The following is a 48,969-nucleotide window of genomic DNA, read 5'->3' as shown; positions in this document are numbered from 1 at the left end:
TGGTGACAACGTGTCGATCACCGTCAAGCTGATTGCCCCCATCGCCATGGAAGAAGGTCTGCGCTTTGCGATCCGTGAAGGCGGCAAGACCGTTGGCGCTGGTGTGGTTGCCAAGATTCTTGCTTAAATATCCGTAGGGGCATAGCTCAATTGGCAGAGCGTCGGTCTCCAAAACCGAAGGTTGTAGGTTCGATTCCTACTGCCCCTGCCACCTGATTCGATCAAGAGGTGGTTCACTAAGCCCGCTGTGAAAACGGCGGGCTTGCGCGTCTGGAAAGCGCTTTTCAATTCGGCTGATTAACAAGCGCGACATCAACTGACAATGGCTACTCCTCAAGTTCAAACCGTCAACACCACCGCAGACAAGGCCAAACTGGCTGGCACTGCTGTCATGGTGATTTTGTCACTGGTTGCCTACTATGCGTTAAGCAAACAAGGCCCGTTGTTCCAGTGGCTAGGCCTTCTGGTGTGCTTGGCAATCGCTGTGGTTGTCTTTTTGACCTCCGAGTCAGGCAAAGCGTTGACCGCTTTCGGCCAAGACGCTGTGCGCGAAATGAAAAAAGTTGTCTGGCCAGCACGTCGTGAAGCCATTCAGATGACTTTGTATGTATTCGGGTTTGTGTTTGTCATGGCGCTCTTTTTGTGGTTGACAGACAAAACGCTTGAGTGGGTGTTTTACGACCTGATTCTTGGATGGAAAAAATAATGAACGATGTGGTAGCAGACTCCTCCTCGGGCACGCCGACTGCAGCCCAGACCTTGGCTGCGGCACCGATCAACCCGGATTTGCGGTGGTACGTCGTTCACGCGTATTCCGGCATGGAAAAGGCCGTTGAGCGCAATATTCTGGAGCGCATCAACCGCGCGGGCATGCAGTCCAAATTTGGTCGCATTCTGGTTCCCATGGAGGAAGTGGTTGAGATCAAGAACGGTCAGAAAAAAACCACTGAGCGCAAGTTCTTCCCTGGTTATGTGCTAGTTGAAATGGTGATGGACGACGACACCTGGCACTTGGTGAAACACACCAACAAGGTGACCGGTTTTGTGGGTGGCGGCAAAACACGTCCTTCGCCCATTTCGGAAGCTGAAGTGATGAAGATCGTCAGCCAGATGCAGGAAGGCACCGAGAAGCCGCGTCACAAAGTCGAGTTTGTCGTGGGTGAATTCGTTCGCGTCAAGGAAGGTCCGTTTGCTGACTTCAACGGATCGGTCGAAGAAGTCAACTACGACAAGAGCAAGGTGCGTGTAGCGGTCACTATTTTTGGTCGCTCCACCCCGGTCGAACTCGAATTCTCTCAAGTCGAGAAAACCTGATTTTTTGACCATGGCGCCATTACGGCGCTATGGTCAATATCGTTGTTCGCGCTTTCCGACTCGGCGCGAATGGTTTGAAGTGAGTCGTTAATTCCGGGGAGCCAGCGTTTGTTGTCGACAAACCATGGCGTTAGCACCCGACAGGAGTAAAGCATGGCGAAAAAAATCGTCGGTTTTGTCAAACTGCAAGTCCCAGCAGGCAAAGCCAATCCATCCCCCCCCATTGGCCCGGCATTGGGTCAGCGCGGCTTGAACATCATGGAGTTCTGCAAGGCATTCAATGCGCAGACCCAAGGTATCGAGCCCGGCCTGCCTCTGCCCGTGGTGATCACCGCCTTTGCTGACAAAAGTTTCACGTTTGTCATCAAGTCGCCGCCATCAACCATCCTGATCAAGAAAGCGGTCAAGATCGACAAGGGCTCGGCCAACGCACTCAAGACCAAGGTCGGCAAGATCACGCGTGCCCAGCTCGAAGAAATCGCCAAAACCAAGATGAAAGACCTCACCGCTGCCGATATGGATGCAGCTGTGCGGACCATCGCTGGTTCTGCCCGCTCGATGGGCGTGAATGTGGAGGGTGTGTAAATGTCTCGCTTGACCAAAAAACAAAAGTCCTTCGAAGGCAAAGTCGACAGCGGCAAGCTGTACGCACTGGGCGACGCGCTCGGCCTGGTGAAAGAATGTGCCAACGCCAAGTTTGACGAATCGATCGACGTGGCGGTGCAGCTCGGCATCGATGCCAAGAAGTCAGACCAAGTGGTGCGCGGCGCCGTCGTGTTGCCCAATGGCACCGGCAAGACCAAACGCGTGGCCGTGTTCGCCCAGGGCGCCAAGGCTGAAGAAGCCAAGGCCGCTGGCGCTGACATCGTCGGCATGGATGATCTGGCTGCCATGGTCAAGGCGGGTGACATGCCTTTTGATGTGGTGATTGCTGCTCCTGATGCGATGCGCGTTGTCGGCACCTTGGGTCAGATCCTCGGCCCACGTGGTTTGATGCCTAACCCGAAGGTTGGCACCGTGACCCCTGACGTGGCCACTGCGGTTCGCAATGCCAAGGCCGGTCAGGTGCAGTTCCGCGTTGACAAGGCCGGTATTGTGCACGGCACGATTGGCCGGCGTTCGTTTGATAACGACAAGCTGCAAGGCAATTTGGCCGCGCTGGTAGACGCTTTGGTCAAGGCCAAGCCCGCGACCAGCAAGGGTCTGTATTTGCGCAAAGTCGCCGTGTCGAGCACGATGGGTGTCGGCGTTCGCGTCGATCTGCAAACCATCACGGCTTGATGCAAAGAATTGGGTGCTCTGAAAAGAGTGCCTGACGTGGTGGGTTGCTGGCGCTGCAAGGTGCCAGCAGGCCATCCAAGACCGTTGGTGTACAGACGCTGTTTGACAGAACATGTACTTAATGAAACAAGCGCCAACGCAGATGGCGACCCCGCTGCCAAAGAATTAAAGGGTTTCTTAACAGTTGGTCGCTGAAACATGGCGTGTCCAGAGGTGGCAATACAAGGGCTGCCAAAAGACACATATAGAAGGAGTTGACCTTGAGTCTAAATCGCAGTGAGAAAGAAGCGGTCATCAGTGATGTGACTGGCCTCGCCGCTAAAGCTCAAACGCTCGTGATGGCGGAATACCGGGGTATCACGGTGGCCGACATGACCAAATTGCGCTCCACCGCGCGCAGCAACGGCGTGAGCCTGAGTGTGTTGAAAAACACCTTGGCCCGTCGTGCTGTGGCGGGTAGCGGCTTTGAAGTTGTGTCTGCCCAGATGACCGGTCCGTTGATCTACGGCTTTTCCGAAGATGCAGTCGCTGCCGCGAAAGTGGTGGCTGATTTCGCGAAAACCAACACCAAGTTGGTGATTCGCGGTGGTGCATACGGCGGCAAAGCTCTGGATGTCGAGGGCGTGAAGCAGTTGGCCAGCATTCCCTCCAAGGAAGTGTTGCTGGCGCAATTGCTGGGCTTGATGCAGTCCCCGATCTCGCGCACCGCGCGTGTGTTGGCGGCCTTGGCAGAGCAACGTGGTGGCGGTGCAGAAGCACCTGCGGACGTACCCGCAGAAGCAGCTGCAGCCTGACCGCTGGCAGTTATTCAAATCAATATTGTTAGGAAATCAAAATGGCATTCGATAAAGACGCATTTTTGACCGCGCTGGACAGCATGACGGTCATGGAACTCAACGACCTGGTGAAAGCCATCGAAGAGAAATTTGGCGTGAGCGCTGCTGCTATGGCAGCTCCGGCTGCTGGTGGCGGTGCAGCTGCTGCTGTGGCCGAAGAAAAGACCGAATTCAACGTGGTTCTGCTGGATGCAGGCGCTCAAAAGGTGTCGGTCATCAAGGCTGTGCGCGAAATCACCGGCCTGGGCCTCAAGGAAGCCAAGGACTTGGTGGACGGCGCACCGAAGAACGTCAAGGAAGGCGTGTCCAAGGCTGATGCTGATGCTGCCTTGAAGAAACTGGTTGACGCTGGTGCCAAGGCTGAACTCAAGTAATTGAGCCAGATCAAAGGGCTGGAGTGCTGTCAAAGGCCTCCAGCCTTTGGTGTTTCTAAAGAACACACCGCAAAACGTTGGAATTGAACGTTTTTCAGTGTCTTCTCACCCCCGACAGAAGAAGATGCCTTGGTTCGGGTTGCATGCAATGTGCGACTGTCCGCCATAGATTGGTAGCGGCCAATCACCAAGAAAAAAGTCGTCCAGGACCCACCAGGTTCCTCAGTTGCCCGGAGATCTCATGGCTTACTCATACACCGAACGCAAACGAATTCGTAAAAATTTCGGCAATCGCGACAGCGTGCTGGAAATTCCTTACCTGTTGCAGATGCAAAAAGACGCCTACACCGCGTTTCTCCAATCCGATGTAGCGCCCAAAAAGCGTTCGACCGAGGGCCTGCAAGCCGCGTTCAGTTCCGCCTTCCCGATCGTTTCACACAACGGTTTTGTCGAGATGAAATATCTCGAATACAACCTGGCCAAGCCGGCGTTTGACGTGCGTGAGTGTCAGACCCGTGGTCTGACCTACGCCTCAGCCGTACGCGCCAAGGTGCAACTGATCATTTATGACCGCGAGTCTTCCACCACCCAGAACAAGGTGGTCAAAGAGGTCAAAGAGCAAGAGGTTTACATGGGCGAAGTGCCCTTGATGACCGAAAAAGGCTCGTTTGTGATCAACGGCACCGAGCGTGTCATCGTGTCGCAGCTGCACCGTTCACCCGGTGTGTTTTTTGAACATGACAAGGGCAAGACCCACAGCTCGGGCAAGTTGTTGTTCTCGGCACGCATCATTCCCTACCGTGGTTCCTGGCTGGACTTTGAGTTTGACCCGAAAGACATCCTGTACTTCCGTGTTGACCGTCGCCGCAAGATGCCGGTCACGATTCTGCTCAAAGCTATTGGCCTGAACCACGAGTCCATCCTGGCCAACTTCTTTGTCAACGACAACTTCCGCCTGATGGACAGCGGCGCCCAAATGGAATTTGTAGCTGAGCGTCTGCGTGGCGAAATCGCTCGTTTTGACATCACCGACAAGAACGGCAAAGTGGTGGTGGCCAAAGACAAACGCATCACCGCGCGCCACACGCGTGAGATGGAACAGAGCGAAACCACCCATGTGTCGGTGCCGGAAGACTTCCTGATCGGCCGCGTGGTCGCCCGCAACGTGGTGGACGGCGATACCGGCGAAATCTTGGCCAAAGCCAATGAAGAATTGACTGAAGCCTTGCTGAAAAAACTGCGCACCTCGGGTGTGCAGGATCTGGCTTGCATCTACACCAACGAGCTGGACCAAGGCGCCTACATCTCGCAAACCCTGCGCACGGATGAAACCGTTGACGAGTTTGCTGCCCGCGTCGCCATCTACCGCATGATGCGCCCTGGCGAGCCGCCGACGGAAGATGCTGTGCAAGCGCTGTTCCAGCGCCTGTTCTACAACCCCGACACCTACGACCTGTCGCGCGTGGGCCGGATGAAGTTCAATGCCAAGATGGGCCGCCCGGAATCCACCGGCCCGATGGTGCTGACCAACGAAGACATTTTGGCTGTGGTCAAGATCCTGGTCGACTTGCGTAACGGCCATGGCGAAGTGGACGATATCGACCACTTGGGTAACCGCCGTGTGCGTTGTGTGGGTGAGTTGGCCGAAAACCAGTACCGAATGGGCCTGGCCCGTATTGAGAAGGCCGTGAAAGAACGTCTGGGACAGGCCGAGCAAGAGCCGCTGATGCCCCACGACCTGATCAACAGCAAGCCGATTTCTGCCGCCCTCAAAGAATTCTTCGGTGCGTCGCAGCTGTCCCAGTTCATGGACCAGACCAACCCGTTGTCGGAAATCACCCACAAGCGCCGTGTCTCGGCACTTGGCCCAGGCGGTTTGACCCGTGAGCGCGCAGGCTTTGAAGTGCGTGACGTGCACGTGACCCATTACGGCCGTGTGTGCCCGATTGAAACGCCCGAAGGCCCGAACATCGGTCTGATCAACTCGCTGGCCCTGTATGCGCGCTTGAACGAATACGGTTTCATCGAGACGCCGTATCGCCGCGTGGTGGATGGCAAGGTGACGATGGACATTGATTACCTGTCGGCCATCGAAGAAGGTAAATACGTGATCGCCCAGGCCAACGCCGCGCTGGACAAAGAAGGTCGCCTCTCGGGTGACCTGATTTCGGCACGGGAAGCCGGTGAATCCATTTTGGTGGGTGCCGAACGTGTGCAGTACATGGACGTGTCGCCCGCACAGATCGTCTCGGTGGCCGCTTCATTGGTGCCGTTCCTTGAGCACGATGATGCGAACCGCGCCTTGATGGGCGCCAACATGTCGCGTCAGGCCGTGCCGGTGCTGCGTCCGGAAAAACCCATGGTGGGTACCGGTATCGAACGCGTGGCCGCCATTGACTCGGGCACCGTCGTCACGGCAACCCGTGGTGGTGTGGTGGACTATGTCGACGCAACCCGTGTGGTGGTGCGTGTCAATGACGCCGAAGCACAAGCTGGCGAAGTTGGTGTCGACATCTACAACCTGATCAAGTACCAACGTTCCAACCAGAACACCAACATCCACCAACGTCCGATTGTGAAAAAGGGCGACCGGCTGGCCAAGGGTGACGTGATTGCGGATGGTGCCTCCACCGATCTGGGTGAGTTGGCGCTGGGTCAGAACATGCTGATCGGCTTCATGACCTGGAACGGTTACAACTTCGAAGATTCGATCTTGATCAGCGAACGTGTGGTGGCTGAAGACCGTTACACCTCGATCCACATCGAAGAACTCGTGGTCATGGCGCGCGACACCAAGCTGGGTGCCGAAGAAATCACACGCGACATCCCTAACCTGAGTGAGCAACAGCTCAACCGTCTGGACGAATCCGGCATCATCTACGTGGGTGCTGAAGTGCAACCTGGCGATGTGCTGGTGGGCAAGGTCACACCCAAGGGTGAAACCACGCTGACGCCTGAAGAAAAGCTGCTGCGCGCCATCTTCGGCGAAAAAGCCAGCGATGTGAAAGACACCTCGCTGCGTGTGGACCAGGGTTCGCAAGGCACCGTGATCGACGTGCAAGTCTTCACCCGTGAAGGCATTGTGCGCGACCGTCGTGCCCAGCAGATCATTGACGACGAGCTGAAACGCTTCCGTCTGGACTTGAACGATCAGTTGCGGATTGTGGAAAACGATGCGTTTGACCGGATTGAGAAGCTGCTGGTTGGCAGAGTCGCCAATGGCGGCCCGCAAAAGCTGGCCAAAGGCACCAAGATCGACAAAGCGTACTTGGCCTCGGTGGACCGTTACCACTGGTTTGACATCCGTCCGGCAGAAGATGATGTGTCGGTGCAACTGGAGAGCATCAAGAACTCCAACGAACAAACCCGCCACAGTTTTGACCTGGCTTTTGAAGAAAAACGCAAAAAACTCACCCAGGGCGACGATTTGCCCGCAGGTGTGTTGAAGATGGTCAAGGTGTATGTGGCGGTCAAACGCCACCTGCAACCAGGTGACAAGATGGCCGGCCGTCACGGTAATAAGGGTGTGGTCTCGAAGATCGTCCCGGTGGAAGACATGCCGCACATGGCCGATGGCACCCCGTGTGACATCGTGCTGAACCCGTTGGGTGTGCCGTCACGGATGAACGTGGGCCAGGTGTTGGAAGTTCACTTGGGTTGGGCAGGCAAGGGCATTGGTCAGCGCATTGGTGACATGTTGCAAGCCGAGTCCCGTGTGGCCGAACTGCGCACGTTCCTCGAAGAGATCTACAACACAACCGGCCGCAAGGAAGACCTGAGCCAACTCAACGACGACCAGTTGCTGGAGATGGCGCAGAACCTCACCACCGGTATGCCATTCGCGACACCCGTGTTCGACGGTGCAACGGAAGACGAAATCCGAGCCATGTTGAAGCTGGCCTTCCCGGACGACATTGCCAAGCTCAAGGGCTTGACCGAGACCCGTACCCAGGCTTACCTGTACGACGGCCGCACCGGTGACCGCTTTGAGCGCCCCACCACAGTGGGCTACATGCATTACCTGAAGCTGCACCACTTGGTGGATGACAAGATGCACGCCCGCTCGACTGGTCCGTACAGCTTGGTCACGCAACAACCCCTGGGTGGTAAAGCCCAGTTTGGTGGTCAGCGCTTCGGTGAAATGGAAGTGTGGGCACTGGAAGCTTACGGCGCGTCTTACACCTTGCAGGAAATGCTGACGGTCAAGTCAGATGACGTGCAGGGTCGTACCAAGGTCTATGAGAGCATCGTCAAGGGTGAACACTCGATCGAAGCAGGCATGCCCGAGTCGTTCAACGTGCTGGTCAAGGAAATTCGTTCCTTGGGCCTGGATATTGAGCTTGAACGCTCTTAATTGAATAGCGAAAAGTATTGCTGGGCGGCCTCCGCTTCGCTCTGCGAGCGGATGCTGCCTTCCACTGATTAAAAGGAATTTGTCTCATGAAATCATTACTCGACCTGTTCAAGCAATTCACGCCCGACGAACACTTCGATGCCATCAAGATTGGCATGGCCTCACCAGAGAAGATCCGCTCGTGGTCTTTTGGCGAGGTGAAGAAACCCGAAACCATCAACTACCGTACTTTCAAGCCTGAGCGTGATGGTCTGTTCTGCGCCAAGATTTTTGGCCCCATCAAAGACTACGAATGCCTGTGCGGCAAATACAAGCGTCTGAAACACCGCGGTGTGATCTGTGAAAAGTGCGGCGTTGAAGTCACCCAGACCAAGGTGCGTCGTGAACGCATGGGTCACATCGATCTGGCCGCACCCTGCGCCCACATCTGGTTCCTGAAGTCCCTGCCCAGCCGTTTGGGCTTGGTGCTGGACATGACCCTGCGTGACATCGAACGCGTGTTGTACTTTGAAGCATACGTGGTGACCGACCCCGGCATGACCCCGCTGAAGAAATTCAGCATCATGAGTGAGGACGACTTCGACGCCAAGTTCAAGGAATACGGCGACGAATTCCAGGCCAAGATGGGTGCTGAAGGCGTCAAGGAACTGCTGCAAAACCTCGATATCGAAAGCGAAATCGAGAAGCTGCGCAACGACCCGAGCGGCTCGGAACTCAAGATCAAGAAGAACACCAAGCGCCTCAAGCTGCTCGAAGCGTTCAAAAAATCCGGCATCAAGCCTGAGTGGATGGTGCTGGACGTGCTGCCGGTGCTGCCACCCGACCTGCGCCCGCTGGTTCCGCTCGACGGTGGCCGTTTCGCCACGTCTGATTTGAACGACCTGTACCGCCGCGTGATCAACCGCAACAGCCGTCTGCGCCGTTTGTTGGAACTCAAGGCGCCGGAAATCATTGCACGCAATGAAAAGCGCATGCTGCAAGAGTCGGTGGACAGCTTGCTGGACAACGGCCGTCGCGGCAAAGCCATGACCGGCGCCAACAAACGTGCGTTGAAATCCCTGGCTGACATGATCAAGGGCAAAGGCGGTCGTTTCCGTCAGAACTTGCTGGGTAAACGCGTCGACTACTCGGGCCGTTCGGTCATTGTGGTGGGCCCCACCCTCAAGCTGCACCAGTGCGGTCTGCCGAAGTTGATGGCCTTGGAACTGTTCAAGCCCTTCATCTTCGCCCGCCTGGAAGCCATGGGCATCGCCACCACCATCAAGGCGGCCAAGAAGGAAGTCGAAACCGGCACGCCAGTGGTGTGGGACATCCTGGAAGAGGTCATCAAAGAACATCCGGTGATGCTGAACCGTGCACCTACCCTGCACCGTTTGGGCATTCAGGCGTTTGAGCCGATCCTGATCGAAGGCAAAGCGATCCAGCTGCACCCGCTGGTTTGCGCCGCGTTCAACGCCGACTTTGACGGCGACCAGATGGCGGTTCACATCCCCCTGTCGGTCGAAGCACAGATGGAAGCCCGCACCCTGATGCTGGCCTCCAACAACGTGCTGTTCCCGTCCAATGGCGAACCAAGCATCGTGCCGTCTCAAGACGTTGTGCTGGGCCTGTACTACACCACCCGTGACCGCATCAACGGCAAGGGTGAGGGCCTGATTTTCTCGGACGTGAGCGAAGTCCAGCGCGCTTTTGACGCGGGTGAAGTCGAGATGAGCGCCCGCATCAACGTGCGCCTGACCGAGTACACCAAGAACAAGGAAACCGGCGAGCTGACCCCGTCGACCAAGCTGTGGGAAACCACGGCGGGCCGCGCCCTGCTCTCTGAAATCCTGCCCAAGGGCCTGCCGTTCGAGTTCATCAACAAGGCGCTGAAGAAGAAAGAAATTTCGCGCCTGATCAATGCCTCGTTCCGCAAGTGCGGCTTGAAAGACACGGTGATTTTTGCCGACAAGCTGTTGCAATACGGCTTCCGTCTGGCGACCCGCGCCGGTATCTCGATCTCGATCGAAGACATGTTGGTGCCCACCGAGAAGCCCGGCATCATCGAACGTGCCGAAGCCGAAGTCAAAGAGATCGCCACCCAATACACCTCCGGTCTGGTGACCGCCGGTGAGCGCTACAACAAGGTGGTGGACATCTGGGGCAAGGCTGGTGACGAAGTGTCCAAAGTGATGATGGGTCAGCTCTCGAAAGAGACCGTCATCGACCGCCATGGCAACAAGGTGCCGCAAGAGTCGTTCAACTCCATCTACATGATGGCCGACTCTGGCGCCCGCGGCTCTGCCGCACAGATTCGCCAGGTGGCCGGTATGCGCGGTTTGATGGCCAAGCCTGACGGCTCGATCATTGAAACACCGATTACCGCGAACTTCCGCGAAGGTCTGAACGTGCTGGAGTACTTCATCTCCACCCACGGTGCGCGTAAAGGTCTGGCCGATACCGCCTTGAAAACCGCCAACTCGGGTTACCTGACCCGTCGTCTGGTGGACGTGACCCAGGATCTGGTGGTGACCGAGCAGGATTGCGGCACGCACAACGGATATCTGATGCGCGCCATTGTTGAAGGTGGTGAAACCATCGAGTCCTTGCGTGACCGTATCCTGGGCCGCACCGCTGCCGACGACATCCTGCATCCGGAAAACCGCTCGGTGCTGGCACCGGCGGGCACCATGCTCGATGAAGACATGATCGAGACCCTGGAAGCCGCTGGCGTGGACGAAGTGAAGGTGCGCACCGCCCTGACCTGCGAAACCCGTTTTGGCATCTGCGCCCGTTGTTATGGTCGCGACCTGGGCCGTGGCGGTCTGGTCAATGGTGGTGAGGCCGTGGGTGTGATTGCGGCGCAGTCCATCGGTGAACCCGGTACCCAGCTGACCATGCGGACCTTCCACATCGGTGGCGCCGCATCACGTGCGGCCATCGCCTCCAGCGTGGAAGCCAAGTCCAACGGCAACATCGGTTTCAACGCCACCATGCGTTATGTGACCAATGGCAAGGGTGAACTGGTGGTGATTTCCCGTTCCGGCGAGATCATCATCCAGGACGAACATGGCCGTGAGCGCGAGCGTCATAAAGTGCCTTACGGTGCCGTCTTGACCATCAAAGCCGACCAGACCATCAAGGCTGGCACGATCCTGGCCAACTGGGACCCGTTGACCCGCCCCATCATCACCGAGTTCGCTGGTAAAGCGCACTTCGAGAACGTGGAAGAAGGTCTGACGGTGGCCAAGCAGGTCGACGAAGTGACCGGTTTGTCCACCCTGGTGGTGATCGACCCGAAACGCCGTGGTTCCGCCAAGGTGGTGCGTCCGCAGGTCAAGCTGATCGACGCCAACGGCAACGAGGTCAAGATCCCCGGCACCGACCACTCGGTGACCATCGGTTTCCCGATTGGTGCCCTGGTGCAAGTGCGCGACGGTCAGGACGTGGGCCCCGGCGAAGTGCTGGCACGTATCCCGGTCGAAGGTCAGAAAACCCGCGACATTACCGGCGGTCTGCCGCGTGTGGCTGAGTTGTTCGAAGCCCGTTCACCCAAAGACAAGGGTGTGCTGGCCGAGATGACCGGTACCATTTCTTTCGGCAAGGAAACCAAGGGCAAGATCCGCCTGCAGATCACCGACCCCGAAGGCAAGGTCTGGGAAGAACTCGTGCCCAAGGAAAAGAACATCCTGGTGCACGAAGGTCAGATCGTCAACAAGGGCGAGTCCGTGGTGGACGGCCCGGCTGACCCACAAGACATCTTGCGCCTGCTGGGTGCAGAAGAACTGGCGCGCTACATCGTGGACGAAGTGCAGGACGTGTACCGTTTGCAAGGTGTGAAGATCAACGACAAACACATTGAAGTGATCGTGCGTCAGATGCTGCGCCGTGTGGTGGTCGAGAGCGCAGGTGACTCCACCTACATCGTGGGTGAGCAAGTCGAACGCTCTGAAATGCTCAACACCAACGACGCCTTGCGTGCCGAGGGCAAAGTGCCCGCAACCTACACCAACCTGTTGCTGGGTATCACCAAGGCCTCTTTGTCCACCGACTCGTTCATCTCTGCGGCTTCCTTCCAGGAAACCACCCGCGTGTTGACCGAAGCGGCCATCATGGGCAAACGCGACGAGTTGCGCGGCCTGAAGGAAAACGTGATTGTGGGCCGCCTGATTCCAGCAGGTACCGGTATGGCCTACCACGAAGCCCGCTCGGTGCGGGAAAACATGGACGACGCCGAACGCCGCGCCATCGCTGAAGCCGAAGCTGCCGAACTGGCCGGTGAGAGCGAAGCCGAGCTGGGTGAAGGTGCTGCGACTGAATAAGCCGATAGCTCCTTAAAATAGAGCGCCTCACGTCCCTTCCATCAGGGCGTGAGGCGCTTTTTTATGATGACTTTTCCATGAATGAAGACCAGCGCTTGCCCTTGTGGCGTCAACTGCAGACCAGCACACACGTCCTGCAGGCGATCCGTCAAGGCCAGTCCGCCACAGCCGCGCTCGCGGCGCTCTCCCCTGCCCTGCGGCCAGGCGTTCAAGCCCTGACGTTCGAGGTGTTGCGATCCCTCGGGCGAGCTCAGGCGTTGCGCAAGCTGCTGGCACCGCGCAACCCGCCACCGCTGGTGGATGCGCTGCTGTGCACCGCATTGGCGCTGCTGTGGCGCGCGCAGGACGCGTCGTACGACGCCCACACGCTGGTCAATCAGGCGGTGGAAACGGCCAAAAGAACCCCTGCCATCAAGCCGCAAGCCGCGTTTGTGAACGCCTGTCTGCGGCGCTTTTTGCGCGAACGCGAGGTCTTGGTCCGGCAAACGGACGACGACACCGTTGCGCGCTGGAACCACCCCGCCTGGTGGGTCAAACAGGTCCAAGCCGATTGGCCCCACCATTGGTCCACCCTGCTGGCAGCAGCCGACCAACACGCGCCGATGGTGCTGCGGGTCAACGCCCGCCATGCCACGCCATCGCAATATCTGGAGAAATTACACGCGGCAGGCATCGCCGGTCACGTGGTGGGGCCCTACGGCGTCCAGCTGGTTTCGGCCTGTGCCGTTGGGCTGTTGCCCGGTTTTGCCGAGGGTTGGGTGTCGGTCCAGGACAGCGCCGCCCAACTGGCCGCACCGCTGTTGCTGGCTGGACTCAGCGCAACGGATGGCTTGCGGGTACTGGATGCCTGTGCCGCCCCCGGTGGCAAAACCGCCCATCTGCTGGAACTGTCGGATGCGCAAGTCACCGCGCTGGATGTGGACCCGGTACGCTGTGAGCGCATTCACCAGACATTACAACGCCTGGGCTTGCAGGCGCACGTGCTGGCCGCAGATGCGGCGGATGTCGCAGCCTGGTGGGACGGCACCCCGTTTGATGCGATTTTGCTGGATGCGCCCTGCTCCGCCTCGGGCATTGTGCGCAGGCACCCGGACATCCGCTGGCTGCGCCGCGCGACCGACATCGCCCAACTGGCCGCGATTCAGGCGCGACTGCTCCAACGGCTTTGGCCGCTGGTCAAACCGGGTGGCCGCTTGTTGTATTGCACCTGTTCGATCTTCCGGGCCGAGGGCGATCAACAGCTGACAGCGTTTCTCGCGCGCCACAGTGACGCCACCCTGTTGGCGTCTCCGGGGCATTTGTTGCCGCAGGTCGACGCGCAGGTCACGCCACCGGCTGACAATGCGGTCGGTGACCACGATGGTTTTTACTACGCCCTCCTCGAAAAATCTGCAGCCTAGCCTGTGGGCCTGGCTGCTGGTGGCGGCACTTCTGTGCCTGGCGCCGGGCTACGCACGCGCGGCCGAGGCGGCCACCGGCGCACCTGAGCCGGGCAACACGCCGGCCTTGACGCTGGAGCGCGCCGAAGGCAAGCTGTTGCTGTCTGCCCGCTTCCAGTTTGACCTGCCGGCGGTGGTGGAAGATGCCTTGTACAAAGGCATCCCCATTTACTTCGTCGCACAGGCGGATTTGTTACGCGACCGTTGGTATTGGGCCAACAAAACCATCACCACCACGCAACGGCGCATGCGCCTGAGCTACCACCCGCTGACACGGCGCTGGCGACTGAACATGGGCTCTGGCGATTTGGCTGAAGCCGCCCAGGGTTTGACCTTCGGTCAGAATTTTGATTCGCTGGGCGAGGCCATGGCGGCGGTCCGGCGGGTGTCCAGGTGGAAGATTGCCGACGAGCAGGACCTGAAACCTGAGCGCAAGCACATCGTGGAGTTCAGCTTCGAGCTGGACACATCGCAACTCCCCAGGCCGCTGCAGATCGGCACATTGGGCCAATCCGACTGGCTGATCGATGTCAAGCTGAGCCAGGAGATGGACATGGAGCCCAGCCGGTGAGCCCCACCAACACCAGCGCTCAAAAAAAATCCCGCGCCTTGCGCTGGGCCATTGGTTTGGGCGTGACAGCCATCGTGGCGCTGGGATTGGTGCTCCTTTTTTTGCTGACCCAGGCAACCAGCAACCGTGACCTGTACGAGCGCAATTACACCCTGTTGTTTGCCATCAACGTGGTGGTGGCCAGCTTGCTGTTGCTGGCCATTGGCTGGGTCGCCTATCGGCTGCTGAAGCGGCTTCGGCAGAAAAAATTCGGCAGTCGCCTGCTGGTGAAACTGGCCGCGGTGTTTGCACTGGCCGGGTTTGCGCCGGGCGTGTTGATTTATGTGGTGTCTTACCAGTTTGTGTCGCGCTCCATTGAGAGTTGGTTCGACGTCAAGGTGGAAGGTGCCTTGGAGGCCGGGCTGAACCTAGGTCGCACCACACTGGAAGCTTTGTCTACCGACCTGGTCAGCAAGACACGCTCGGCCGCAACCCAACTGGCAGACCGGCCCGACGTGACGGTGGCCCTGCCGCTGGAGCGGGCGCGTGAGGCCATGGATGCCGACGACCTGCAACTCTGGGGCGCCTCAGGACGGCTTGTGGCGGCAGCCGGTCAGTCGCGTTATCAACTCACGCCGGAGAAACCGAGCACCCAGCAGTTTCGCGCGGCACGCGACCAGCGTGCCATCACCTGGATCGAAGGCTTGGACGATGGCATGGCGGAAGGACCGGGCGGCGCACGCATCAAGGTGCTGGCGCTGGTCAACAGCAGCGGTTTTGGCTCTCTGGGCGAGGCGCGCTACCTGCTGGCCGGAAAAGCGCTGCCATCCACGCTGGTGGACAACGCGCTGGCCGTCACCCAGGCCAACCGCGAGTACCAGGAACGAGCCCTGGCACGCGACGGCTTGCGTCGCATGTACATCGGCACGCTGACACTGAGCCTGTTCATGGCCGTTTTTGGCGGCGTTCTGTTGGCGGTGGTGCTGGGCACGCAAATCGCCCGGCCGTTGCTGGTGCTGGCCGATGGCGTGCGTGAAGTGGCCGCCGGCGACTTGTCTCCCAAAACGGCGCTGCGCGGCAACGACGAACTGGATGGACTGACGCGGTCGTTTGCCGACATGACACAACAATTGCTGGAAGCCAGACAGGCGGTCCAGACCAGCATGGCGCAAACCGACGCGGCGCGCGCCAACCTGCAGACTATTTTGGACAACTTGACCGCTGGCGTGATGGTGCTCGGCACTGATGGCACGATCACCTCCTCCAACCCCGGCGCCACCCGCATCCTGAAGCTCCCGCTGGCCGCCTACGAAGGCAAACGACTGGCCGATATTGACGGTCTGCAAACTTTTGGGGAAGATGTCCAGCAGCAGTTTGATACCTTCCTGGCCCAAAGCCATGAACGCAGCCTGGACCACTGGCAACAATCGTTCGAGCTGGGCAATCCTGGTATCGACGGCTCCGGACGACCCAGCCACAACGTCATCACCCTGATCGCCCGTGGTGCCGAGTTGCCCGGCGACCAGTTGCTACTGGTGTTTGATGACATCTCGGAAATCATCTCGGCCCAACGTGCCCAGGCTTGGGGTGAGGTCGCCAGACGGCTGGCCCACGAAATCAAGAACCCGCTCACCCCCATTCAATTGTCCGCTGAGCGGTTGGAGATGAAGCTCACCGGCAAGGTCGGCGCACCGGAGCAGGCCCTGCTGACCAAATCCGTCAAAACCATCGTCGACCAGGTGGACGCCATGAAGCGACTGGTGAACGAATTTCGCGACTATGCCCGGCTGCCCGCAGCGGAACTGAAATCCGTTGACCTGAACGCCCTGGTCCTTGAGGTGCTCAACCTGTACGCGGCAGACCACAAACAAGTGCCGATCGTCACCGAACTCGACCCGACCTGCCCCAACATCCAGGGTGACCCGCAGCAGCTGCGCCAGATCCTGCACAACCTGCTGCAAAACGCCCAGGACGCCACCACCAGTGCGGGCCGGGCCGACGCCGAGCACCCGGTGGTCCTGAAAACGCAGTGGCTGCCCGGCGCGCAGCGTATCCGCATGACCGTGCAGGACTGCGGCACGGGTTTCCCGGACAACATCCTCAAACGCGCCTTCGAGCCGTATGTCACCACCAAAGACAAAGGCACGGGTCTGGGCTTGGCCGTCGTTAAAAAGATAGCAGACGAACACGCCACGCGGGTCGAAATCACCAATCGGCTGCAGGATGGCCTGCTGGTGGGCGCACAAGTATCGCTATCATTCGGCATGGAACGTGCATAGACACACCGGGTCACCTTGACCCACGAAGCTCAGACACATTAAAGGGACGCAGCACAACATGGCAAACATTTTGGTGGTGGACGATGAGTTGGGCATCCGTGATTTGTTGTGTGAAATCCTCAACGACGAAGGGCATACCGTTGAAGTCGCTGAAAACGCAGCCCAAGCGCGGGCTGCCCGGCACCGCGAACGCCCGGATCTGGTGTTGCTGGACATCTGGATGCCCGACACCGACGGCGTGACCTTGCTCAAGGAGTGGTCGGCCACCGGCGCACTCACCATGCCCGTGATCATGATGAGCGGCCACGCCACCATTGACACTGCCGTCGAAGCCACCCGCATCGGGGCGCTGGCCTTTCTGGAAAAACCCATCACGCTGCAAAAATTGCTCAAAGCCGTGGAGCTGGGCCTGGCGCGAGGCTCGCTGCGCAAACTCACCGCCCCCCCGGCCAGCCTGGCGCCTCAGCGCGTGGAAGGCGTACTGCAACTCAGTGAAATCGCTGACTCGCCGCACCTGACGGCAACCGACTCAGGGCCACAAACAACACAGAGCTTCATGCTGGACAAGCCGCTGCGCGAAGGCCGGGACGAGTATGAAAAGGCCTACTTTGAATTTCATCTGGCCAAAGAAAATGGCTCCATGACACGGGTGGCCGAAAAGACCGGGCTGGAGCGCACCCACCTGTATCGCAAGCTCAAACAGCTTGGCGTCAACCTGGCGCGCACCAAACGCAGCTAAAAAATCGTCCTGGTGCACCCGATGTGCCCACCAGGACTGGTATACTCTTGCGCTCAGGCCCGGTAGCTCAGTCGGTAGAGCAGAGGATTGAAAATCCTTGTGTCGGTGGTTCGATTCCGCCCCAGGCCACCACCTAACTTTCCGACAAATTTTGTTGGATCCCAAAAAGCCCTATGTTTTCAACAACTTAGGGCTTTTTTGTTTCCGCAAGCTTCGTTGAAATCCCGTCAAAGCCAGACGCTTTTGCAGTAACTTTTGCAGTAACTATCGTTTCACAACGTCACTGCCAAAAAGTTACTGCATCACTCCCTGTAACCAAGGCACGTGTGCAGCGTAGGAGGCGGAAGTATGGCGGTGAAGTTGATCAAGAGTGACCGTGTGATCCAGGCGCTGAAGCCCGGATCCCAGCGGTTGAACGACGGGGGTGGATTACATCTGCTCCCTTTTGCCAACGGGATGTCCCACTATTGGCGATTGGACTACACCTTTGAGGGCAAGCGCAAAACGCTGAGCCTCGGCGTGTATCCAAAAACGGGGCTCGCTGAGGCCAGATCAAAGGCGGAGAAGGCGTGGGCGAGCTTGGCCATGGGGGTCAACCCGTCGCAGGAGCGTCAAGCCCAAAGAACTGCTATTCAAGTCAGCCTGGAGGCCGAACAGCGCCAGCAGAAAGGCTTACCGGCAATTGGCACCTTTGAGGAGGTCGCACGGCGCTGGTTTAGTGTCAAGAAAAGCCAATGGATGGAGACCTACAGTTCCAAGGTCATTCGTCGTCTGGAGCTACACGGGTTTCCCCAGTTTGGCAACCTGGCTTTGTCCGTGATTACACCCAAGACGGTTTTGGCTGCCTGTCGGCGGGTTGAAGACAACGACACACTGGAAACCGCGCATCGCCTGCGTGAGCATTGCTCATCCGTCTTTCGGTTTGCGATTGCCGAGGGAGCCGATTTACGCGACCCCTGCCAAGACATCCGCGACGCTCTGAAAAAGCCCGCCGTCTGCCACTTCGGCGCGGTAACTAATCCTGATGTACTTGCGGAAATGCTTCGTGCCATCGATGCATACAGAGGATCGTTGGTGGTCCGCACCGCTTTGCAACTCGCGACCATGTTGATGGTGCGACCTGGCGAACTGCGCTTGGCAAAATGGGATGAATTCGATTTGGACAACGGTCTGTGGTACATCCCATCCATGCGGATGAAGCGCACCAAGGAAGAGAAAGAGAACGGACAGCCCCATCTTGTCCCCCTGCCCAAACAAGCCGTCGGGTTGCTGGAGTCGCTCTTCATGCGCACAGGATCAACAGGACAGACCTTTCCGGCTGAAGGCCGAGCCGGGCGATTCATGTCAGAGAACACGTTGAACGTGGCGCTCCGTGCCATGGGCTATGCGAGTGATGAGGCGACGGCACACGGATTTCGCGCCACCGCCCGCACGATGATCGTAGAGTTGTTGCAGTTTCCAGAGTCCGTCGTTGAGATGCAGTTGGCGCATGCAGTCAAGGATGCGAATGGCACGGCATACAACAGAACCGAATTTCTCAAAAAAAGATTCGAAATGATGCAGGCGTGGGCTGATTACCTGGACGATCTGCGCTTGGGCCGCAGCAAGATCGTTCATCCGGTACTGCCAAAGTTCAATCCAGTATCACGTCGTTTACAGGTCAATCAACTCGCTGCCTGAGTGTTTTGACGTCCAAGCCCATGCTGATCAGGAGGCGCGAAACGTTTGAATCTTCGTAGCTAACATGAAACGCTACAGAGATATAACGCGCCACCTTCTTCAAACTCCAGGTGTCGCCGTTTTCGCCAAATTTGCTAGGGCTTTGAGCCAAGGCAAATTTCAGTGTTGCAATTTGATCTGTCGTCAACCTCGGCGGGCGGCCCTTTCGCCCGATGACCATCAAGCCGTCGACACCCGCCGCTTCAAACTTTCGCTTCCAACGGTATGCACTCTGGCGGCTAGCACCGACCGCTGCTGCCACTGATGCACAACTTGCCCCCTCGGCCAGCAAGCCTGCGACCTTCTGAATCGAGTTGGCATCAACTTTCCCGTTGTTGCCCGCCTTCATTTCAACATCTCCCTTCCAAAAATAGTCTTTAGACAACCCGTCACCACGAGCAACGCGAGCCTGTAGACCACTGATCGAATCATTCAGATCTATGGCACCGGCACTTATGCATGATGAAACGAAAACTTCGCAAAAAATGTAACACATTAATGGAATATAGACGACCTTACAACAGGGAGTTATGACCACATGAAAACGTGCGCTGCCTAAAAATTGAACACATACCGCACCAATTGCGAGGAACTCAACAACACAACAACGGGTTGAAAGCAGCTTTCATCAATGAAGAAGTTAAACACCATTCCAAATAACAATGCCATTCCCGAACTGATGGCGAATGCCAATCGACTGAGTGACGGTGGAAGCCTCTATCTGATCAAAGGAAAAACTCCCGATCGTTTTTTTTGGCGATTCGACTATTCATTTGGCGCTTCGCGTAAAACATTGAGTGCGGGGGTTTTTCCAGACACCACTTTGGATGAGGCTCGTGCTGCTGCCACAGAGTTTCGCAATCTGTTGGCTCAAGGTTCTGATCCCTCAGCTTTGCGCAAAGAGATGGGCCGCCAATGGAGTGCACAACGCAAAGATACCGCTGCGTTGAAACGACTCGGCATAGTCGCTGGCTCCTTTGCAGCTGCGGCCCATACATGGTTCGAGCTACGGAAAGGTGACTGGGTCTGTGACTACGCCAACAAAGTACTAGGGCGCATAAAAAAATATCTACTTCCAAAATTTGGCGCTCGCCAAATCACGGAGCTAGGTCCGTCCGACATCACCGCGTTGTGCCGGTCCATCCAGGCCAGTGGTCGAGTTGAGACTGGCATCCGAGTTTTCAAAATCTGTAAACGCATTATGGATCTGGCGATTGCCGAGGAACAAATTAGCGTGAATCCTTGCAACTCAGTACTTGAAGCATTACAGACTCCAGTGACCAGACACTATCCTGCGATCATCGATCCGATGCAGCTAGCCAATTTGCTGAGGAAAATTCATCAGTACAGAGGAACGGCGGTCGTAAGAGCCGCGCTTGAATTGAACGCCATGCTCATGGTACGCGGTGGTGAGCTGCGCAAAGCGCAATGGGGTGAATTCGATCTGAATCGAGGTGAATGGCGAGTGCCAGCAATACGCATGAAGGGTCAGCAACACCGAAAACTTTACGGCCCGCCTCACATTGTTCCTCTCCCCGATCAAGCGGTACGAATCCTGCGAGGCCTGTTTAACCAGAGAAATGACAGCCAGTATGTATTCCCTGCTAAAGGACGAACTGACAGATGCATGTCGGGAGGTACGTTGAATCGCGCCCTGAAAATCATGGGTTACTCAACTAGCACGGAGGTAACAGCGCACGGATTTCGGCCCACGGCAAGAACCATGCTCGTCGAGCGCTTGGGCTGGAACAAAGACATCGCAGAGTTACAACTCGCGCACACGGTACCAGACCAAAATGGGACGGCATACAACCGCGTACAACATCTGAAAGAACGTCGTCAGATGCTGCAGGCATGGGCGGACTACTTAGACGACCTCCGCGAAGGGTGCATTTGTCCTGATCAAGATGAAGACAAATTTACGCCCATCACTGAAGCCGTACTCGACAAGCAAGAGGCTCAGGCATGCGAACCCCGTCATCTCCCAAGTGAGACATTTGCCAATGAATATTGGTTTCAAAAGCCAATCCGATTTCAAGTTCAAACTATGAAATCACCAACGCAATTCGAATTGCCGAACATTTCGAAATGCCAATCCAGATGGAGCCAATCATGAACGCCGACATTAAACCATTGGAGCGCAGGCGACCAGGCCCCAAAGGCATCGACCAAAAAACGGTTTTCGAAGCAGCCGACGGCATCTGGCAAGGCGGTCAGGGGCCGGTACCAACGATTCAGGGTGTCCGAGCCATTTTGGGAACTGGCAGCACAGTGAAACTTGGTGAATTCCTGGCCATGTGGCGCGCGCGACATCTCGGCGCCATGTCAGCGCCAGCGATTCCTAAAGCCCTGGCGAAAGCAGTCAACGACCACTTTGAGGTTGTGCGTAGCGAAATCGAAAACAACTTTCAGGCACTAATCAATGCAACAGAACATGAAAATTCGACACTGCTCGAGAGCTTGGCTGATGTTGAATCTCAGCTGGAAGAAGCTCAAGCCGAGTTGATGGAAGTTCGCCAGGGCCATAGCGAACTGGTCGGCCGGGTCTGCGAGCAAGCAGAAAACATTCAACAGCTAAGAGCAGACCTGGCAGCAGTCAATGAAATCAATCTGAAAGCGCAAGTCGCCACCACACAGGCTCAAACCGAGCTGGAATTTCACTTGCAGCGCCTGGCGACCACTGAAATTGAACTGGACATCACCAAGCGACAGTATGCTGATTCACAGCAAGAACTCGAGGCCACCAGGCTTGATCTAGCTACGACACGCGAAAGTCTGGCTGGCGCGCAGATCCGTGTTGGCGAGTTTCAACAACAGCGAGACAGCCATTTCGCCCTTGCACCGACTGCGCTGCCTGAGGTGACAAAGCCGTGAACAGCAGCGCTGAAACAGCTCCTGTGGATCAGCTTGGAATAACAGCTGAATGGATCAACGCAATGCCAACGGGCTTTGTCATCAATACGTGGCGACATCGACTGTCACAGTCACCGCGACTGAAATCAACGGTGCCGAAATATGCCATCGTGGCCGTTTTGACGACGAAGCCGATACTGCAGTTCCAGTTATCGGGCGATTTTTTGGGTCGCGATTACTATGTTCAAAAGAGCGCGATAACTGGGGCCGTATGCAAAAAAATGCCTAACGCAGGCCCCCCCGATGACAACGAAAGCAAGCAGCATGACGGTGACGGACGACGCACGTCGTTCCGTTGCCGGCGTGACGCTTGCTGGCGGTGGCAGCGGTGCAGCAGAGGCGGTAGCCTCTGCTGCACAACGGCTTCGCTTCAGTCTGTGGTCGCCACCGTTGATGGATCGGCACCGTGACTATGCATTCGAGTTCGACAGACCAAGACGCCATGAACCGTGCAAGGGCAGCTGCATCGTTCGTCGCCGGGAAGACAGCAAAAACGACTGCAGCGGAATCGAAAAACCAGAAGGCGGAAAACAACTGTCGCTTGCCTGGCGACGTTTTTGATGACCCGGTCATCATGGAAGCTGAACGGATCGCAAGCTGGCCTCAGCCCAAGCACAGCTCAATCAAGGATTACAAAAAGAAGATCATTTGGCTGCGGGCGTTCATCGAAGATTACCCGGAGCTGGACGAGCACGTTCGATGGCAGCAAGCACTGAATGGTTACTCCAATAGTGCTCAGTCGTTCAAAGCATACAAGTCGGCCTTGTGCTGGCACTTGCGAGGTGAACTACGCATACGACTTGACAGACTAAAAGCGCTTGAGCCAGGTGACACCGGGCCTGTCGAATTCATGCAACACGTATCTGTGCTGACTGAGCGCCTGAAGACCTACCACGCTGTTCACGAATACCAGCGCACACCCGTAGAACCATTGGACGGTTTCAGTATGCCAGTGCGAGGATCGAAGCGAGGTGAGTTAAAACGGATTTCCAAGTCTGTGAAAAACTGGAGTGGCAGAATGCTGATGGCAGTGCGGCGCACCAAATATCTGGATGCTGTTCGTGTCATGGCACGTATCGGCTGTCGCCCGAAGGAGTTGGTGACGGGAGTCCAGATTGCGATGGGCACCACTGGTTGGTACAACATGACAGTGCTCGGAGCAAAAGTCACGGAAATCGCCGGTCAACCTTGGCGCCGCATATCGCAGCCGATAAAAACATTACCTCGCGCATGGTATCAGCGACTTTTGAAGGAAGGCACATTTGTCGTCTCTGTGGAAACGGTGGATGGGTTACGAAACCAGCTGCAGCGAGCAAGTGCGAAGGCCTTACCCGGGCTACCGTTTGCGACCGCATATGTTTTTCGACATTCTGCTGCAACGCGATTACGCGATGAAGGTTTTTCGGCCGAAGAGATCGGCGCGCTTCTGGGTCACTCGGCAGCAGAGACTCAAGCGCTCTACGGCATACGCGCTGGCGGCAAACGGCGTAAAAAGCCAGATAAGGGTGTGGCGCTGCGCGTGGAGGTTCCGCGAACAGTAAGACCCCTTGACCGAAGCGGCTTGAAGATGATCAACGCAAAAAAAGGAAATCTCAGTCCAGTGACAGGCAAGTAGGTTGATTTGGGGTTCTGGTTAAGTTACTGCAATGGATCAATCAACAAAATGGCCATCCAGGCAAACAACATAGTTTGGAGAGGTGGCGTTAGGACGACTTGATGGTGGCAATGCAAGGTAAGCGTCGTCCTTTTTTTGGGTAGCGGAACAAGAGAATTCAATGAAATAAGTCAAAGGCAGACAGGGCAATTTGATGTCTGCCATCTTTACGGAATCGTGTCCGCAATCGCGTACCCAGTCAGTCAGTGCGTTAAGCAGAAAATTGATGACGTAGCTTGTAGTTTGTGAGTTGTTCTGGTGGGCAGCCGAAAATCGACGTAACGTACCTGGCACCGGATTGAGTTTGACAAACATCAACCGGGTAACCTGGTAGGCCTTCGGGCTCCTCGGCGGACCAGATGGACGCCAGTGGCTCCATCTGCCAAGTGCTGGTCCCGTTTGTTGTGTTGGGGGTCACGATCAAAGCGGAATCAAACTTGATTTGTCCATTTGCGCCCTGCTTAGCCCAAGCCGCTACCTGCTCGATGCTTGAGGCGAACAGGGTTCGTTTCATCACGCAATCCGAATCGTCTGGGTCGGATTGAAGCAGGGTCACTAGGAACCAGGGACGGGACAACGCCAGTTCACACAGCAGCCAAGACTTTTGGCCTGGGTCGCAATGAAGGGCTGAAACGGGAGACAGGTTGCGCTGGTCAGTGATGAACATACAAAAGATCCGGTTTGAGATTGAAGTTAAAACACAGACTATAGTCGGTTGACTATAGTCTGCCAAGCCGGAAGATCGCTCTCATGGCAAGAGCGCGAAACGAGGCCGTCATAGACGCCTTTGCAACAACATTGAAGAAGATCCGCCGTCAACAGCGGATGACACAGGAGGAGCTGGCGGACAAGGCCTCGCTTGACCGTACATTTATTGGCTTGCTTGAAACCGGCAGGCGTCAGCCAACGCTCAGCGTGATTTGCGCACTCGCGTATGCCTTAGATGAAACACCATCGCAGTTGGTGAAGAACGCTGTGGAGCTTGCAGAGATGGCAGACTCGGGACCGCTTGTGACGCCGGGCTACGTCACAGAGGACAAGCGATTCAATACGTCCAAATCGGACGAATGAGCTTCTTCGGTTAGGTCAGAAAAAACTGGCCGGTTTCGAATGTCGACTGGTTGGGAAACTTGTCGCTGCCGCCGAAAACCTCACTCGAACAGATCTGTGTGATGCCTGCAGGAGGACCCACCTCAAAAAGCAAAAGTCCCATGAGATCAGTAGGGTAATCGGTATGCATGCTTACCCCGTTGTTCAGTGCTGTTGATCAAAAAACGACAGATTTAGCTGCCAAATTGGCACTGAATGGTGAATGAGATATTCACTAATCGAGCGGTCCCGTTTTTGTTTAAATTTGTCTGGTTGAGTCGCCGTCGCTCGCCAAAATTGTGTTCATGAAAAACATGAATACTCTAGATCTTATAGCAGCCGTCTGCCATGTCCGGCACGCTCCAGACGTCAACGTTCAACCACGCATCCGTGTTCTCCGCTGGCGAACCTACCCCTTCGACGGCGAACAGGTGCTGGTCTGCGAACTACCCGGCACCAGTCGCATCCGCGTGACCACCGCGATTGCACATTGGGACACAACCACCAGAGAAATCGTCACGCAGTTAGGCGGCGTCTACGAAGTTGTGGAGCCCATGGCCGAGGACAGTCTGGATTTCAGACTGGCACTCGTGGTCGAGGAGGCCTCGCCCGATGCAAGACCTCTGTAAGCAACCGGCGAACACATATTGACCGCAAGACGTCCACCTGATTAGCGGCGCCAGGTGAACCGGCGGCAGTGGTCTTGTTGCACGACCAATGCCCACTAAACTTCTGGCCTGTTGCTTGCCGTGCGAGATCGCCATCAGCCATGAGTGCCAATCGGACCGTCCTCAATCGTGAGTTGTTTGTCCAAGCCCTACGTCAAATGGGCGAAGAGGATCTGCGGTATCTCAACCTAAAAACCTGGCCAATTCAGTAAGGAGTTTGCCTAACCAATCTAGTGCCCCTGTCTGGACCCCGTCAAAAGACGGGTGGTTTCACCAGTTGACGGTAAAAAACACCCGGATTCTCTGATGCGATGGACAGAAAAATGTATTCTTCATAACTAGTTAGGCCATCGTGGCTGGCTGGCATCTCACTTGCAAACGTTGATGGCAACCACTTCGGTCACAAATTTGCAAGAGAGGTTCAATGGCGCTACTTCACTACAACAATCTGGATGCCGCTCGACCAGACACCCTCCTCAAAAGTGTCTTCTTCGGCTTGAAGACGTTCCATGACTTCCTCCGTCGAACGAAGGAGTACATGGAGAGCGATGCCGCCGTGAAGCGGCTCGCGTGGAAGCCCAGCACGCCGCCGGAGGGTGACCAGGCCGACCGCGCGCGTGGCTTCTGGATCCAGCTCGAAGAGCCCAATGAGCGCCCTAACGAGCCCGAGTCGACGTTCCGAGCGTTCATGGACGAGAATGTCCGCGATGTATTCGAATGGGTCGACGACGACCTGGATGCCACGACTGACCGCCGCAGTAACGGCTGGAAGAAGTTTGCTGACAACCGCAAGCTCCTAGTGCTCGACCGAGACCCCGAGACATCCCAGCTCCTGCTCGATCGCCGACCGAATGGCGACCAGTTGCTCTTGCGCCCGAATACGCTCACACTGCTACGGCAGATTCAGGCGCTGCAGGCGCTACAGAACGCACCCTCGTCCTCGCACCGGCCACTGCTGCGCCTGATGGAATCTGTGGAGCACGCTCGGTGGCCATCCTTCGAGCCAGTCGGAATCGAGGATGACGGCTGGATGGTGCTGACCGACGAGGCACGCCCGGGGACGGACGAGCAGCGTCGCTTCGTCGACATCGCCTTGGCAACGCCTGACTTCGTACTTCTGGAGGGTCCGCCAGGCTCCGGCAAAACCACGGCCATTTGCGAGTTGGTGTTGCAGCTCGCCAGGCAGGGCAAGCGGGCGCTCCTCTGCGCATCCACCCATGTCGCCGTCGACAACGTGCTCGAGCGGCTGATGGATGAACGCAACTCACACCGTGATTTGGTCATCCCGGTGCGGATCGGTGAGCGCAGGAACGTCTCCGAGAAGGCAGGCCCCTGGCAGCTTGAGCGTTTCGTGAAGACCGAAAGAGAACGCTTGCTCCGGCACCTCGACGGCCGCCGTGGCCTGAGCGAGTCGCAACAGGCCCTGCTGGAGGAGGTCAGACATGGGCCAACAACCATCGAACGTATGGTGCTCGACGCAGCAAACCTGGTTTGCGGGACGACCATCGGCATCCTGCAGCACCCAGACATTAAGGCGAGCGGACACGCGGCAGCGACCTTCGATGTGCTGATCATCGACGAGGCGTCCAAGACAACCTTCCAGGAATTCCTGGTTCCCGCGCTACTCGCGAAGCGGTGGGTGATCGTCGGCGACTCGAAGCAGCTGTCGCCCTACGTCGACGATGCCGCGATGGCCGTCAACGTCGAGGCATGCCTCCGTGATGAGGGTACCCGCAATGCCTGCATCGATGTCTTCATGGCGAGCCAGGAAGACCCGCGGCGGCGACGAGTGGCTGTCGTATCCATCGATGAAGCGAAGACGCTGGGCGTGTATGCCGCGCAGGCGGCAGCTCGCGGGGTCGAGCTCGCGGACGCCAGCAACGACGACGTGATCTGGAGCGCGGCCGTGGTCGCCGGAGCGCTCGCCGATCTCGAGCGCCGCCTGGAGGAACTGCCACTCGACGTCGCCACCGTGCGGCATACCGGTGATGGCCTGTATGCGCTTCGGCGCAGGGCCGATGCTTGGTTGCGAATTTCCGGGCGCGGACGCGAAGCGCAGCCCGAGTGGGCCGCCGAGGTCGCCTGGCGCCTTGCCCGCCTCTACGAGCAGCGCTTGGCACACGAGGTCGAGCCCGGTGAACGCCAAACCCGCTCGACGAGTCAGCGGCTCCGCAAGCAGATTAAGGAGCTGCTACCGGCCGTTGAGACGGGCGTCGACACAGAAGCGGTCTGGGGCGAGATCGACCGCGTCCGCAGGGTCGCATTGCCTTCAATCCTCGAGTCGCTTCGTCAAGGCTTTGAGCGTGACCCGCAAGCGAAGAAGCCGACCGCACTCTCAGACGGGCTGCCGGCGTCAGCGCTCCGAGCACGCCATGTGCGCCTCAGCACGCAGCACCGAATGCATCCTGACATTGCGGCATTCCCGCACAAGCTCATCTACGAGGGCGAGGCGCTCTTCACCCCTGACTACATGGAAGACGAGCGCACCTGGAGTTTCCGGCGCCACGCTCACAGAGCTGTCTGGCTCGATGTCCGTGGCAGCTTCAACAGCCGATTCAATTCGAACCCTGCCGAGGCCGGCGCGGTCATCTACGAACTGCGGGAGTTCGACGCCTGGGCAGCGCACAACCCTCGCCGCGACGGGCGCCCATGGGAGGCTGCGGTGCTGACCTTTTACCGAGGTCAGGAGCGCGAGATCCGCAGCCACCTTCGGCGCTGGACCCGACAGGGGAGCGGCATGCGGCAATTCACGCGAGGAGCGAAGGCCGAGGTACACCTCACCATCGAACTCTGCACCGTGGACCGCTTCCAGGGCCACGAGGCCGACTTGGTGATCCTCTCCTTTGCGAGCGCGCGCCCAACGAGCTTCCTCGAAAGCCCAAACCGCCTGAACGTTGCACTCACCCGGGCGCGGTATCAGCGCATCGTCGTCGGCGACCGTCACGCCATGAAAAGAGCCCAGCCTTCCGCGCTGGGCGTCTTCGCCGAGCAAGAAGTTTGGGAAGCGCAGATCCAAGAATCGGGAGGAACCCATGCGAGTTAACGGCCTTGCTGAGCTCGGCAAGCTATTGAAATCGGCGCCCGCCACGGCTGCTCCGCAGCAGCGTGCTGCGCAATCGGTCAAACCTGAACCTACTGACGCTGCTGGCGTAATCCGCTTGACCAGGGAGATCCGAGTTGAGTGCTGGCGCGTGATTGGCCAGGTCGCGAAGGCGGCAAAACGCAACGAGCTATTGCCCGTTTTGCTACGAGCGCGAGAGCGCGGGCAAACCGATGCTGGGGATGTTGCTGAGCATCTGCTCTTCGAGCACAACTCGCGTCGGGTCATCGCCCAGCGTCTGCTGCAGATCGGACAGCAATATGGGCTTCTCGAGCAGGTGGACCGGCAGTACCGGTTGACCGAGTCTGGCTCTACGGCCCTGGATACGAAGCAGATCTACATCCCTGAGCAGGGGACGTGGACGGTGTGGGCCAGCAAAGATCCGCTGCTTGGCGCCACCATCCTTCGCGTTGAGCCATGGCGGGAGTCGAGTGCATATGACGAGGTTTGGGGCGAGGAGCGCGACAAGGCGCCCAAGCGCCGCTTCGAGAAGCTGCCTCGGTGGGTTCGAGATGCAGTCGGCGTCATCACGACGCCGCTGGTCGGCGGCGCGCCACTGCGCATCGAACAGCTTGAGGCTGAGGGCGAGGTGGCAGAGGCTGAGACGACGCTCCGGGCGACATGGGATGTCACGGATGCTCGCTTGAGGATCGGCGGCAGCCTGGGTGGCACGCCCGTGAATGCCGCCGTCGACGCGCCGGAGATGGCTGCGGACGCGGTCTGGATGCAGCTGATGCAGGTCGAGGGGCTGTGGCCGCGATGGGACGACTCGGTCGCTGCGCTGAGGATCGGCTTCGACGAGACGATTGCCGACGAGCGCGAGTCTCTCGTCCGAGGGGTCTCCTTCAAGCGCCCTGACATCGAGTCACTTGGAATCTTCGACGCGACGACGGTCGAGGGGATCGCGCTGCGAGCACGCTCTGCCCAGGACGCCACGCGCTGGGCGGATTGGCGGCTACGAGAGCGAGTGCGAGACTACGCGACCACGGAGCACTTCTGCACATGGGCGGCCGAGGCGGTCAAGCCGTTCGCTGAGTTTGACCCACCCACGCCGACCAGACAGGAGCTTGCGGAGGCAGCCTGGCGTGACCGCACAGATAGACCGACACCAGGCACATGGCACTTGGTTGCTGCCGAGGATTGGAGCCTGTGATGAAGACGAAGAACAACTCAACTTGGGAGAAGCGATTCGTCGAGATCATCGACCAGCGGCAACGTGAGTTGCCGCCGACGTGGGCGTCCACGCCTTCTGTCGCTGCCGCGCGAAGCGAACGAGGGCGGGCCGTGTTCGAGTCCGGTCGGAGCCGGGAGATGGCGAACGCCGTCGTTTCGTTGCTCTCGCAGGCTCGAGACAAAGCCGTGATGTGCAGCTTCCTGCTCGCCGACAAGGGGGTCGAGGATGCGATTCTCGACGCAGCAAAGCGCGGAGTTCGCGTCTACGTGCTGCTGGCCTCAGAAGCGCGCCTTGGGCGCGAGGAGGGCGAAGGCGAGTTCGACAAGCGCGTCCTCGATCAGCACAAGGCAATGCTCGCCCGACTTGGTGGGCACGCACTCTTCCGGTCTGCGCCGCATTTCCACGCGAAGGTCGTAGTGGTTGATCCGGAAACTCGCCCGGCGGGCCTGTTGCTCACTGCGAACCTCACCACCGAAGCGCTTGAGCGGAACGAGGAACTGGCCGTCACTCTTACCGCATCGGAGGTGATTGAGGTCACCGACTACCTGAAATGGGCGATGTGGGAAGCGGCGGAGCACGAACTGATCGATCCGAAGGATCGCTTCAAGGCCACCCGCCCCATTGGGAAAGTGCCCCACCCTGACCCCGGCGGGGCCATAGTGGCGACCACCGTGAAAGTCAACGCAATCCACGACGAGGCGCTGCGACTCATCGACAGGGCAAGGTCGCGCATCGTGGTCAGCAGCTTCGGCTGGGATGAGGATCACGCTGTTGTCAAGCGGCTCTGTGCCCGAGCCCGTGATGGCCTGGACGTCACCGTGCTGGCGCGCATCCGTCCCTCGTCGATGCCCACACTCTTGGCTTTGGCCGAGGCCGGTGCCACCGTTCTCGGCTTCCGCTGGCTGCACGCCAAGGCGATCTGGATCGACTCGGGGCAGTCGCTGGTGATGTCGGCGAACCTGCAGCACGATGGACTGGACCATGGGTTCGAACTGGGTCTGCGATTCGCCGATGCGCGCTCGCGGGAAGTGTTGGAGCAGCTCGAAAGCTGGTGTGCTGCTGCGCCATGGCGCCTCGAACCCAGGCCTCGCCTCGGTGATCTCCTCGGCGCGGTGAAGCTTTGGAAACAGGGGCAGCTCGTCGATGCTGAGATCGTCACCTCGGTCGATGTGGATCTTGGTGCTGTCACGGCCGAATCAGCCGCGGCGATCGAGACTCGTCGGCCCCAGCTTCCGGCCGAAAAGGGGTTGCCGTCGACCCTCGCCCACGAGCTTCGCTGCGGTTGGCTGGTGGTCGCACCGACCCTGGCCGCCAAGGCCAAAGAGAAGCTACGACGCACCGAGGAGAAGGACCAGCCAGCCATTGGGTACCAGCCGGCTGTATTCCGCGAGCCGAGTGGGCGCCTGGTGGTCGCGGTTCGATCCGCCGACGAGTTGGAGCAAGCGCGCGCGGTGATGGCTGAGGTCGCGGCCGCCACAATTGTGGTCACCGAAGGGGTGAACTGATGGGCCGGCGCACGGGAACGCTTCTCTGCTGGCACGCCGAGCGTGCGGGCATCGAGGTGCTCGACCGCGCCATCAAAGCGCTCCAGAACCGGCGCATCGACATCGATCGAGTGCTCTACCTAGTACAGGCGACGAGAACGCCGGATGTGCCGGCAAAGGTGGGACAAGCCGTGGTCGAGCCCATCGACATCGCGCTCGAGGACCCAACCCAACATGCAGCGATCTACGAGCAGATGCGCGATGTAGTGCTTCCACGGCTGCGAAGCGTTCGAGGGGGCCTGCACATCAATGTGTCGCCGGGTACGCCTGCGATGCACAGCGTGTGGCTCATGCTCCACGCAGGAGGCGCCTTGCCCGAAGGCACGCAGCTGTGGTCGTCGCAGATGAGTCGCGAGACGAGCCGGGTCCGCATAGATCCCGTGGACTTCTCGATCACCACCTACCTTGCCGAGATACAGCGCGTGGCGCGCCTCCAGCCGCAGCTGGCGGTCTACGAGGCGCAGGCCCGATCGCCTGCCCGTCGCCAGGCCTTGGAGCGCCTTGCTCGGTATGCACGCGTCTTCGGGGCGCCCTTGCTCATCCTTGGCGAACGAGGAACGGGCAAGACGCGCCTAGTTGAAACGTTCATCGCAACCCTCAAAGGACGGAAAAGCGTAGTAACGGTCCCATGTGGCGGACTCGACTCGGCACTCGCCGAGAGCTTGCTCTTTGGTCACCGCAAAGGCGCCTTCACGGGCGCCGCTGGTGACCGGCCGGGGCTCCTGAAGGAGGCCAATGGCGGAATTCTCTTCCTAGACGAAGTGCAGGACCTCCCGAAGCCAGTGCAGCGGAAGCTCGTACGCGTGTTCCAGGATCGCCAACGACGCTATCGTCCTGTCGGCAGCGACCGCGAGGAAAGCGTCGACGTTGAACTGGTCTGTGCCTCGAATCTGCCTTTGACAGAACTGCGCGAGCGCGTTGACGCTGACCTTTTCGACCGTCTTAGCCACCTTTCGGTCACGGTTCCACCGCTGCGCGAGTGCCGCGAAGACTGCAAGGACGACTGGAACCGGGTTTGGCAAGAATTCCGGGAGCGTGATGACTTTCCGGCAGATGCTCCATGGGAACCTGAGATCGAAGGGGCGCTCCAGCGCAGCCCGCTGATGGGCAACCTCCGAGACCTTCAACGCCTTGCTCTGCTGTGCATGGCCTGGTGGTCAGCGTCGGATCAGAGGGTGAATTTCTGCGCCGCATTGGACGATTGGCTTCGATTCACGTCGACACAAGTTTCCGAGAACAGCGAATTCGGGGAAGGCACTCGTGCAGCGCGAATCCGCTGGTTCAGAGATCGACTCGCCAAGTGGGCCAAAGATCGGCACGGAACCTGGTCTGCAGCTGCCAAGGCTCTCAGCTGTGACGAGAAAACGCTGCGGCTCGATTCGGTATCTGCAATGGACAACGTCCCTGACTCTGAAGTTCCGTTCAAGAAGGATCAATAGGCGCATCACAGATTGAAGAGCCCATTCGCGCGAGGCTCACCGACGTCGTTGGCCGCCGGTCGTTGAAACCGTTAGCCGTCCAGGTGCGCCGAAGACTGCTTCATGCTAGGCATGCGTGAACTCGGCGGCTGATCGCCGATGACAGGAACCGCTGCAAAGTAGAAGTAGCCTAGTGCAGCCAGCTTTAGGCTGATTATGTAGTCGTTCACAACAGGAATACCCGCATGGTCGTGGAGCGGTTGAACCTGCTGGATCAGGCCAAGAGCACCGTGCAACTGGCCCAGTTTGCCGAGGGAGACCGCGTGCACTTCACCACCCCAGACGGGGCCGACAAGCATGCCTTGGTGCTGCGCCTGAACAATCCCAGAACGGTAGTCGCTTCCCTGACCACATCGACGACCGTGAGCCTCTCCTCGATACTGAAAGAGTCGAGGTTGTCGACAAAGATCGTAGACCCACCATCGTTGGCCAGCTCGACAAGCAACTCACGAATCGCTCCATCGAAGCCGATCTGTGCGCGCAGCGCGGTCCACCCGCCGGAAACACATCGTATTGGGCTGAGAACAATAACCCGACTTTCGGCTTGCATGCCCGCGACGACCGTTCCCACTGACACCCGCCGTTGGGCAAGCGGAGCTACCATCACGCAACCATCGTGAGCGTTCCGCCCAGGAACTGGCTGGGCGCTGACAAATGTACAGCGGATATTGGAGTCTTTGCGACTGGGGTTCACCGTCTGCAAGATCTAGCGTCAAGCAGCGCACTTCACTTTAGTACATATAAATCTGTATATAGTATATTTTAATATATGTTATTATTTTTTATAACGAAAGACTCGAGTGCGATGAATCTACCCAATCTTCTCGAAAAGAACCGCTACAAGGTCATGCGCCGCATGGCTCTGTGGGAGGGGCGTCTGAGTCGCGCCCGCATCATGGGAGTCCTGGGCCTAAGTGGTATTCGGGTGAGCCAACTCCTCAGAGAGGTCCGGGAAGAAACCCCTGACTGGTTTGAGTGGGACAGCAAGAGTAAGTCTTACTTTGTCACCCCCGCCGCCTACAAGACGGCCCAGAATGAGCTAAAGGCTGGCACCTCGGATCTGAGTTTGGCCGCATACCTGGCAGAGGCGGACATTCACTCGGACCTCGCCCCAGGTTCCGGCCCGATCACCGTGGCCCCTTGGGGCTTCTCCCATGTCAACCCCAACATCTTCTCTCGCATTCGTCTGACTATCGAGCGAGGCACCCGACTGAAACTTGAGTACCGCTCCATGCGCACCCCCGAGCCACATCCACGGACCGTGGAGCCACACAGCTTGGTGCAGGCCGGCCGACGCTGGCACATGCGCGGCTACTGCCTGGAGACCGGTGACTTTCGGGACTTCGTGCTGGGGCGCATTGCGAAACTCTCCATGTTGGACCAGAAGGCCGAATCCACGGCCGCAGAGGACACCAAATGGAACGCTGTGGTGAAAGTCCGCATCCAGGCGCATCCCAAGCTAACACCTGGCCAGCAGGACCTTGTATGTAGCGAGTATTTCGAGGGGACTGCGGCGCGCGTGCACAGCTGCCGCGGCGCTCTGCTGCCCTACCTGGTCCAGGAGCTGCGACTGGCCCTGGACGTGGCCAAGGAGTTGCCGCCTGAGTATCAGCTGGCAGTGGAGAACGTCGAGGAGGTGCACAAATGGCTGTTCCCAGCGTAGCACCCGCTTCCATGGCGCTCTTCCAGCGCATACCGGAGCGCCTGTTCGGTCCGCTTGCCTCGCAAAACCGCCATGGCTACTGGGCGCTGCTGTGCCATCTGCACCGTCGGCGCTTCGGTCCCGACGCGCCCCTGCCGCCCAGCTACGGCTTCCTGCAGCGCGAGATCACCCAGGAGATTGAGGACCATCTCAAATACGCCGACGAATGGCAGCCTGAGTCCGGCGATCAGCCCGACACGCCCCTGAACATCCGGGCCATCAGCATCTTCAATCGCTTGGTCGATGCGGGTTGGTTCCGCTTGGAAAAGTATGGCATCGAGAAGACCGTCAACATGGCACCGGCCGTGGGCCAATTGCTGACCCAACTGATCAATTTCGCCGAGACGGGTCCCGTGTTTGTTTCAGGCAAGATCCGGGCTATCGACGCTGCCGTGGCCCAAGTACACAAGGGTGAAGCCAGCGGCGACCTGCTGCGGGAAGCGGCCGAACAGTGTCGCAACCTGTTGGTCTACATCCGCAACACCGGCACCAATGTGCGCGACCTCATGGCGGCCATAGGCGCACAGCCCACCACGGCCCAATATGTTCGGTCCTTTTTCACTTCGTACATCCAAGAGGTTTTTATTGGGGACTACCAGGAGCTGCGCACCCGGGAGCACCCCTTGTCCAAGCGTCAACAGATTCTGGACGCCGTCACAGACATTGACACCCAGCCAGAGCAGCGCAGTCGCTTGCAAGACTGGTATGTGAACCGCCTCTCTGGTGGGGACGAGAAAAAAGGCCAGACCGCATTCCAGCGTGACCTGCAGCGCCTGTACGAACTCGACCGGATCGAAGAGTACCTGGAGCGCCTGGACGAAGAGATCCGCGTTGCCAACCGACGCGCGCTGGCCTTCCTGGAATACAAGCTACGCGCCATACGGCCCATCGACAACCTGCTTAGGCAGACGATGGATCGGCTGATTGCTAATCCCGACATCGATGTCGCCCCAGTCTTCCCGCCAGATGCCCTGATGGGTGGTGCTCGCCTAGCTCAGCCACGCAAAGAAGTGCAGCGGCTGGCGCCCACACCCTTGCGCCAAGTGATCATCTCCGACCGGACACGCGCCATTGGCAATCTGGTGCGCCGCGCTCAGGAGCGCCGGTCCATCACGCCCATGAAGCTGCGTGCTTATGCCGAGAAAGTGCTGCAGGACACTGCTACCGTCAGCAGCGACACCCTGCCTTGCGGATCCATTGAGGACCTGCGCGCCTTCCAGGTCCTGACCAGCGTGGCCATGGCCACCAACTCCCGGATTCCCAGGTTGGAAATGGAAGGTCGGGTTTCAGCCCCAGGTATGGAGCTGCGCTACACCAGTGATGAAGTCACCGAGCACCCGTATTTGAGCGGTAAACCATTCACACTGAGCTGGCGCAAACGCCAGACTAAAAACAGGGAGTCCAAATGAGCAACCCACGGGATTGGGAGGATCTGGCCAGCCGGCTAGATGGCATCTATACCGTCGAAGACTTCGAAGCCGCGGCCTACCGGCTGGTAGCCGAACAGGTGATCTACCACTCCGACCGGAGCAGTCGGGTGACCTATGCCATCCTGGATCTCTACGAGCGCGAGTTCGCCAAGGTACTGGCTCCGTTGGGGGTGTCCCTGTCGATCAACCGGCAGCTACGGTATGTCACTGCCTTGCCGCGGCACGCCAAGGCCGGTACCGCGACCGTGGCCCAGACGCTTTTTGCCCTGGTGCTACGCGGTCTGTACGACGAAGGCGTGCGCGCCGGCGGGCTCACGGAACACGGCGAGGTCCTGGCCGACTACATCGAGCTGCAGGAGAAGTTCCACCTCATGACCGGGCGCGACCTACCCACTCGCGGCGAGCTCGACACGCTGCTGCGTTCAGCCAAGCGCTGGGGCATCGCTCGACGGCTGGAAGACAATGACAGTGGTCACCTCACCCCTTTGCAGGAGCAGTCGGCTGGTGGCGTGGCCATCCGCCCGGCCATCGTTGATGTACTGGGCGAGACTGCCTTGATACGGCTGGCGCAGTGGGGTGCGGCCCCGGATGAGGCGCAGGAGGATGGTGCCGCTGGCGAGCCTGTGGCGATTGATGACCACCAGGGAGATGAACTATGAAGCGGCTTGAGAGCGTCAAACTGGTGCAGTTCCTGTTGTACGAGCAGCAGGAATTCCGCCTAGAGGAAATCACCGGTCTGTTCGGCCGCAACGGCAGTGGCAAGAGTTCGGCGCTCGATGCCGTGCAGATCGCCATGATGGGCGCCAACAAGAACCAGATGCACTTCAATGCACAGGCCGATAACAAATCCCACCAGCAAAGCCGTACCCTGCGCTCCTACTGCCTCGGGCAGTACGGGGACACCATTGAACAGTGTGCGCGGCCGCAGGCCACCACCTACATCACACTGGTCTGGCGCGACACTGAGACTAATGAGCCGGTTTCCATGGGCGTATGCATAGAGGCTTCTTTGGGCAACGAGGCGGAGAAGGTGCTGGGGCGCTACGTCATCCGCGGCGTGGAGCTGAGCATGTCGGAGCACCTGCAGACGGTGGACGGGTCGACCATGCCCCTGCCCTGGAGCAGTTTCCGCCACCGGCTGCTGGAGCAATCCAAGGTCACCGGTGAGGAACCGCTGTTCGACGATGGCGCCAGCTATGTCAAACAGGTGCTGTTCATGTTGCGCGGCAAGGCGGGCCCGGCGTCCTACGACGCGTTTGCGCGCGCTTTTCGCTTCGCACTGCGCATGAGCTTTTCCAAGTCGGTGGACCAGATTGTTCGCAACGATGTGCTGGAAGACCGACCGACCAACATCGCCAGGTTCAAGCAGCTGGTGGAGACCTTCAAGCGGATCAACCTCTTGGTCGAGGGCGTCGAGCTCAAAATCAAGCAGGGCCAAGAGGTCAGCAAGAACTTTGACGCGGCACTGGCCGAGGCACGAAAATCCGCCACGTGGACCGGGTTGCAGGCCTCTGCGGCGTACGAGCTCAGCAATGCGGCCCACGAGAAGCTGACGGCCGAGAAGTTTGATCAGGAGGGTGTGGTCGAAGAATGCACCAAGGCCAGCACCAAAGCAGATCAGGCGCTGGCAGCCTGGGCGCTCGAAGAAGTACAGTTGACTGGCCTTCAGCGCGCCCATGCGGACCATGCCGAGAATGCGGGGGCCCAGCGGGACTTGGCGCAGGCGCAAGCAAAAACCGCCCGCCAGGAAGTAGTGCTGAAGGCGGAACTCCGCAGCTTCCGGCAGCCGCTCCAAAACGCCAGTTCCAACGACCTGCTGGCCCAGTGGCAGCCCGCGCTTGCGCAGGCCGCTCAGCAGCTTGGCGCCTTCTCATGGGAGCAGAACCGGGTCGACCAGGATGCGCTGGGGCAGATCATCCAGGACCTTGGAGAAACGCTGAAGGTCGCTGGTGCGCACCTGAATGAGGAGCACGACGTCGTCAAGGAGCAGCTCCGGATCGCCACAGAGCGCATCTCGACGATCAAACTGGGGATGGAGCGCGCCAACACCAACCGCGCGCAGGTCAGTGAACCCACGGCCCGGCTGATGCATGAGTTCTCGGACCACGGATTGCATCCCACCCCGGTCTGCGACCTGGTGAAGGTGACCGATCCCAAATGGCAGCCAGCGATCGAAGCCTACTTGACCAAGAACGTGGAAGCCATCCTGCTGCGGGACTCGGAGGAAGAACAACAGGCCTTTGGCATCTACCAGGCCTTGCAGGGCAAACGCAGCATCTACGGCGTCAAGATCGTGCGCTCCGATCGAGCCCGGCCTGGGCAGGCCCAGCCGGCAGCCGACACGGTGGCCAGTCTGATACAGGGCAGCAACCAGATGGCCGTGGCCTACCTGCGTGGCAAGCTGGGGAATCTCAAGCGCGCGAATTCCGCCCAAGAGGCGCTGCGGGGCGAACGAACCCTGACCCTGGACGGCATGCTGGTGGGGCCCGGCGACTTTGAGCGACTGCGCCTGGTGCCGGAGGCGGACTTGCAGATCGGCGCCGGCGCCAAGGGCCAGGTCGACGGACTCAGGGCCGAATCCCGTAAACTGAACCAACAGGTAGCCGACCTTCAAGGGCGCCAAGGCGACATTGATCGGATCCGCAAGGCCGTGCAGAGCTTGTCGTCGCAGGAGTCACTCCGCCTACTGCTTGGATCTGCAGACCAGCTGAGCGAAGCGCTCACCGAAAGAGAGCTCGCCCAACAACGTATTGCTGGCAGCACCAGTGCCGAGTACCAGGCCCTGTGCGCTAAGCTACAGGCACTGCGAGAACGCAAGCCGCAGCTGGAGAAAGATGCCCGCGATGCCCGTGACGCCGTTGTGCGGGCACAGACTGTCTTGGACAGACTGACCGAGGGATGCCAAGCCAAGCTGCAGGAGCTCGAAAGCAAACGATCAGTGCATGAGTCCTGCCGTGGTCATATCGACTATGACCCAGACTACGCGTCCGATAGCTGGGACTCGCTGTTGGAGCAATTCGGCGACGACTACCAGGCGATGGCAAACCATTGCGAAACCCAGTCCAAACGCTGCAACACCGCCATGACGCGGCACCTGGGACCGGCCCAGACGCTGCTGGGGACCTTCCTGACCGAGCACCGCGAAGCTGTCAGCGATGAGGTGATGTCTGACTGGCGCAAGTCCAAAGCATGGATGGAGAAGCAAGTCACCCGACTGCAGAACACGGAGCTGCCCGAGTACAAAGGTCAGGCTCAGGAGGCCTACCTTGCGTCACAGAACACCTTCCGCCAGGACGTGGCGCTGGCCCTGCACGCCAATCTTAAGTACCAGACCACCACCTTCAAACGCTTGAACGATGCGCTCAAGGCCTCCCCCGCCTTCACCAATGGGGAGCGGTACCAGTTCCAGGCCAAAGTTCGGCCCGACTTGATGCCACTGAAGAAGTTCATCGAAAACGTCGCCGATTTTGGGGTAGACGGCGGGTTGTTTGGTGAGCCTGGGGAAATCCCTGCACAGTTCGCGGAGTTGCTGCGCGAGAAAACTACCACCGGCAATGCCGCGGTCAAGAGCCCGCTGGATGACTACCGGGAGTTCTTCGAGTTCGACATCGAAATTGAGACCGATGACCCGGTCACCGGTGTCACCAAGACCATTGGGCATCTGAGCAGGCGCATCGGTCCGGGTTCTGGTGGCGAGCATCGCGCGCCGTTGTACGTGATCGCCGGCGCTGCGCTGTCCTCGGCCTACCGCATGGATGAAAACAACCAGGACGGGCTACGGCTCATCCTGCTAGACGAGGCCTTTGACAAGATGGACACGCCCAACATCGTGGCCACCATGCGCTACCTCGAAAAACTCGGTCTGCAGGTGCTGCTGGCCAGCCCCGGCGAGAACCTGCCCACGCTGACCGCCTTCCTGCACCGGTATTTCGAGATCATGAAAGACGAAACACGCCACGTGATCCATGTGGAAGAGCGCCGGGTCAGCGAAGCCATGCGCGAGCAGTTCCGAGAGGACATGTGGGAGTACCACCCCGAGCTGCTGGAGGCGGAGCTGCTGGCCGTGCGCCAGGAGCCTATCGCCCGATCAGCAGTTTCGACACCATGAGCGCGGGCGCCATCGCCAGGGACCTGCTGACCAAGCTGCTGGATGCCGGCAATAAGCATGCCGCCGGCGCCCGTGCGCGCGCGCCCGCGCTGACGGCCACGCACCTGAAGCCCTACAGCGAACTGCGGAGCTGGCATCACAAACAGGAATGCGATGAGACCTTCCAGGCCGCGCGCGATGCCGGCGCTGTCACGTTGCAGCGTGACAAGCTGAATCCAAAGGATGGACTGGTTGAGCGCATTGACCTGGTGGACATACAGACGCTGGCCCGGTTTCTGCGGCGCAGCACCTATGCAGACCAGCTGGCCCAGACTGTTGCTCTGTTAGAGCCACTGAAGGCGGACTTCCCCGCAATCCAGGAAGTGATTGGGCGCTGGACCAGCATGGCCAAGGTGCGTGGACTGGGGCCTCAGGACGCGCTCGCCTGGATTGATGCGGCCAAAACCATTCGGGCGTGCGCAGCGCGCAGCCAAGACGCGATTGCGGCCCCTGTACGGGAATTCAGCGCGCGGCTGTTTCAGGACAGCAAGCGCATTGAAACGCTCACCGCTCAGCTCGACGTTTTGCTGAGTGGCAGCGTGGAGGAAAGCCCAAGGGCTGCGGCCCAGGTTTGGCAAGAGCTGGGACTGTTTCGGGAAGAGTATCCAGTGCTGTTAGCCGGGAACGTGCATATTGCGCGGGCCCGCTCGACCGGTTTGATCGATGCACCCTACATGGGGCTACCGGCCGCGACCATTCGGGGGGTAACCAGCTCGATAACTGAGGTCATCACCATCGAGAACAAGACCACGTTTCACAGTGAAGCCAAACGCCGGCAAGACGACGAGGCACTTCTGATCTATACAGCCGGTATGCCATCACCAACCTGGCGGGCCATGTATGGGCGTCTTCTGACGAGCCTGCCGCCGAACACTCCAATCTATCACTGGGGTGACGTGGACGAAGGAGGCTTTCGAATTGCCTCAACGATAGCCGCCGTGGCCAATGATGCGGGGTTTCCCCTGCAGCCCTACCGTATGTCTCCAGAGGACGTACCTTTGGAAATGCGAGTTAGTGCCACAGCACGGACCTTGGAGCGTATTCAACACTTCGCTTCTGCTGCAGGTTGGTCCGAGTTGGGGCAGGCGATGCGTGAAGCCCAGTTCGTCGCCGAGCAGGAGGCGCTAGACCGGTAGCCACTCAATGACTGGAGCTGATTGCAGCGGTCATTGGCGCTTCGAAATCGAGTGACAGCATCTAGCCTGTGGTACGCCCCGCGGTTTCCTCCCTCGGGGCTTGTACGACGCCTGTCCTCCATGCACTGTTGGGCCACCCGCGCTCGCGGTCATGCGCAGGCATCCTACAACCCTAAACTGAACTTATCGCAGCAGCCAACCCAAAGCGGAAATCCGCAAGGTCGGATTCAGCGCCCATGGGCCGACATTCGGCCGTAATGTGCTTGCCTCATCGCTAGGCTGATAACGGGAATAGTGCCTTCTAAACTCATTGACCATCAAAAATTCTCAATACGAACTGGGAGTGAAAAGCCATTGCATGGCCGTAGCCCTGCCAGGGGACTTGAATTCAATTCATCGTGGCTGGACAAAAGGTGGCAGGCCGCGATTGCACAGCTAGCCATGTATCCGATACTGGGGATTTCGGGTTGGCATTCCAACTAGACTTTCAATAATCTCGAATAACAATTTGGTAGCTCAGTTTATGAGCCACAATGTTGCCCACAATACCCTTTCGGACGGACCGGTTCAGCGGAATTGATATTTCATGCATGTGTATTTTCATCGATGGGATGAATTCCATTGTCAAGTTCGTATTTGTGTTTGGAAGTGTCAAGGCAGTGCCACTGCTGAACACAAGGCAAAGGGGTAACGATGCAGAAACGTGACAACAGAGTTCTTTGCTCCGCATCGGACCTGGTCAATTACCTGGAGTGCGAGCATCTGACGACCTTGGATCTGATTGACCTCGAAACCCCGCTTCCCAGAACCAAGGATGACGATCAGGCAAAGCTGATACAGGCCAAGGGGTACACCCACGAAGCCGACTTCCTGGCAACCCTCAAAGGTCGGCACGCCTCCGTCATCGACATTGCTGGGCTTGGCGGCAACTTGGAGCAGAAGGTCGACAACACGCTCAAAGCGATGCGTGAAGGCTATGAAATCATCTTTCAGGCGACCCTGACCGACCAGAACCTGATTGGCCATGCAGATTTCCTGCGCAAAGTGCCCCGATCATCCGCGCTTGGCGCCTGGAGCTACGAGGTTCTGGATACGAAACTAGCCAGAAGCGCAAAAGCCAAGTTCATTGTTCAGCTCGGGTTTTACTCAGCGCTGGTTGCAAAGGCACAAGGTCTTGAACCACTTCAAATGCACGTTGTCTTGGGCGACAAAACGGAAGTCGCCTATCGCTGTGCCGAATATTCGCGCTATCTGAACCTTGTCAACCGCCAGTTTCTCGATCGCATCACCGGAATTGCCCTTGAGACTTACCCTGTCCCGTGCGAAAAATGTGATCTTTGCAAATGGAGCGGGCTGTGTGAGGAACGGCGTCTCAAGGACGACCACCTGTGCCAGGTCGCCAACATCAGTCGCCTGCAGATCAAGAAGCTGGAAACAAATGGTGTTAGCACTTTGGAAGCGCTGGGAACCTTGTCACCAGACATTCGTATCCCGAAGATGACTCTAGAGACCCAAGAGAAGCTACGTCGCCAGGCCAGATTGCAGTTGCTGGCACGGGAAACGGGAAAAAACCAGCTGGAGCTATTAGATCAGGATGACGCTGCAGCAAGGGGATTTGCGCGTTTGCCGCAACCAAACATCGGCGACCTGTTCTTTGATATGGAAGGCGACCCCCTGGAAGAGGGTGGACTCGAGTATCTGTTTGGTCTCTACTATTTCCAGGATGGAAAGCCGGAGTTCAAAGCTTTCTGGGGGCACAACCGGTCCGAAGAAAAGGTGGCATTTGAAGCCTTTATGGATTTTGTGACTCGATGGCTGCGCAGGTTCCCAGCCGCGCACATTTACCACTATGCCCACTACGAACAGACCGCTCTCAAGAAGTTGATGTCCCTGCACGGCACCCGCGAGGCCGAAGTGGACAACCTGCTGCGCACCCAAAAGCTGGTGGACCTGTACAAAGTGGTCCGTGAAGGCATCCGCGTCTCGGAACCTCGCTATTCCATCAAGAATATCGAGCACTTCTATCTAGAGCGCCGTTCCGGTGATGTCACCAATGCCGGTGCCAGCATCGTTTATTACGAAAAATGGAAAGAGACCGGCGACCCCCAGCTGCTGAAAGACATCGAAGCCTACAACTTTGATGATGTCCGGTCTACGTATGAATTGCGCCAGTGGCTGTTGACACTTCGTCCTGCGGCGCTGGCTTGGGCAAATGCTGCCCAGGCACGAGACGGGTTTTCAACCCCGGAGGTAGGCGAGCTCACCCTAGAAGAGAAACAACTGATCCCTTACCGTGAGCGTCTGATCGACACCTTGCCGCAAGACCGCACCGCTTGGACAGTGACCGATCACCTGAAGGAACTGACTTATCAGCTGCTTGATTTTCATCGCCGGGCCGCGAAACCCGCATGGTGGGAGATGTTCTCGCGCATGGAGATGGATGCCGATGAACTCCTGGACGATGGCGCCTGCCTGGCAGGACTGGTGTTGGATCCGGCCAATCCGCCAAAAGACGACAAACGATCCATCATTTACACCTATCTTTTCCCAGAACAGGAATCGAAGCTCAAGACGGGTGACGCTGCCTCGATCACCCAGACGGGTGAGCCACTGCGGGAGCTCAAGATTGATGCAGACAATCGGCGCGTCAGTTTCAAGAGGGCGGCTAAACGAGAACCCTTGCCAGACACCATCTGCATTGGTCCAGGCATGCCGGTATCGACCAAAGCATTGACAGCAGCGGTTTTCCGGTTCGCCAACAGCATGGTGGACGGCAGTGGCAGCTACCCGGCGATCGAGGCCGTGCTTTCGCATGCGTTGCCAACTATTCGTGGCATCACTGCGGGCGATCCGGTGGTGCCCGGCGACAACGCTTCGCTTCCGAAGATTGTTGCGGCGATTTCAAACCTTGACAGTAGTTACTTGTTTGTTCAGGGTCCACCAGGCGCTGGCAAGACCTACACGGGTTCACACGTCATTGTGGCGTTGCTCAAGAGGGGTTGCCGCGTAGGGGTGTCTTCGAACAGCCACAAGGCCATCAACAACTTGCTTGAATGCGTGGTGAAGGTCGCCAAGGAGCAGAACTTCGTCTTCAGAGGAGCAAAAAAATCGACGAACGGCAAAGTTGATTCTCACTTTGATGGTGACTACGTGGAGGACCGCTTTGACAACGAAGAAATCTGGGGAAACTTTGGTTCTGACGACGAATATCGGTTGATCGCAGGCACGGCTTGGCTTTTCTCGGATGGAGAAATGGACCAGCAGTTGGACTACATTTTTGTGGACGAGGCTGGTCAAGTGGCCCTGGCCAATCTAGTCGCCATGGGTACTAGCGCCAAAAACATCGTATTGCTGGGGGACCAGATGCAGTTGGGGCAGCCCATTCAGGGTGTTCACCCAGGCCGGTCAGGTGAATCGTCCCTGGAGTATTTGCTCAATGGCATGGCTACCATCCCCGCTGAGCGAGGCATCTTTCTTGGCACGACTTGGCGAATGCATCCGGATGTGTGCCGGTTTATTTCCGGTGCGGTGTATGACGGTCGCTTGGAGCCAGAACCCAACAATGCCAAACAGTCATTGCTGCTCTCTAAAGGCGCTCACCCCGCATTGCTGCCAACTGGACTGCGGTATGTCCCGATTGAGCATGACGCTTGCTCTCAGCGCAGCCATGAAGAGGCCGCTCTTGTCCTGCAATTGGTCAGCAGTCTGCTGAAGCAGCGGTTCCGTGACAAACATGGACACGAGCACGCAATGACTCTGAATGACATACTTGTGGTGGCGCCTTACAACATGCAGGTGAACTTGCTAAAGCAAGTTCTCCCCACTGGCACACGTGTTGGCACTGTTGACAAGTTTCAGGGGCAGGAAGCGCAGGCCGTCATTGTCTCAATGACCACTTCGAGCGGCGAATATTTGCCACGTTACATCGAGTTTTTGTATAGCAAGAACCGATTGAATGTCGCCATCTCACGGGCCAAGTGCCTGGCAATTTTCATTGCGAACCCAGCATTGATGGCCATTCGGTGTTCAACGCCAGAAGAGATGGCGCTAGTGAATACGTTGTGCTGGGTGCAGGAGGTTGGAAATGTATAGGTTTCAATAATCGGAGGCCTATTGCAAATTCGGCTGGTGAAGTACGGTTACTGTTGAACTTGGAGAAATATTCTTATGAATTTCGATTTTGCGCACGATCAAGGTTTTGTTGATATTGAACGGGACGTTTCTAATAAAAAGGGGCTCCTTGAGGATGCTTGGGTTAGTTACGAGGGCGAGAAGTGGTATCCAACAATCATCAAGGATCGGAAAACTCATGTGAGGGGTTACGAAGTCAATTTCACGGGAAAGTGGGGGAAAAATATTGATGTCAATAGACAAAAGCTGCCCCTGAAGGATTTTCTTATTGGACTGGCCGATGGTACTTTCCCGCGTGAAGCTGCCGTGCGCTGCAAACGACTCACCAAGTCCGATAAAAACGGACGCGATCTCTCCAACTTAGAAATGTCTGTTCGTATGCGCGAATTGATCGCGCGTTATAGATCGAACAAATCAACCCCATCGGTTGTATCCCCCAATCGTCAAGAATCGAGGATCATTTCAATAATCCAAAACGATGAGGATGAAATCGAGAAGTCTCTGCTCGACGATTTAGATTACATTGACACAGTATCTGATGACGAAAACGGTCCGACCGAACGCTTGGACAATCGCATGTCGCGCATTGGTCAAGGTAAGTTTCGGAAAAACACGATCGCAACATGGGGTGGCCAGGAAAGGTGCGCTGTGACTGGTATTTCAGTTCGTGAAGTATTGACAGCTTCACACATCATTCCCTGGAGCGAAGACGTTGGGCAACGAAAGCGTGGATGCAATGGGATTCTTCTTGCCGCTCATTTGGATCGTCTATTCGACCGGCACCTGATTGGATTTAAGCAAACTGCAGTGGGCGACGTCTATTCTGTAGTCGTTGCTCCGCGCTTAGCTGATAGGTTTTCGAACTTGGCCCCGCTTGGACTCACTGCGGACGCATCGCTGAATTTATCTAAAGTGCGCGGTCCAGATCGGCAGGGATTGGATACGAATTTGCGCGCACACCTTGATCGTGTTCTAAACAACAAGTAGCCGCTAACCCCAATGTCTCAAGCCGCCCGCATCCGAGATTTCGTTGCGATCCTCGAAAACAGCCGTCTGCCCGTCTCGCGTGCGCGGCTGTTGGATGAGCTCGAGGTGTCCGCTGCAACGTTCAAGCGTGACCTGGATTTGTTGCGCGATCAGATGCATGCGCCGATCAAATGGGTTCCTGGCGAAGGCGGCAGAGACCGTGGCTACGTTCTTGAAGACAAAGGTTGGAGCAGCGGAAAGCTGGGTTTGCCAAAGGCCTGGTTCTCCGCGTCCGAAATCTATGCCCTCCTGATGATTCATGAGTTGGCCAGCCATATTGGTCCCGGCCTTCTCACTGAGCACCTACAGCCGCTGATCACGCGCGTCACGCTTATGCTGAGTGCTGCGGAGGATTCACCCGAGGACGTTCGCGCCCGCGTGCGCCTCTTGAACTCAGCCAGCAAACGCGGTGGCAGTCCACACTTCGAAACAGTGGCGCGAGCTGCTGTCAAACGTCGGCGCCTGAAAATTCTCTACTTCACCCGAAGTCGGAACGATCGATCTGAGCGAATCGTGTCGCCCCAGGTCATTGTTCACTACAAAGAAAACTGGTACTTGGTCGCTTGGTGCCACAAAGCGGAAGGCCTGCGCATGTTTGCCCTGGATGCCATCGAAGAAGCCGCGCTGATGAAGGATCCCGCGAAGGTGGTCTCCAAAAAGCTGGTTGAAGAACTTGTGGGCCGGGATTTCGGCATCTACTCTGGCAAGAATCGCAAATTAGCCAAGCTCCTGTTCACTGCCAGGCAAGCGCCGTGGGTTCGATCGGAGACCTGGCATAAGGACCAAGTGGGTGAATCCACGGCAGATGGTGGCTTTCTCCTCACCGTTCCCTACAGCGATCCGCGCGAGTTGATTCTGGAGATCTTGCGCTATGGTCCAGACGTCCGCGTCCTTGAGCCCACTGAACTTCAACAAGAAGTAGCCCAGCGACTGCGCGCCGCCGCCGACCAGTACGCGTAATCGCTATTTAGTAGCTCATTCTGAGACCGAAAGCCATTTTCTGCAAATGTCCCCATCAGCCATCAGCATGCCATCAGCCAGAGCCAACAACATCCGCGCACCATCCTTGGATTTTCAATCCTGTCACCCGCAATAGGACCGTGAACCCTGATTTGGGGTCAGCACACTGTCATCTTCTCGACAGCGGCTATTTCATCCCCGAGACAACTTGCGCTAAAAACAGCCCAAACAATGGTTCAATCTTCGGCAGCGCATCGTTCAAGCGATGGTCCCCAGCCATCACATGCAGTTCACACTGGTGCAGTTGGACAAAACGGATGCTGTTTTGCACCGGCACAACCTCGTCGGACCATCCGTGAATCACCAGGGTGTTGGAGGTGCCAGGCGCCATGTCCTGCCGGGCATAACCGGGCAAGTAGAACGCTGGTGCCAACAGAAACAAGCCAGTGATCGCCATCTGTTGGCTGGCCACGGTGGACACATAACCACCCATGCTGGAGCCCACCAAGACCAATTGACGATGCGCCGGCAATGCAGTCGCCAACAGTTGAGCAACCCGCCGTTCAGCTTCACCGGGAGCATTCTGGTCATGAACGATGCCCACAGGATGTTCGCGGTAATCCACCGACATCACCTGTGCGCCCTGGTTTTCGGCCACCTTCATCAAGGCGCGAATCTTGGAGCCCATGGGACCAGACTCCTTGCCGTGCGAGAAAACCACCAACATATCTTTCATGTCTTGTGTCCTTGTCGTTGTTGGTATTTTCGTGTCAATGGCGCTATGGCTGTCACTCCCCGGCCCCCAATACGTCCTGACAAGGCGCCATCTGATCACCCTTCAAGGGCGTCGCCTTCGCCAAGGCCATCCAGACCGGAAACGGCAATTGGCTCACTGCTCTCTTGGGAGCCATGCGCAGCACCTCGAAGTGGTTGTTCTGGAACACCATCACCCCGCATTCCAGTGGAATTTCATTGGCTTTGGCAATCGGGTAGCCGCTGCGGTCACAGCCCAACACATACCAGCACTGGCCCCCCACATCCAGGTAGGCCGCTCGTTTGTCGATGCGTTTGATGTCTCCCAGCAAATCAGCCCGGCTGACCTTGATCTCATGCACGATGGGCTCCAGGTAGTCCTGTCTTGAGCTGTTGCGAATCGAGAAGACATCGGGTTGGCACATCTTCCAGCGGGAGGTGTCCTCGCCCTCGCCTGCGACCCTGGCACGCAGATTCAGTCCCGTCCAGACCAGGCGGCCATCGCGCAACATGGTTTGGGCCACCTTGTCCACCAGGCTCTCATGGGCCGAGCGCGACTGGCGGTTGCCTTGGGTGGCGCTGGCCAAGTGGGCGATACCGGCACCCGTGAGGCGCACCAGATCGTGGCCATGGCCGTTGGTCGTGCGCTCCAGCAGTCCCGCTGCCAATAAGTCAATCTCCACCACGTCTTGGTACGGCCAACCCGCCGACCGATACACCTCCCTGAGTCTTTGGGCATGGATGCGTTTGAGGTTAGCGAAGTAATCGGCCCGCCTGCGCCGCAAATCGTTCCGAAGAAACACGTGGCGCGGGCGTTGCAAATGTGGCAAGGTGGAGCGTGGCACAGGCAAAGACCGGTGTAGCAATGGTGCATATTG

37 protein-coding genes, 2 tRNA genes and 1 pseudogene are annotated in these 48,969 nt (G+C 58.1%); 35 read left to right on the top strand and 5 right to left on the bottom strand.

The features are described 5' to 3' along the window. From tuf to LHU53_RS18775, 16 genes and pseudogenes are all read left to right on the top strand, one after another. Positions 1 to 127, top strand: a pseudogene (gene tuf, locus LHU53_RS18850) (elongation factor Tu); the annotation flags it as partial. 8 nt (positions 128 to 135) lie between these two features. Then, positions 136 to 211, top strand: a tRNA-Trp gene (locus LHU53_RS18845). A gap of 111 nt (positions 212 to 322) precedes the next feature. Then, positions 323 to 706, top strand: a complete 384-nt coding sequence (secE, locus tag LHU53_RS18840; RefSeq protein WP_227334323.1) for a preprotein translocase subunit SecE — start codon at positions 323 to 325, stop codon at positions 704 to 706. Beyond that, positions 706 to 1,314, top strand: a complete 609-nt coding sequence (nusG, locus tag LHU53_RS18835) for a transcription termination/antitermination protein NusG (RefSeq protein WP_227334325.1) — start codon at positions 706 to 708, stop codon at positions 1,312 to 1,314. The genes secE and nusG overlap by 1 nt, the downstream gene beginning before the upstream one ends. 153 nt (positions 1,315 to 1,467) lie before the next feature. Then, positions 1,468 to 1,899, top strand: coding sequence for a 50S ribosomal protein L11 (gene rplK / locus LHU53_RS18830; RefSeq protein ID WP_075586130.1), 432 nt, complete (start codon positions 1,468 to 1,470; stop codon positions 1,897 to 1,899). Further along, entirely contained in the window at positions 1,900 to 2,595 is a 696-nt protein-coding gene (gene rplA, locus LHU53_RS18825) for a 50S ribosomal protein L1 (RefSeq protein WP_227334322.1), read from the top strand. It begins immediately after the preceding gene. Positions 2,596 to 2,855: 260 nt separating this feature from the next. Next, positions 2,856 to 3,389, top strand: a complete 534-nt coding sequence (rplJ, locus tag LHU53_RS18820) for a 50S ribosomal protein L10 (RefSeq protein WP_227334321.1) — start codon at positions 2,856 to 2,858, stop codon at positions 3,387 to 3,389. 41 nt (positions 3,390 to 3,430) lie between these two features. Continuing rightward, positions 3,431 to 3,805, top strand: a complete 375-nt coding sequence (rplL, locus tag LHU53_RS18815; RefSeq protein WP_227334320.1) for a 50S ribosomal protein L7/L12 — start codon at positions 3,431 to 3,433, stop codon at positions 3,803 to 3,805. 241 nt (positions 3,806 to 4,046) lie between these two features. Further along, complete coding sequence (rpoB, locus tag LHU53_RS18810) at positions 4,047 to 8,159, top strand: DNA-directed RNA polymerase subunit beta (protein ID WP_227334319.1); 4,113 nt, start codon at positions 4,047 to 4,049, stop codon at positions 8,157 to 8,159. An 86-nt stretch (positions 8,160 to 8,245) separates the two neighbouring features. Continuing rightward, positions 8,246 to 12,460: a DNA-directed RNA polymerase subunit beta' gene (rpoC, locus tag LHU53_RS18805; RefSeq protein ID WP_227334318.1), complete on the top strand. Its 4,215-nt coding sequence runs from the start codon at positions 8,246 to 8,248 to the stop codon at positions 12,458 to 12,460. A gap of 77 nt (positions 12,461 to 12,537) precedes the next feature. Continuing rightward, complete coding sequence (gene rsmB / locus LHU53_RS18800) at positions 12,538 to 13,860, top strand: 16S rRNA (cytosine(967)-C(5))-methyltransferase RsmB (protein WP_227334317.1); 1,323 nt, start codon at positions 12,538 to 12,540, stop codon at positions 13,858 to 13,860. Next, positions 13,820 to 14,470, top strand: a complete 651-nt coding sequence (locus LHU53_RS18795) for a DUF4390 domain-containing protein (RefSeq protein ID WP_227334316.1) — start codon at positions 13,820 to 13,822, stop codon at positions 14,468 to 14,470. The genes rsmB and LHU53_RS18795 overlap by 41 nt, the downstream gene beginning before the upstream one ends. Then, on the top strand, positions 14,467 to 16,728 hold the full coding sequence (locus tag LHU53_RS18790; protein ID WP_227334315.1) for an ATP-binding protein: 2,262 nt from the start codon (positions 14,467 to 14,469) through the stop codon (positions 16,726 to 16,728). Before LHU53_RS18795 ends, LHU53_RS18790 begins: the two co-directional genes overlap by 4 nt. Positions 16,729 to 16,786: 58 nt before the next feature. Further along, a complete protein-coding gene (locus LHU53_RS18785; RefSeq protein WP_227334314.1) occupies positions 16,787 to 17,467 on the top strand; it encodes a response regulator in 681 nt (226 codons plus the stop codon). Between the two features lie 56 nt (positions 17,468 to 17,523). Next, positions 17,524 to 17,599 (top strand) — tRNA-Phe (locus LHU53_RS18780). Between the two features lie 216 nt (positions 17,600 to 17,815). Then, positions 17,816 to 19,147 (top strand): integrase arm-type DNA-binding domain-containing protein, encoded by a 1,332-nt coding sequence (locus tag LHU53_RS18775; protein ID WP_227334313.1) that lies wholly within the window; start codon positions 17,816 to 17,818, stop codon positions 19,145 to 19,147. On the opposite strand, the gene LHU53_RS18770 is transcribed toward LHU53_RS18775, so the two are convergent. Beyond that, positions 19,128 to 19,535 carry a helix-turn-helix domain-containing protein gene (locus LHU53_RS18770; protein ID WP_227334312.1) on the bottom strand — a complete coding sequence of 136 codons (408 nt, stop codon included), beginning with the start codon at positions 19,533 to 19,535 and terminating at the stop codon, positions 19,128 to 19,130. The genes LHU53_RS18775 and LHU53_RS18770 overlap by 20 nt on opposite strands. A 282-nt stretch (positions 19,536 to 19,817) precedes the next feature. Between LHU53_RS18770 and LHU53_RS18765 the strand changes: the two genes are divergently transcribed. The 5 genes from LHU53_RS18765 to LHU53_RS18745 are packed head-to-tail and all read left to right on the top strand — an operon-like array spanning position 19,818 to position 23,714. After that, positions 19,818 to 21,302, top strand: coding sequence for a site-specific integrase (locus tag LHU53_RS18765; protein ID WP_227334311.1), 1,485 nt, complete (start codon positions 19,818 to 19,820; stop codon positions 21,300 to 21,302). Beyond that, positions 21,299 to 22,060: a DNA-binding protein gene (locus tag LHU53_RS18760; protein WP_227334310.1), complete on the top strand. Its 762-nt coding sequence runs from the start codon at positions 21,299 to 21,301 to the stop codon at positions 22,058 to 22,060. Before LHU53_RS18765 ends, LHU53_RS18760 begins: the two co-directional genes overlap by 4 nt. A 49-nt stretch (positions 22,061 to 22,109) precedes the next feature. Beyond that, on the top strand, positions 22,110 to 22,328 hold the full coding sequence (locus tag LHU53_RS18755; RefSeq protein ID WP_227334309.1) for a hypothetical protein: 219 nt from the start codon (positions 22,110 to 22,112) through the stop codon (positions 22,326 to 22,328). Positions 22,329 to 22,342: 14 nt separating this feature from the next. Beyond that, complete coding sequence (locus LHU53_RS18750; protein WP_227334308.1) at positions 22,343 to 22,660, top strand: hypothetical protein; 318 nt, start codon at positions 22,343 to 22,345, stop codon at positions 22,658 to 22,660. Positions 22,661 to 22,673: 13 nt separating this feature from the next. Next, complete coding sequence (locus LHU53_RS18745; RefSeq protein ID WP_227334307.1) at positions 22,674 to 23,714, top strand: hypothetical protein; 1,041 nt, start codon at positions 22,674 to 22,676, stop codon at positions 23,712 to 23,714. 250 nt (positions 23,715 to 23,964) lie between these two features. On the opposite strand, the gene LHU53_RS18740 is transcribed toward LHU53_RS18745, so the two are convergent. Beyond that, positions 23,965 to 24,420, bottom strand: coding sequence for a hypothetical protein (locus LHU53_RS18740; RefSeq protein ID WP_227334306.1), 456 nt, complete (start codon positions 24,418 to 24,420; stop codon positions 23,965 to 23,967). Between the two features lie 83 nt (positions 24,421 to 24,503). Here LHU53_RS18740 and LHU53_RS18735 point away from each other — a divergent pair, with 83 nt between their 5' ends. From LHU53_RS18735 to LHU53_RS18710, 6 genes are all read left to right on the top strand, one after another. Further along, positions 24,504 to 24,824, top strand: a complete 321-nt coding sequence (locus LHU53_RS18735; protein ID WP_227334305.1) for a helix-turn-helix domain-containing protein — start codon at positions 24,504 to 24,506, stop codon at positions 24,822 to 24,824. 323 nt (positions 24,825 to 25,147) lie between these two features. Beyond that, complete coding sequence (locus LHU53_RS18730) at positions 25,148 to 25,471, top strand: hypothetical protein (RefSeq protein WP_227334304.1); 324 nt, start codon at positions 25,148 to 25,150, stop codon at positions 25,469 to 25,471. Positions 25,472 to 25,934: 463 nt separating this feature from the next. After that, complete coding sequence (locus tag LHU53_RS18725; protein ID WP_227334303.1) at positions 25,935 to 28,553, top strand: AAA domain-containing protein; 2,619 nt, start codon at positions 25,935 to 25,937, stop codon at positions 28,551 to 28,553. Beyond that, positions 28,543 to 29,763, top strand: a complete 1,221-nt coding sequence (locus tag LHU53_RS18720) for a hypothetical protein (protein WP_227334302.1) — start codon at positions 28,543 to 28,545, stop codon at positions 29,761 to 29,763. The genes LHU53_RS18725 and LHU53_RS18720 overlap by 11 nt, the downstream gene beginning before the upstream one ends. After that, positions 29,763 to 31,289, top strand: a complete 1,527-nt coding sequence (locus LHU53_RS18715) for a phosphatidylserine/phosphatidylglycerophosphate/cardiolipin synthase family protein (protein ID WP_227334301.1) — start codon at positions 29,763 to 29,765, stop codon at positions 31,287 to 31,289. Before LHU53_RS18720 ends, LHU53_RS18715 begins: the two co-directional genes overlap by 1 nt. After that, complete coding sequence (locus LHU53_RS18710) at positions 31,289 to 32,767, top strand: sigma-54 dependent transcriptional regulator (RefSeq protein WP_227334300.1); 1,479 nt, start codon at positions 31,289 to 31,291, stop codon at positions 32,765 to 32,767. The genes LHU53_RS18715 and LHU53_RS18710 overlap by 1 nt, the downstream gene beginning before the upstream one ends. Positions 32,768 to 32,838: 71 nt before the next feature. On the opposite strand, the gene LHU53_RS18705 is transcribed toward LHU53_RS18710, so the two are convergent. Continuing rightward, the gene (locus LHU53_RS18705; RefSeq protein ID WP_227334299.1) at positions 32,839 to 33,105 is read right to left on the bottom strand and encodes a hypothetical protein; all 267 of its coding nucleotides are present in this window, start codon (positions 33,103 to 33,105) and stop codon (positions 32,839 to 32,841) included. A 506-nt stretch (positions 33,106 to 33,611) separates the two neighbouring features. On the opposite strand from LHU53_RS18705, the gene LHU53_RS18700 reads away from it, so the two are divergent. The 8 genes from LHU53_RS18700 to LHU53_RS18665 all read left to right on the top strand — a co-directional run bounded on the left by LHU53_RS18700 (position 33,612) and on the right by LHU53_RS18665 (position 47,338). Further along, positions 33,612 to 34,469 (top strand): WYL domain-containing protein, encoded by an 858-nt coding sequence (locus LHU53_RS18700; protein ID WP_227334298.1) that lies wholly within the window; start codon positions 33,612 to 33,614, stop codon positions 34,467 to 34,469. Then, complete coding sequence (locus LHU53_RS18695) at positions 34,451 to 35,917, top strand: Wadjet anti-phage system protein JetA family protein (RefSeq protein ID WP_227334297.1); 1,467 nt, start codon at positions 34,451 to 34,453, stop codon at positions 35,915 to 35,917. The genes LHU53_RS18700 and LHU53_RS18695 overlap by 19 nt, the downstream gene beginning before the upstream one ends. Beyond that, complete coding sequence (locus LHU53_RS18690) at positions 35,914 to 36,597, top strand: DUF4194 domain-containing protein (protein ID WP_227334296.1); 684 nt, start codon at positions 35,914 to 35,916, stop codon at positions 36,595 to 36,597. Before LHU53_RS18695 ends, LHU53_RS18690 begins: the two co-directional genes overlap by 4 nt. Continuing rightward, a complete protein-coding gene (locus tag LHU53_RS18685; RefSeq protein ID WP_227334295.1) occupies positions 36,594 to 40,046 on the top strand; it encodes an SbcC/MukB-like Walker B domain-containing protein in 3,453 nt (1,150 codons plus the stop codon). The genes LHU53_RS18690 and LHU53_RS18685 overlap by 4 nt, the downstream gene beginning before the upstream one ends. Beyond that, positions 40,043 to 41,221, top strand: a complete 1,179-nt coding sequence (locus LHU53_RS18680; RefSeq protein ID WP_227334294.1) for a Wadjet anti-phage system protein JetD domain-containing protein — start codon at positions 40,043 to 40,045, stop codon at positions 41,219 to 41,221. Before LHU53_RS18685 ends, LHU53_RS18680 begins: the two co-directional genes overlap by 4 nt. 693 nt (positions 41,222 to 41,914) lie before the next feature. After that, positions 41,915 to 45,313 carry a TM0106 family RecB-like putative nuclease gene (locus tag LHU53_RS18675; protein ID WP_227334293.1) on the top strand — a complete coding sequence of 1,133 codons (3,399 nt, stop codon included), beginning with the start codon at positions 41,915 to 41,917 and terminating at the stop codon, positions 45,311 to 45,313. 75 nt (positions 45,314 to 45,388) lie between these two features. Next, a complete protein-coding gene (locus LHU53_RS18670; RefSeq protein WP_227334292.1) occupies positions 45,389 to 46,339 on the top strand; it encodes an HNH endonuclease in 951 nt (316 codons plus the stop codon). A gap of 12 nt (positions 46,340 to 46,351) precedes the next feature. After that, a complete protein-coding gene (locus LHU53_RS18665; protein WP_227334291.1) occupies positions 46,352 to 47,338 on the top strand; it encodes a YafY family protein in 987 nt (328 codons plus the stop codon). A 187-nt stretch (positions 47,339 to 47,525) separates the two neighbouring features. Here LHU53_RS18665 and LHU53_RS18660 read toward each other — a convergent pair whose 3' ends face one another. Together LHU53_RS18660 and LHU53_RS18655 are read right to left on the bottom strand one after the other, a co-directional pair. After that, complete coding sequence (locus LHU53_RS18660) at positions 47,526 to 48,074, bottom strand: YqiA/YcfP family alpha/beta fold hydrolase (protein ID WP_227334290.1); 549 nt, start codon at positions 48,072 to 48,074, stop codon at positions 47,526 to 47,528. Positions 48,075 to 48,126: 52 nt separating this feature from the next. Further along, a partial coding sequence (locus tag LHU53_RS18655) for a hypothetical protein (protein ID WP_370632348.1) occupies positions 48,127 to 48,969 on the bottom strand: 843 nt, incomplete at its 5' end.

Origin of the sequence: Rhodoferax sp. U2-2l (genome assembly GCF_020594515.1) — a bacterium.
In the GTDB taxonomy this organism is placed as follows: domain Bacteria; phylum Pseudomonadota; class Gammaproteobacteria; order Burkholderiales; family Burkholderiaceae_C; genus Rhodoferax.
The sequence above is the reverse complement of the archived record's forward strand: the minus strand, read 5'-3'. Positions and strand labels throughout refer to the sequence as shown.

What these genes read in the sequence shown, in the direction of transcription:
- secE (WP_227334323.1), top strand. Translation starts at nt 323, where the DNA reads ATGGCTACTCCTCAAGTTCAAACCGTCAACACCACCGCAGACAAGGCC.
- nusG (WP_227334325.1), top strand. Translation starts at nt 706, where the DNA reads ATGAACGATGTGGTAGCAGACTCCTCCTCGGGCACGCCGACTGCAGCC.
- rplK (WP_075586130.1), top strand. Translation starts at nt 1,468, where the DNA reads ATGGCGAAAAAAATCGTCGGTTTTGTCAAACTGCAAGTCCCAGCAGGC.
- rplA (WP_227334322.1), top strand. Translation starts at nt 1,900, where the DNA reads ATGTCTCGCTTGACCAAAAAACAAAAGTCCTTCGAAGGCAAAGTCGAC.
- rplL (WP_227334320.1), top strand. Translation starts at nt 3,431, where the DNA reads ATGGCATTCGATAAAGACGCATTTTTGACCGCGCTGGACAGCATGACG.
- rpoB (WP_227334319.1), top strand. Translation starts at nt 4,047, where the DNA reads ATGGCTTACTCATACACCGAACGCAAACGAATTCGTAAAAATTTCGGC.
- rpoC (WP_227334318.1), top strand. Translation starts at nt 8,246, where the DNA reads ATGAAATCATTACTCGACCTGTTCAAGCAATTCACGCCCGACGAACAC.
- rsmB (WP_227334317.1), top strand. Translation starts at nt 12,538, where the DNA reads ATGAATGAAGACCAGCGCTTGCCCTTGTGGCGTCAACTGCAGACCAGC.
- LHU53_RS18795 (WP_227334316.1), top strand. Translation starts at nt 13,820, where the DNA reads ATGGTTTTTACTACGCCCTCCTCGAAAAATCTGCAGCCTAGCCTGTGG.
- LHU53_RS18785 (WP_227334314.1), top strand. Translation starts at nt 16,787, where the DNA reads ATGGCAAACATTTTGGTGGTGGACGATGAGTTGGGCATCCGTGATTTG.
- LHU53_RS18775 (WP_227334313.1), top strand. Translation starts at nt 17,816, where the DNA reads ATGGCGGTGAAGTTGATCAAGAGTGACCGTGTGATCCAGGCGCTGAAG.
- LHU53_RS18770 (WP_227334312.1), bottom strand. Translation starts at nt 19,535, where the DNA reads ATGAAGGCGGGCAACAACGGGAAAGTTGATGCCAACTCGATTCAGAAG.
- LHU53_RS18765 (WP_227334311.1), top strand. Translation starts at nt 19,818, where the DNA reads ATGAAGAAGTTAAACACCATTCCAAATAACAATGCCATTCCCGAACTG.
- LHU53_RS18760 (WP_227334310.1), top strand. Translation starts at nt 21,299, where the DNA reads ATGAACGCCGACATTAAACCATTGGAGCGCAGGCGACCAGGCCCCAAA.
- LHU53_RS18755 (WP_227334309.1), top strand. Translation starts at nt 22,110, where the DNA reads ATGGATCAACGCAATGCCAACGGGCTTTGTCATCAATACGTGGCGACA.
- LHU53_RS18750 (WP_227334308.1), top strand. Translation starts at nt 22,343, where the DNA reads ATGACAACGAAAGCAAGCAGCATGACGGTGACGGACGACGCACGTCGT.
- LHU53_RS18745 (WP_227334307.1), top strand. Translation starts at nt 22,674, where the DNA reads ATGGAAGCTGAACGGATCGCAAGCTGGCCTCAGCCCAAGCACAGCTCA.
- LHU53_RS18740 (WP_227334306.1), bottom strand. Translation starts at nt 24,420, where the DNA reads ATGTTCATCACTGACCAGCGCAACCTGTCTCCCGTTTCAGCCCTTCAT.
- LHU53_RS18735 (WP_227334305.1), top strand. Translation starts at nt 24,504, where the DNA reads ATGGCAAGAGCGCGAAACGAGGCCGTCATAGACGCCTTTGCAACAACA.
- LHU53_RS18730 (WP_227334304.1), top strand. Translation starts at nt 25,148, where the DNA reads ATGAAAAACATGAATACTCTAGATCTTATAGCAGCCGTCTGCCATGTC.
- LHU53_RS18725 (WP_227334303.1), top strand. Translation starts at nt 25,935, where the DNA reads ATGGCGCTACTTCACTACAACAATCTGGATGCCGCTCGACCAGACACC.
- LHU53_RS18720 (WP_227334302.1), top strand. Translation starts at nt 28,543, where the DNA reads ATGCGAGTTAACGGCCTTGCTGAGCTCGGCAAGCTATTGAAATCGGCG.
- LHU53_RS18715 (WP_227334301.1), top strand. Translation starts at nt 29,763, where the DNA reads ATGAAGACGAAGAACAACTCAACTTGGGAGAAGCGATTCGTCGAGATC.
- LHU53_RS18710 (WP_227334300.1), top strand. Translation starts at nt 31,289, where the DNA reads ATGGGCCGGCGCACGGGAACGCTTCTCTGCTGGCACGCCGAGCGTGCG.
- LHU53_RS18705 (WP_227334299.1), bottom strand. Translation starts at nt 33,105, where the DNA reads ATGCTTGTCGGCCCCGTCTGGGGTGGTGAAGTGCACGCGGTCTCCCTC.
- LHU53_RS18700 (WP_227334298.1), top strand. Translation starts at nt 33,612, where the DNA reads ATGAATCTACCCAATCTTCTCGAAAAGAACCGCTACAAGGTCATGCGC.
- LHU53_RS18695 (WP_227334297.1), top strand. Translation starts at nt 34,451, where the DNA reads ATGGCTGTTCCCAGCGTAGCACCCGCTTCCATGGCGCTCTTCCAGCGC.
- LHU53_RS18690 (WP_227334296.1), top strand. Translation starts at nt 35,914, where the DNA reads ATGAGCAACCCACGGGATTGGGAGGATCTGGCCAGCCGGCTAGATGGC.
- LHU53_RS18685 (WP_227334295.1), top strand. Translation starts at nt 36,594, where the DNA reads ATGAAGCGGCTTGAGAGCGTCAAACTGGTGCAGTTCCTGTTGTACGAG.
- LHU53_RS18680 (WP_227334294.1), top strand. Translation starts at nt 40,043, where the DNA reads ATGAGCGCGGGCGCCATCGCCAGGGACCTGCTGACCAAGCTGCTGGAT.
- LHU53_RS18675 (WP_227334293.1), top strand. Translation starts at nt 41,915, where the DNA reads ATGCAGAAACGTGACAACAGAGTTCTTTGCTCCGCATCGGACCTGGTC.
- LHU53_RS18670 (WP_227334292.1), top strand. Translation starts at nt 45,389, where the DNA reads ATGAATTTCGATTTTGCGCACGATCAAGGTTTTGTTGATATTGAACGG.
- LHU53_RS18665 (WP_227334291.1), top strand. Translation starts at nt 46,352, where the DNA reads ATGTCTCAAGCCGCCCGCATCCGAGATTTCGTTGCGATCCTCGAAAAC.
- LHU53_RS18660 (WP_227334290.1), bottom strand. Translation starts at nt 48,074, where the DNA reads ATGAAAGATATGTTGGTGGTTTTCTCGCACGGCAAGGAGTCTGGTCCC.